The sequence below is a fragment of the Methylophilus methylotrophus DSM 46235 = ATCC 53528 genome (assembly GCF_000378225.1).
Classification (GTDB): Bacteria; Pseudomonadota; Gammaproteobacteria; order Burkholderiales; family Methylophilaceae; genus Methylophilus; species Methylophilus methylotrophus.
The window spans coordinates 1-57,671 of sequence record NZ_KB905144.1 but is presented as its reverse complement, the minus strand read 5'-3'; the positions used below and the strand labels follow the sequence as shown (position 1 = coordinate 57,671).

Below are 57,671 nucleotides of genomic sequence, written 5' to 3'. Positions count from 1 at the left end.
CATCCACTGCACTGGCGACAGCCAGATAGGTTTTACCTGTACCCGCTGGGCCGATGCCAAAAGTGATGTCATGGTCTTGTATCTGTTGCAAGTAGCTGACCTGGCGCGGGGTGCGACCATGCAGGTCGCCGCGTCGCGTCATCAGTACAGGCATGGCACTGCTGGCGACTTCTTCAGGTTTCAGTTTGTCGATCTCTACCAGACCGAGTTGAATATCTTCAAGCTCAATCGGCTTTTTTGAGCGTGCATAAAAATTCTCTAGCATTTGTACGCCCAGGCGCATATTGGTTTGCGTGCCGCTTAGGTAGAACGTGCTGCCACGGCGGTTGATGTCGATATCCAGGCCATTGGCGAGTTGGCGGATATTTTCATCGAGCGGACCACACAGGTTGGCCAGCATCAGGTTGTCTTCAGGGCTGAGGGTAATTTCCATGCTTAATTCACTATTTCGCCGACCAGGCGTTTGGGGTTATAGACGTCGGTAATTTTTACTTGGACCATTTGATGGATAAAACGTGCATCGGCAGCAATATCTACCACGCGGCCGTTGTCGGTTTTACCCGCCAGCAGGTTAGGGTCTTTCCATGATGGTCCATCAATTAGCACACGTTGCACCGTGCCCAGCATGGCGCGGCTGATCGCATCGCCATTCGCTTCGTTTTCGGTTTGCAGCTGCTTAAGCCAGGCCGCTTTGTTTGCTTGCGGTGTTTCGTCGGGCAGGTAGCTGGCTGGGGTGCCGGGGCGGGGGCTGTATAAAAAGCTAAAGCTGTAATCAAAACCGACATCGCGCATGAGTTTGAGCGTGGCCTGAAAGTCTTTTTCGGTTTCACCAGGAAAGCCGACAATGATGTCGCTGGTGATGGTCAGGGCCGGATTGGCCGCTTTCAGCTTGCGGATCAGGCCTTTGTATTGCAAGACCGTGTAGTTGCGTTTCATGGCCATTAAAATGCGGTCGCTGCCTGCCTGTACTGGCAGGTGCAATTGGTTGGACAGCTTGGGCACCGTCGCATGGCACGCAATCAGACGCTCACTCATTTCATTCGGGTGGCTGGTGGTGTAGCGGATACGCTCGATTTGCGGGATTTCTGCGATGGTTTCAATCAATAGTGGCAAATCGGCTTCAATGCCTTGATAAGGCACGCGGTAGGCGTTCACGTTCTGGCCGAGTAGCGTGATCTCTTTGACGCCTTGCTCAGCCAACTGAATCGCCTCGGTAATGACGTCTTCAAACGGACGCGAGAACTCTTCGCCACGGGTGTAAGGCACTACGCAAAAGCTACAATATTTGCTGCAGCCTTCCATAATGCTTAAGAAGGCGGTGGCCCCTTCGACGCGAGGGGGCGGCAAATGGTCAAACTTTTCAATCTCAGGGAAGGCAATGTCTACCTGCGGCTTGTCGGCAGCCTGTTTTGCTTTGATCAGCTCTGGCAGACGGTGCAGAGTTTGCGGGCCGAACACCACATCGACATAGGGCGCGCGCTGAATGATGGCTTCGCCTTCCTGGCTGGCCACGCAGCCGCCAACCCCAATCACCAGGTTGGGATTTTTTTCTTTGAGCGGGATCATGCGGCCGAGATGGCTAAACACCTTGTCTTCTGCTTTTTCGCGGACTGAACAGGTATTCAGCAGGATCACATCTGCTTCTTCCATGTTCTCGGTTTGCGTCATGCCTTCATGCTCGCGCATCAGGTCTATCATACGTGACGCATCGTATTCGTTCATTTGGCAACCAAACGATTTAATGAATATCTTTTTTCCGCTCTCGTGCTTCATTGAACGCTAAATTTCTCACAAAAACAGTATTTTAGCGTATTTGCAGGGGAAACCCCAGCCAAGACAACGGACTGCGGTAAAATACACTTTTCTTATCGAAGCCTTCTCTGCATGCAAGCTTTACCGATCTTTTTCAATATTGCGCAACGCCCTTGTATCGTCATCGGCGGTGGCGATGTCGCGACGCGCAAGGTGATCATGTTACGCAAGGCGCAAGGACAGGTCACCGTGATTTCGCCCGAGTTGTGCGAAGAATTGCGGGAGATGCATGCCCAGGGAGAAATTGACTACGTGCCTGCTGAGTTTCATGCCGAACAGCTGAGCAGTGCGTGTCTGGTGATTGCTGCCACCGATGATGAGGCGGTCAATGAGGCGGTGTCAGTAGCGGCCAAACGCCTGAAAATCCCTGTGAATGTTGTCGATGCGCCTGCGTTATGCACGTTTACCATGGGTTCAGTGATCGACCGTAGTCCGGTGGTGATCGCGATTTCGAGTGAAGGCAATGCGCCGGTGTTGGCGCGGCATATTCGTAGCAAAATCGAAACCATGCTGCCCGCGGCTTATGGCCGCATTGCCGCCATTGCGGGAGAGTTTCGCGACCAGGTGAAAGCCAAATTTTCCAATCTGCCCGCGCGGCGCCGATTCTGGGAGGATGTGTTGAATGGTCCGCTGGTGGAGCGCGTGTTGTCTGGGCAGGAGCAGGCGGCGCGTGAATTGTTGGGGGAGTTGTTAAGTCAGCAGCAGGATGCTCCCACGCGCGGCGAGGTGTACCTGGTGGGCGGTGGTCCGGGGGATCCCGATTTACTAACCTTTAGAGCCTTGCGGCTGATGCAGCAATGCGATGTGTGCGTGTATGACAAGCTGGTGAGCAAAGAGGTGATGGAGTTGGTACGCCGGGATGCGGAGCTGGTGTATGTCGGCAAGTCACGTGACCAACACACTTTGCCGCAAGAAGAGATTAATGCCTTACTGGCCAAGCTGGCGCTGGAGGGCAAGCGGGTGTTGCGCTTAAAAGGCGGCGACCCGTTTATTTTTGGCAGGGGCGGCGAAGAGATTGAGACGCTGATGCAGCATGGTGTGCCATTCCAGGTGGTGCCAGGTATCACGGCGGCCAATGGGGTTTCGAGTTATGCCGGGATTCCACTCACGCACAGGGACTATGCCCAGGCCTGTTTGTTTATTACCGGCCATCTTAAAGATGGCACCATAGACCTCGATTGGCAAGCCATGGCACGCCCCAAGCAAACCGTGGTGATTTATATGGGGCTGGTGGGTCTGGAGCAGATTTGCAGCAAGCTGATTGCACAAGGCGTGTCGCCAGAGATGCCGGCGGCAGTGATCCAGCAGGGTACTACGCAGAAGCAGCGGGTAGTGGAGTCTACGCTACAGCATCTGGCTGCAGATGTTGCGGCAGCCGGGTTGAAGCCGCCTAGCCTGACGATCATTGGTGAAGTGGTGAAGTTGAGGTCACGCCTCAACTGGTTTACGCCGACTGAATAAAGATCAGGTATTCGGCAGAATAGGTAGCGAAAGTCGGGCTTCCAGTCCGCCTTCAGGCCGGTTAAGCAGTGCCAGCTGGCCGCCATGCAAGGCGGCAATGCGGTTGCAGATGGCTAATCCTAAGCCACTGCCTCCTTCATATTTGTTTCGTGCGCTATCCATACGCTCAAATGGGCGAAGTAAGCGCTCTGCGTGTTCGGGAGGAATGCCGGGTCCATTGTCGAGCACGCTGATCACAATCTTGTCGGCCATCACCTGGCTGCGCACCTCGACCTTACCTTTGCCATAGTTATAGGCGTTGCCAACCAGATTGTCGAGCAGTCGTTGCATGGCCAGTGGACGAATGGGGATAAAGTATTTGGGTCCTAATGAGATTTTAAGCTCACGGCCAGCACGACGTTGCCGTTCCGCCAGGGCGTTAAGCAAGTCGTTAATGTCCATCATGCGTGTGGGCTCGCCTTCCACACCGCGCACAAAATCCAGAAACTGGTGGATGATATTGTCCATATCGGAAATGTCTTCAATCATGCCCTGTTTCATATAGTCGGCTTCTTGCGGTAGCATTTCTATTGCCAGCCGCAGGCGTGCTAGCGGCGTGCGGATATCGTGCGATACACCTGCCAGCAGCAAAGTACGTTCTGCATCCAGGCGTGCCAGGGATTCCGCCATTTCGTTAAAGGTGTGTGTCACTTCGCGTAGTTCTTCCACGCTATCTACTGGCAGTTTGGGCGCAGGCTCGCCATTACGTAGCCGTTCTGCGGCATGTACCAGCATGGTCAGCGGCCGGTTGATGCGGGCTGTCAGCAAATACCCCCCCACTAATGACAGCAAGCCGACCACGGCGGCCCATCCCAGCCAATGCCAGGGAAAGGGGCGATCCACCTGGATTTTTGGGATCACGACCCAGAAATCATCCTGGCCGAGATTAAAGCTGATCCACAAGCCAGGGATATCGTAATGGTTGACAGTGATAATGGTTTCTTCGCCCAGCCGTTCACGGATTTTGAGCGCCACCAGGTTAATGAAAGGATCTGCCGGTAAGGGCTCAATATCTTCCAAAAAGTCTGCAGCATAAACACGTACGCCTTCACGCCCGGACAGCTCTGATAGAAGTGCCAGGCGACGGTTTTCATGTGAGGCAATCAGCGATGCGCGGGTATAGTTCACAATGGTGACGGCCTGCAGGGCTGCCGCCGTAGCACGCGGTTCGCGATCAAAGTAATCAAATATTTTAAGCGATGCGTAAATACTGACGGCCAGCAAAATGGCAATCAGTAACATGATTCTGGACAGCAGTCTGCGGGGCAGTAAACGCACTGGGGCTAGGGCGGAGACAGAGGGTTATTGTGGCGCTTCGCCATCCGGGATGAACACATAACCAAAGCCCCACATGGTTTGCAGATAACGAGGGTGTGCTGGATCGGGCTCAATAATTCGGCGCAGGCGTGACACTTGTACATCTATGCTTCGATCAAATACATCCAGTTCGCGCCCGCGGGCCAGTTGCATCAGGCGGTCACGGGACAGTGGCTGGCGCGGGTGTTCGGTAAACACTTTTAATAGGGTGAATTCACCACTGGTAATCGTAATAGGTGCGCCATTTTTGGTGAGACTGCGGGTATTGGTATCAAACACAAAGTCGCCGAACTGGAAGGCTGACGTCTTTTCTTCTGTCGCGGTCTTGGGCGTGATTTCGTGGCGACGTAACACAGCGTTGATACGGGCAAGCAGTTCACGTGGGTTAAACGGTTTTGGCAGGTAATCATCTGCCCCCATTTCCAGACCAACGATACGGTCAACTTCGTCGCCGCGAGCGGTGAGCATGATGATGGGTGTGAGATGGTTAGAGCCACGCAGGCGGCGGCAAATCGCCAGGCCATCTTCACCCGGTAGCATGAGGTCGAGAATCAATAAATCAAAACTCTCGGCAGACATGGCCTTGTCCATTTCCTTGCCATCGGAAACCGATTTGATATTGAATCCTTGTTCTGTGAGGTAGCGCTGTAATAGCTCTCGCATACGCAAATCATCATCGACCATCAAGATTTTTTTTAACTGTTCTGCCATTACGTACCTTTTTACACAGAAGCGGGCGTGCTTGTTAACGCACTAGATTGCTATCAGGCTGACCTGATATTGGACAGGGGAAAACGGCGGGGCCGTAAACTTATTGTTAATAATTATACTCTAAGCTCTGACGGGCATGAAGTGGGAGCAGTTACAACTTGGTTACAAATAGCGTCAGCGATGAAATATTGCAGTTACAATCATGATGCATGATGCTTTGCTCAAAATCGCGAAACCGCTTTGAACAAAGTGCTATTTTGTGTTAAATAAGTGGATTGAGCGGCCATATTTGCGCTATGGTAAGCCGCCTGAGACAAACTCAGGCAATATCAGCCATGTTAATCATGCTAGTTTCACTTTTGAAAACGGTTGTTTAAAAAGAAGTCCTGGTGAAACGGCAGTAAGGTATTACGTTTGGATGTGGATATTTAGAGCGATCAGACATTTGAAGCATGTGTTTTTGCTGACAACACTCATGTTGCTGGCATTCCCTGTATTTGCAGATCTCAAATTACCTATCCGGCTCACGGATAGTCGCGTTATAGAGAATGATGATGTCGGCCTCTCCAAAACCCTGGAGCATAATTTTAGTCCGGAGGACCGCGCACGCTTGCGCAAGGCATTGTCTGATTACGCACGCAATACAGACCCTGACCACCAACTCATGTTGCAAAAACGCAAGGCTATGCATGACAGCATTTCGCAGCGTTTTAATGAATGTAACCGCGATAATGATGATTCACTGGACCGTGAAGAGGCTACGCTGTGTTTGCCGCAGGTCGCCCGCCATTTTTCCTATGTAGATCTCGATAACAATGGGGTGATTACGCTGGATGAGCTTGAGACTGCTTATGCCAAGATGGTGGAAAGGCAACGGGAAGCGGAAGCCAAAAGCGAAGCCCAGCAAAGTATCGTCAGTGACTCAGACATTGACACGCGGTCCAGAATAAAATCCAAGTCCACTTCATCAGTCATTCCTGCCAATAGTTCTGCAAGCTCCAGCAGCAAGGACGTTTCGGCCGTACGCAAACATCCTAGCTAGCGTGAATGCTTCTTTACCACATGCCAACGGCTATTGAGGCGTGTCCGCCATCTGGCGCCTCTTTTCTCTTCTGCTAAGCAAGCATGGATATCAGCCAGTTATCGTTTGTCTGGTATCGCGGATTGCAGGAAATCTCACCTGTCGCCTGGCAGGCAGTGGCCGGACATCATCCCATGCTGGATTACCGGTTTTTGTTTGCCTTTGAATCATCAGCTGCTGTGGGCGAGCAAACCGGTTGGATTCCCTATCATTTGGCAGTGTTTGATGGCGAGCAATTGCTAGCTGCTGCGCCTTGTTACCTCAAAACACATTCTTATGGGGAGTATGTATTCGACTGGTCCTGGGCGGATGCCTATGAACAAGCGGGGGGGCAATATTATCCCAAGCTGATTTCCGCCATTCCATTTTCCCCAGTGACAGGCCCGAGATTACTGATGCATCCTCGCTATGCCAACCCACAAGCGCTGGGATCAGCCATGTTGTCGCACATGCGGGCCTTATGCCAAGAACATGGGTTGTCTGGTGCGCATGTATTGTTCCCTGACCCGATATCCGCCAGTGAATGTGCAGACGCCAACTGGTTACGGCGTAACGGGGTGCAATTCCGTTGGGAGAATGCGGGTTACCCGGATTGGGAAACATTTCTCGCCTTACTCAGCCGCGACAAACGCAAGAAAATCCGCCAGGAGCGCAATAAAGTCTCCCAGCAAGGCGTGTCTTGCCGTGAGGTCAATGGTCATGACGTGAGCAAGGCAGAGCTGGCCTTATTTTATCAATGCTACTGCAATACCTATTATCGGCATGGCAGCAGTCCTTATTTGCCGCTGGCTTTTTTTGAGCAGATCAGCCGCGACATGCCAGAACAGTTCAGGCTGTTTATCGCGGCGCAAAATGGCGATGATGTTGCGACCAGCTTGTGTATATTAGGCAGCGACACATTATATGGCCGATACTGGGGTAGCCTGCGCGAGATATCCTGCCTGCATTTTGAACTGTGTTACTACCAGCCACAGCTGTTTTGTATCCGCCATGGCATCCGCTATTTTGAAGGCGGTGCGCAGGGGGTGCATAAACTGGCGCGTGGTTTTGCGCCTTACCCTACCTGTTCTTACCATTATTTAAACCATGCTGATTTTCACCAAAGCGTGGCCCGTTTCCTGGCACGCGAGGCGGGAACGATGCAACATTACGTGGACGAACTCGAAGAGCGTAGTCCCTATAAAGTCACGTCCTCGCCCGCTTAAGTTTTACGGCCAAGCATTACCATGGAATCAGATTGCTATCATAGGCAATAAACTGGCCAGATTGCTCGCAAGTTAGATGTTCGATCACCTGCCGCAACCCGCGCACACTGGTTGTCGTGTCAATTAGTCCATTCGGGCCGCCCATATCTGTGCGTACCCAGCCTGGGTGAAGTGCTGCGACCGCAATATTGAATTCCTTCAAGTCCAGGGCCAGGCTTTTGACAACCATGTTCAAGGCCGTTTTGCTGCTGCGGTAAATGTATTCACCACCACTGCTGTTGTCTTCTATGCTACCCATCTTGCTGGTCATGGCAATTAATTTGGCCTGACTGGCGCGCCTAAGTTGGGGCAAGAAGGCTTCTGCCAGGTAATAGGTCGTCAGGGTGTTGACCTGAAACGCATGCAACCAGGCCTGTGGATCTGTTTTGCCAAATCTGCTTTCAGGATAGATGCCTGCGTTACTGATTAAAATATCCACGGTAATGGCGGACAATTGGCCGGCCAGGTCGCGGATGGTGGTGATGTCAGCCACATCCAGTGTTAATACCACTACGTTGGAGTACTCGGCAGCCAGTTGCTGCAATGATGTTGCCTGGGCGGGGTCTCTCACAGTGGCGTATACCTGGCTGCCACTTTCGGCATATTGCTTTACATATTCCAGTCCGATACCACGATTGGCACCAGTGATTAAAATCGTTTGTGCTGCCGTCGTTTGAATTGCCATCGTTCACCTCATTTCATGTAATCAGTTGAATCTGGGATATGATGGAATTTTACGCTGGTTTGTATGCCAGAGTGATATCTTTGCAATCGCTATGGAGTGTTGAGTGAATGGATGTGGCTAAGTACGGAGCAAAAGTGTACGGAGCAAAAGTGGGTCTCTGGATTGGGCTGGGTTTGATCTGTTTTGCCACCCAGGTGATGGCGGGCGCAGGGGATGTCAGTAAAAAAATCTTGTCCAGGCCTTCCCTGTTAAAGCCTGAAGATGTGGCGGTGATTTACAACATTAACGATGCACAGAGTGAAGAAGTTGCCCGCTATTATTTGCAGGCCAGGCAAGTGCCGATAGAAAACCTGATTGGGGTGGAGTTACCCAGGCATGCCAAGGATGCACTGAGCGTCGCGGAATTTGAATCCCTGAAAACGCAACTGGACGCCAAACTGACCCACCAGCAAGTGTTGCTACTGGTTTGGCGTACACCTTTTGCTGTGCAATGCAACAGCCTGACCAGCGCCCTGACATTAGGTCTGGATCTCAATCAGTGCCGTAAAACCTGTGATCCAGGCCGCGACAGCCCTTACTTTAACAGCGCGTCATTGCGGCCATGGGCAGACCATCATCTGCGGTTGTCCATGCTGTTGCCGATTACCAGTGTAGAGGCTGCCAAGGCTCTCATTGATCGCGGGGTGCTCAGTGAGTTTAGCCTTAATGAGGCGGATGGTTATTTTCTTAAAACACGTGATGCGGCGCGCTCCAAGCCACGTGAACCTTTTTTTCCGCAAGATGGCATGACCATTAAATCCAAAAAACTGACTTTGCATACCTTGAGCCAGGAAGCGATTGAAAAGCAGTCTGCGGTCATGTTTTATTTCACCGGTCAAAAACAGGTGGATTACATGCTGACCAATAGCTATTTGCCGGGTGCGATTGCCGATCATCTGACTTCAGCAGGAGGGGTGTTGGGCAGTTACAATACGCAGATGCCAGCTAGCCGCTGGCTGGATGCGGGCGTGACAGGTAGCTATGGCACCGTTTCCGAGCCATGTAATTATTGGCAGAAGTTTCCCAATCCGCAAATCGTATTAGGGCATTATCTGGCGGGTGAAACCCTGGTGGAAGCATACTGGAAAAGCGTCAAGTGGCCCATGCAAGGTTTGTTTATAGGGGAGCCTCTTGCCAAACCTTATGCCAAAAGTGCTCCCTTCACAGAGGAGTAAGCTACAGGATGATTAAAGGTGTCATCATCCTGTCATCGCGTGCAAACGGGATTGTCGTATAATCGCGCCATTGATGTGTTGAGAATGGCTCGTGCAAGATATTCGTTGGAAAGCATTCTGGAATCTGCTGTTTTGGGCGTTTTGTTGCCTGATGATTGGCTGGTTTACCCGTGCAGAAACGGCCTGGTTACTGTTTATAGTGGGCACATTGGCTTACCTGGCCGCACATGTTTATTGGATTCACCGCTTATATCAGTGGGCGCTCAAGCCCAGCCTTAACTTTATTCCTAATGGTAAGGGTATCTGGGAAGATATTTTTGCCAATCTTTACCATGAAATGCGCCGCCACTCTCGTAGCCAGAGCCAGCTCAGCAGTACCCTTGAGCGCTTGCGGCATGCGACCAGTGCCTTGCCCGATGGCGTTGTCGTACTCAATAATCGTAATGAAATCGAATGGTTTAACGAGCCTGCCATCCAGCGACTGGGATTGAAGCGGCATCATGATGAAAACCAGCCAATCTATTATTTATTGCGGCAGGCAGAGTTTGTGGAGTACTTGCAGGCGGAAGATTACAGCGAGCCTCTCAAGCTTAAATCCTGGCGTAGCCCTGATGTGACACTGGAATTACAGATTATTCCATTCGCTAGCAAACAGCGTCTGCTGATCTGTCGTGATGTATCGGCCATTGAAAAAACCGAGGTCATGCGGCGTGATTTTATCGCCAACGTCTCGCATGAATTGCGTACGCCATTAACAGTCATAGGCGGCTTCCTGGAAACGATAGGCGATATGCAAGGTGAAATCTCACCCGATATCCAGCCTTATTTTGACATGATGCAATCGCAGACGACGCGTATGCGCCGCATTATTGAAGATTTGCTGACGTTGTCTCGTTTGGAAAACAACGTCACGCTCAAGGATGAAACCGATATTGCCATGCCAGCCTTGCTGAGGCAGTTGCAAAAAGATGCGCAAGCCCTGAGTCAAGGGCAGCACACCGTGACATTGCACATGGAGACTAAAGTGAATATCCGCGGCAGCTACAATGAGCTGTTAAGCGCATTAAGCAACCTCACCAGCAATGCCGTGCGCTATACCCCCGAACATGGAAAGATCGATATCTACTGGCAATTGCGTGGTGAAGAAGCCGTGTTTACGGTGCAGGATACCGGTATAGGCATAGAGGCGCAGCATTTGCCACGCTTGACTGAGCGTTTTTACCGCGTAGATAGTGGACGCAGCCGAGATACTGGCGGTACGGGCCTGGGTTTGTCCATCGTCAAGCATATCCTGCATCACCATCAGGCCAGCCTGCACATTGAGAGTAAGCCAGGTGAGGGTAGTCGCTTCCAGATCATGTTTCCTGCACAGCGGGTATTGCCTGCATGAGACCGTTCGGCCTCAGTATATTTATCTTACTGCTGGCCGGATGCAGCACAACACCCAGCGTTGGCTATGTGGATTCGCCGAATGGACGTCCGATACCGGCGCGGCAAGACCGCAATACCTTACACCAACTGGTCAAAACTGACCTCGATCGTCTGGCAGATATCGAATACGCCGAGAATGCCAGTACCTTGCGTTTGCTCATGCTCAAGATGTATAAGCGCAATCCGGCGGAAGCGCACAAGTCTGGCTTGGGTACGGCGGAACAGATCGCTGACTATGTGTTCGAGCAGGCTGCTGTCCATCACTGGCAGTTTGATGCATTGGGTGGCGCCCAGGATACTGCCGCTATTAAGCTGGCATTAACCCCGCAATATAGCGGTGACCGCGTGCTGGCATTGGTGGTGGGCATGCAGTCCATGTTATTCCGGGCGCATGGTAATAGGTCAGCTTTTTTTCTGACGGATAGCATAGAACCGCAAAATTTGTATAATGCGGCCAGGAATATCGAAATTGCAGTATGGAAACTGGCCAATGCCAGAAATGCGCAGGGTGAGTTATTGCTGCTGACGAACAGCCAGCCGGGCGAAGTGCAGAACCTCAGCTTTGAGCGTGAATTCAGCAAACTGATTGCTCGTACGGATTTGCTCGCACTGACACTGGCAGAAAAGTCTCAACGCTTTATTTCGCGGCTGACTCAAAGTATCAGTACTGCTCCTTTCCTCCCTTTCAGATGACTGAATCATGCAACAAGCACTGACCCTACTCAATGGTTTGACCCCTGCCCAATTTATGGCGGAATACTGGCAAAAGAAACCCCTGCTGATCCGTGGCGCCATGCCGGATTTCAAGGGGCTGCTTGATCCTAGTGAGTTGGCAGGCCTGGCGTGTGACGCCGAGGTGCCTTCCAGGCTGATCCAGTTTGATCCTGCACGTCAACAGGAGGGGCGTGGCTGGCAAGTGACACAGGGGCCATTTGATGACGAAGACTTTGCCGCACTTCCGGCACAGCATTGGACATTGCTGGTGCAGGGTGTGAACCACGTCTTGCCCGAAGCACAAGCCTTGTTGTCGCAATTCAGTTTTATCCCAAATGCCAGACTGGATGATGTCATGGTCAGTTATGCGCCTACCGGGGGTGGCGTTGGTGCGCATATTGATAGTTACGATGTTTTTTTATTGCAGGGCGCAGGAAAACGCCGATGGCGCATCAGTCAGCAAACTGATCTGCGGCTCATCCCTGATGCCCCTTTGCGTATCCTGTCGCACTTCGAGTGTGAGCAGGAGTGGGTGCTGGAACCTGGTGACATGCTTTACCTGCCGCCTAATGTCGCGCATTGGGGCATTTCAGAAGACAATGATTGCATGACCTATTCAATTGGTTTCCGTGCCCCTGCGGCACGCGAGTTGGCTATTGAGTTCCTCGAGGCTTGTCGACAGGAAAACCTGCCGGATGAGCTTTATCGTGATCCTGATTTACAACCCGTCACAGATGCGTCGTCGGTCAATGAGGAGATGGTCAATCATGTGGCCGACATGATGCGTCGATTGCCCTGGCAAGTAGAGCAATTAGGACCATTTCTCGCCAAATATTTTTCTGAACCCAAGGCGTATGTGGTGTTTTCGCCGAATCGCAAACTGAGCTTGGAAAAGTTCAAACAACGTGCTGCGCAAAATGGAATAGTATTGGACCTGCAAACCCAGATGTTGCACTGGCAAGGACACTATTTTATCAATGGTGAGAGTGTCCCGCAGATGGATGCTAATCTATTGAATATATTGGCCAATCGCCGGCAATTGGCCGTGTCCCTGTGCCAGGGGGATGCGCTGGATTCGCTAATGCCCTGGTTGCATGAGGTGTACCAGGCCGGTTATGTGCATATGGCTGAAAAAAACGGTTAATTACATTGGTAACAAACTATTTATTCTGGTTTTTTGTGAGAAAACCACAAGGATTAGACGCTGACATAAAAAAATCCTTTGTTTTTCACTGGATTTGCGTTCTTTTTTTAATCAATTGCTGATACAATTTTTTTCACTCGGCTGGTTCTCATCCAGAGAATTGTCCGTAAATAATTTTTTGCTCATACATACTAAGGAAATAAAGATGACACGTTCTGCATTGTTGGCTGCATTGTTGGCTTTGGCTTTGACTGCTTGTGGTGAAAAACCAGCTGAAGAAGCGCCTGCTGCTGAGGCACCTGCTGCTGAAGCTGCTCCTGCTGAAGAAGCTAAGTAATCCAGACTACAGTAATCTGGTTTTACTTAAATTGTTAGTAAAAATCTAGTTTACTTAGATGTAGAAAAGCCGACGTGAGTCGGCTTTTTTATTGGTCTTTTCCGGACAGTGCCGCGAAGAGTGAATCAGGCTGCGGTTTTGAGCGGGGTCAATTCGTTGGCAATCTGGCAGATGCGGATAAAGTCGTCTGCTACCAGGGAGGCGCCGCCGATCAGGCCGCCATCTACATCGGGCATGCTCAATAGTTGTGCGGCATTGCCAGGATTCATACTGCCACCATACAGCAAGGTAATGTCCTCGGCGGCTTTTGTGTCCAGTAATTCAATATGGCCACGGATAAAAGACAAAATGGCTTGTGCATGCTGTGGAGTGGCTGCTCTGCCTGTACCTATGGCCCACACTGGCTCATAGGCAATCACGCCTTTTGATAGCGCCTCGATGCCGACATGCGCAATCACCGGGTTGAGTTGCCGTACCACGACAAGGTCAGTTTCGCCTTGCTCGTATTCTTCCAAGGTTTCACCGATGCACAAAATGGGCGTGAGGCCGGCCTTGAGCGCGGCTTCAAAACGTTCTCCGCAGGTTTCATCACTATCGTGACCGCGTTGACGCCGTTCTGAGTGACCGATAATCACATAGCTGCAGCCAAACTCCTTGAGCATGAGCGGTGAGACCGAGCCCGTATAGGCGCCTTTTTCATAGCGGCTCATGTTTTGCCCACCCCAGGCAATATGGCTGTCTTGCAGCACTTGCTGTGCCTGGAACAGGTACGGATGCGGCGGGCATACCGCATAACGTGCCTTATGATGGCGGGTTTGTTGCAATAGCGTTTGCATAAACTGCTGATTGTCTGGCAAGTTGCCGTGCATTTTGCGGTTGGCAACCACCAGCTTGGAGCGATTTGTCATCACACCGTTTCCTTTAAGGGTTTTCTTTCTATAATAACGAATATTTTACAGAAAACTTAACGGTATGCCCCAACTGGATTTTTCCCTGCAACTGGCCTCGCAAGCGGCTGGTATTCCTTCAGCCAGCCAATTCAGGCGTTGGGTACGCGCTGCATTGCGGGTGGAAACCAGTCTAGCGATCCGGATTGTGGATGAGGAAGAGGGCCGTCAACTAAATGCAAGTTATCGCGGCAAGGATTACGCGACCAATGTATTGACCTTTCCGTTGACGGAACAGCCATTGCTGATGGGGGATATTGTCATTTGTGCGCCTGTGGTTGCACGTGAGGCTATGGAGCAGGGGAAATCCTTGTTGGCACATTATGCGCATATGACGGTGCACGGTGTCTTGCACCTGCATGGCTATGATCACGAAATTGATGCGCAAGCCGATTTGATGGAAGCGATGGAAGTGGCTGCACTGCACAAGCTCGGTTTTGCCAATCCTTATGCAGAATAGTCTTTGATCCCATGCGGCAAATCGTTACAATCCCTGCATGGACAACATTGCACATCTGCAGGTCAAAATCAAAGGCGAGACACTCTCCGAGTTGCCGCAAGACCTGTATATTCCGCCAGATGCGCTCGAGGTTTACCTGGAGACGTTTGAAGGCCCCCTGGATTTGTTGCTCTACCTGATCCGCAAACATAATCTGGATATCCTGGATATTCCCATGGCTGACCTCACGGTGCAGTATATGGCCTATGTGGAAAAGATGAAGGCCATCAAGCTCGAATTAGCGGCGGAATATCTATTAATGTCCGCCATGCTCATTGAGATCAAGTCGCGTATGTTATTACCCAAGCCGACCGAGGTCGAGGAAGAGGATGATCCCCGCGCCGAACTCGTCAAGCGCCTGATGGAATATGAAGCGATCAAGCTGGCTGCGCAGCGACTGGATGCGATGCCCAAAGTCGGGGAAGAGATTGATGTCGCAGCGGCGTATTACCAGCATATCAGCCAGGTGAAACCGCCAGAAGTCAGCCTGGATGATCTGGTGGAAGCCTGGCGCAATGTGCTCAAGCGCGCCAAATTGAACCAGCATCATAAGTTAGGGCGAGCCGAGCTTTCTGTGCGTGAGCATATGAGTTTGTTATTGCGTAGGTTAAGTACGATGCAAGTGCTGCGATTTGATGAACTGTTTGACCTGCAAACCGAAGGCATCCCCAAACTGGTCGTGAACTTCCTCGCCATGCTTGAGCTTGCGAAAGAAGGCTTGATACGCATTACCCAGCAGGAAGCGTTTGGAACGATTTATGTGCAAGCCAATAGCTCGAGTTAGGATCCGCCATGCGTGAGCCGGACAGTATCGAGGAAATGAAGCGCATCCTAGAAGCGGCTTTGCTGACTTCACCGCAGCCATTAGCGCTGGAAGATTTGCTCAAGCTGTTTGCCGGGCGCATGGAGCGTGCCACCTTGCGCATGCTGCTTGATGAGTTGAAGGCGGACTGGGTGGACAAGACTCTGGACTTGGTGCAAGTGGCTAGCGGTTATCGCTTCCAGGCCAAGGCTGAATATAGCGAGTATCTCTCACGCCTGAATCCTGAACGTCAACCAAAGTATTCGCGGGCGGTCATGGAAACGCTGGCAATTATTGCTTACCGGCAACCTGTGACACGGGGCGATATTGAGCAGATTCGTGGGGTTGCGGTGAATCCTAACGTGATTCGCCAATTGCAGGAGCGGGACTGGATAGATGTGGTCGGCCAGCGCGAAGTTCCCGGCAGACCCTCACTCTATGCCACCACCAAACATTTTCTGGATGACTTGAATTTACGATCCCTGGCGGAATTGCCACCATTTGAAGCCTTTGCCCAAACCGAAATTCCGCTGGAGTAGCAGAAACCAGCCTAGTCTTAGAGCAGGAGATTGCGTCATCTGCTTTGCGGACGTTGTCACTCAGCCGTGTGTGGAGTGAAGTGGCAGAGATTGCCAAAATGGGGAATTGGCGCAAGGAGAGTTGCGCCAACCCGTTTATACAGCTTGTCGCAGATTAGTGGTGATGACCACCGGCGCCATGTACGTGTTGATGCGCAATTTCTTCCTGGTTTGCTGAGCGTACGCTGGCAATGGTCGCCGTAAACAGCAAGCGTTGACCAGCCCAGGGATGGTTGCCGTCGACGACGACTTTGCCGTCAGCAACGTCAGTAATGGTGTATAAAATGACATCGCCTGTTTCGTCTTCACCCTCAAACTGCATACCAACTTTGAGGTCATTACTTGGAAAGGCGCTTGCTGGTTCGATTTGCACCAGGCCCTCATCATACTCACCGAATGCATCTTCCGGGTCCAGGCTGACTTCTACCACGTCGCCCACGTTTTTGCCATGCATGGCTTCTTCCACTTTAGGGAAAATGTTGTCATAACCACCATGCAGATAAGCCACCGGATCCTTGCTTTCTTCCAGGATGTCGCCATCGCTATTTTGCAGTTTGTAGGTCATGGTGACCACGGTATTCATTGCTACTTGCATGTATAAAATCCTAAAGTTCTTTAATAAAACAATATTCTAAAGGATATTGTAGCGGTGGTGTCATTCTTGGTGATGATAATGTCGTCCATACAGTTTGCGCCATTGCCACGGTGGCAATGGATTCGACTGTTGCCATAAGCCTAATGCTTGTTGTTGGGCCTGTTTTTGCAAGACTTGCAATTCGTAGCGCCTGGAATAACGCTGGTTAAACCAGGCCATCCCCAATGCGATTTGAGATTGACTGGCATCCTGCTTGCCGCAGGATAAATGCCCCAGCGTCCTGCCATAGATGTCCTGTCCTTGTGGTTGGACCGAGATGGAAGTATTCAGGCAAAGTTGTGCCATGCTGCGTTTGGATTGTTTGCCAAAGGCTTGATGCAGCTCGGGCGCATCAATATCCAACAAGCGCAAGTGATAGTATCGCGACTCTTCGCGAATGATGACAGTGTCGCCATCAAGCACTTTTTCCAATACAGGCTGTGCATGGGAGTTGGCGTAGTATGCGAGCAGGCAGCATAGAAGCCAGGCTTGGTTCATCCCCCGCTGATCTTAATCCAGCAGGCTGGTGTAGTTGTCCGGTGTAAGCACGGTAGGAATCGCTTCCGGTAGCAAGTCAGGATAGTCTTTGCTGTAGTGCAGGCCGCGGCTTTCGTGGCGTTCGATCGCGCTACGTACGATGAGCTCTGCGACCTGAAGCAGGTTGCGCAGTTCAATCAAGTCGTGGCTGACTTTAAAGTTGCTGTAAAACTCACCCACTTCATCTCTCAGCATATGGATACGGTGCAGGGCGCGGCTCAGGCGCTTAGTCGTGCGCACAATGCCCACGTAGTTCCACATAAACCGCCGTAACTCGTCCCAGGTATGGGTAATCAACACTTCTTCGTCAGCATCGGTGACGCGGCTTTCATCCCAGTCTGGTAGGGAGATGGTTGGTTGCGCCCCCAGAGTTTCAATGTCTTGCGCACAGCTTTGGCTAAACGCCAGGCATTCCAGTAAGGAGTTGCTGGCCAGGCGGTTTGCGCCATGCAACCCTGTGCAGGCAGTTTCACCAATGGCATACAGGCAATCAATGTCGGTCCGGCCGTGCATGTCAGTCATGACCCCGCCGCAGGTGTAATGTGCAGCCGGGACGACCGGGATAGGCTGTTTGGTGATATCAATACCTAATTGCAGACAGCGCTGGTAAATATTTGGAAAATGGGACTGGATAAATTCGGCTGGCTTGTGGCTGATATCCAGGTAGACACAATCCAGGCCGCGTTTTTTCATTTCGAAGTCGATGGCGCGAGCCACCACATCACGAGGGGCCAGTTCAGCGCGCTCATCATGCCAAGGCATAAAACGCGTGCCATCTGGCAGTAGTAGCAATCCACCTTCGCCACGCAACACCTCTGAGATCAAAAACGATTTGGCATGCGGATGGTAAAGGCAGGTGGGGTGAAACTGCACAAATTCCAGGTTGGCTACCCGGCAACCGGCCCGCCATCCCATCGCAATCCCGTCACCGGTACTGATGTCTGGGTTGGTGGTATATAAGTAGACCTTGCCTGCGCCGCCTGTTGCCATCACGGTGTATTGTGCGGAGAGAGTAATCACCTTGCCGGACTGGTTGTTGAGCACATAGGCGCCCAGGCAACGGTTGGGGCCGTCCGTTGCGGTCTGCTTGAAGAGTTTATGCGTGGTGATCAGATCGACTGCAATGTGATGTTCAAGGATGGTGATATTCGGGTGCTCGCGCACACGGTCGGTCAAGGTTGTCTGCACCGCTTGTCCGGTGGCATCAGCGACATGCACCACGCGGCGATGGCTATGGCCGCCTTCACGCGTCAGGTGCAGGCGGTCATCTTCAGCCTCGCGGGTAAAATTAACCCCTTGCTGTAATAACCATTCAATACTGGCACGGCCATTGGTGACCACCATGCGCGTGACCTCGCTGTCACATAATCCAGCGCCGGCATCCAATGTATCTTTAATATGGGCTTCTACTGAATCCTCGTTGTTAAGAACTGCAGCAATCCCCCCCTGCGCCCAGTTGCTGGCACTCATGGTTAATTCACGTTTGCTCAGTATGCATACCCTATGATTATCTGCCAGGCGTAAGGCCAATGACTGGCCTGCCAGACCACTGCCAATAATCAGCACATCGAACATTTTATTCATAGGATGGTGGGGTCAATGGAACTTTGAAGAGATGTTCAGGACATATCAATTGCCAACATTGCTATTTGACATTGTAGGCAAAAAATAAGGGATGAGACGATGTTACACACAGCAAATTTAGAAGCGTTAACACGCACCGGGTTCGTCGAAAATAACACAAAAGCGTATACTACTCCCAATCATAAAATTACCCAAGGGAGTCATCGCGATATGACTGTTCAGGCGGCAAGCGCCAAACAGCAAGAGAACAAAGAGTTTGACCAGATGCTGGTCGAGCGTGCTCAGCAGGGCGACAAGCGTGCCTTTGGATTGTTGGTGGAAAAATATCACCGTAAGCTTGGACGCCTTTTATCGCGCATGATTCGCGATCAGGCGGAAGTGGAAGATGTGGTGCAGGAGTCTTTTATCAAGGCTTATCGCGCGTTGCACAGCTTCCGTGGCGACAGTGCATTTTATACATGGTTGTATCGTATTGGCATTAATACTGCCAAAAACTACCTGGTCTCCATGGGCCGCAAGCCACAAGTGCTGCAAGACGTGGAAATCGAAGATGTAGAAAACTTCGATGAAGGCGATGATATGCGCACACTGGAGACCCCAGAAACGTCCCTGATGACGAAAGAGATTGCGCAAACGGTCAATGATGCGATTGCGGCGTTGCCTGAAGAGTTGCGTACTGCAATTACATTGCGCGAGCTTGAAGGATTGAGTTATGAAGACATTGCTAACGTGATGCAATGTCCGATCGGGACTGTGCGTTCACGTATTTTCCGGGCGCGTGAAACGATTGCGACCAAATTGAGACCGTTGTTGGATACGCCACAGCACAAGCGCTGGTAGGCAATTCGACAACAAAAACGATATGGGTGTTATGACAAAATTTTTGTTAAATGCTAACATAAAAACATTGATTGATTTGGGGTTATTATGAAGCAGCAATTATCTGCCTTGGTCGACGGTGAGGTCGATATTGAGCGCTGTGAACATATTTTCTCGCAGCGAAATCTAGTGGTGAAGTTGCACAGGCGTGGCGTGATTACCATGTGATCCGGGATGTGTTGCGTGAAGAGTGCTGGGTACAATCAGACATGACTAGCCGCATTATGGCCCAGTTGGCAGATGAGCCGACGATGGTGGCGCCGCAGGCTGTCGCTGCCTCCCAAAAAATTTCCCACATCCGTCCGCATTTCAATAAGTACACATGGTCAATTGCTGCCTCGGTCGCAGCAGCTTTCTTTGTCGGTCTGTTTTTGATCAATCAACCAGAAGTGGCAGCGCCTGACCTAATTGCTGATAACGATACTGATCAGTATGTATTAGCACATCATAATTATGCCCCTACCAGCGCAACATACTACATGCAAAATGTAGCTTATAACGCTGGCGAATAAGTCTATTGTTATCTACGGGTATATGTCACTCAAGTTTGTTTTTCCTGGACATTTTCTGCGTGTCTTGTTGCTCGCAATTATTAGCCAATCTGCCGTTGCCGAAGAGGATCTCTGGGCCACCATGCAGAAAACGGCCTCTGCGGCAAGGGAGCTGAATTACCAGGGCTTGTTTGTTTATCAGAATGGGGCGGTGATCCGCTCAGTACAAATTACCCACATTTATGAAGGTGGGCGCGAGTTTACGCGCAATGTGGTGCTCGATGGCCGTCCGCGAGAAGTGTTTAGCGAAGGCGATGACATTGTTATCTTCAATGCCAAAAATGACAAGGTCGTCATTGAAAAGCGGCGCGGACAGAACCTGTTTCCTGCCATGCTGCCCACCCAATTGTATCCCCTCAAGCAGAACTACAAGCTCAAATTTGTTGGCCAGGAGCGAGTGGCCGGTCGTCTGGCGCAAGTCCTCGATATGATCCCTAACGATAACCTGCGTTACCAGTACCGCATTTGGTCTGATACCGAATATGGGCTCCTGCTTAAAATGAGCATGCTCGATATGCAGGGCCGGACGCTGGAGCAGATTGGCTTTAATCAGGTTGCCATGTTGCATACCAAAGACCTGGACTGGTTCCAGCCTAAAATCGATGCGACCAAGCCTTATGTTATGGATGACACGACCGACCTGACGCACACAGAAGATAACCTGGTCGTTCCCAATCTCCCTGCCGGATATAAAAAAGTAGATCAGATACAATTAAAAGTGCCCGGCAGGACTGCCCCGGTAAGGCAATTGATTTTTTCTGATGGGCTGGCCTCGGTATCGTTGTTTGTCGAACCGATGATCAAAGGCATGCAGCCTCGAGTTGGCAAGAAAAGCATGGGCTCAACGAATGTGTATGCGCATGTGCTGAATGGTTACCAGTTGGTTGTTGTCGGTGAGGTGCCTGCGCAAACGGTTGAGCAAATTGCGCAACAAGTCACTTTCAAGAAATAGTAGTTTGCGTCATTGCAGGTATACGGATAGGTAAGTTTTTATTCAAAAGTTGATCCGTTTTAAGGGCTTGCATTTTCAGACTGCGCCACCACTTAATGGGCGGATAGCTTGATTAAGTGGTGTTGCTCAATTTTCCCGAATAGATAGAAGTACAATTTTAATAGTCATTAAATGATAGGAATAATCATGATGAGACGATGGATTTCTGGTGTGATGTTAGCGTGTGCAATCACCGCGACCATGCCAGTGATGACCGTGCAGGCAAAAGACTTACCAGACTTTACTGAACTGGCTGAGAAACAAGGCCCTGCTGTGGTCAATATTAGTATTACTTCAGTTGTGCACGGCACCGGTATCGGTTTTCCTGGAATGCCGAATGATGAGAACCTGCAAGAGTTCCTGCGCCGCTTTGGCATCCCCGGGATGCCGGGCATGCCGGGGCAGGACGGTGGGCAGGATTACAAATCTCAATCCTTGGGCTCCGGCTTTATTATCAGTGCCGATGGGTATATATTGACTAACGCGCATGTGGTCAATGAAGCAGATGAAGTGCTGGTGAAGCTTTATGACAAACGTGAGTTCAAGGCGAAAATCATCGGGGCCGATAAACGGACTGATGTCGCGTTGATTAAAATTGAAGCCACCGGTTTACCTAAGGTCACCATTGGTGACCCCAATGCGCTTAAGGTCGGTGAGTGGGTAGCGGCGATTGGCTCGCCCTTCGGTCTCGAAAACACAATGACGGCTGGTATCGTCAGTGCCAAAGGCCGTGCCTTGCCACAAGAAAATTATGTGCCTTTTATTCAAACCGATGTGGCAATTAACCCGGGTAACTCGGGCGGTCCCTTGTTCAACCTGCGTGGTGAAGTGGTCGGCGTGAACTCACAAATTTACAGTAAAAGCGGTGGTTCTATGGGGCTTTCATTCAGTATTCCCATTGATGTTGCCATCGATATTTCCAATCAACTCAAAGCCAATGGGCGGATTGCTCGTGGCTGGTTGGGGATTGGCATCCAGGAAGTCACCAAGGAACTGGCGGAGTCTTTCGGCTTGAAGCAGACCAACGGAGCGCTGATTGCTGGCGTAGAGAAAAACAGCCCGGCAGACAAGGGCGGTTTGGAAGCGGGCGATATTATCCTCAAGTTTGATGGCAAGCCGATCACCACTTCGAGCGATCTGCCACGCGTGGTTGCAGCTACCAAGCCCGGTAAAGTCGTGCCGGTAGAAGTTGTACGCAAAGGCGCTAATAAAACGCTGCAATTGGGTGTGGGCGAAATGCCTAACGAGCAAGGTGAGGCGCCAGCGGTGAGTAAAGAACCGGTGAAACCTGAAGCCAATAAAGTGGGCCTGACATTGCGTGAATTAAATCCGCAGCAGAAGAAAAAACTCAATGGCAAAAATGGCCTGCTGGTGATTGAAAGCAGCGGGGCGGCAGCACAGGCGGGTATCCGTCGCGGTGATGTGATCTTGGGCTTAAACAATAACGAAAGTCAAAGCGTTGACTTGTTTAATAAACAAATCAATGCCGTGCCTTCTGGCAAGACCATCGCCGTCTTGGTGCAGCGCGGGGAAAATACCCTGTATGTGCCGATTAAAATCAAGTAACTGATATTTGCTGAAAGTGATCACAAAAAGACGGGGTAACCCGTCTTTTTGTGTTTTATCAAGCGGCTGCCAAAATGCACAGCCATGGAAAATAAATCACTGATATTCATGCATTTGTTGTAAAATGCAACGGATTTGAAAGGCGCTTCAAGCGCCTTTCTTGCTTGTAATTAACGCATAACAGAACATGAAAAATATTCGTAATTTTTCGATTATTGCCCACATTGACCATGGCAAATCGACACTGGCAGACCGTATCATCCAATTGTGCGGTGGCCTTGAGGCGCGCGAAATGGAAGCGCAGGTGCTCGATAGCATGGATATTGAGCGTGAGCGTGGGATTACCATCAAAGCGCAAACTGCCGCCTTGCAATACAAAGCTAACAATGGCGAAACCTATTTCCTTAACCTGATTGATACCCCGGGCCATGTAGACTTCAGTTATGAAGTAAGTCGATCTTTGTCTGCCTGCGAAGGCGCATTGTTGGTGGTAGATGCTTCCCAAGGCGTGGAAGCGCAAAGTGTAGCCAACTGCTACACGGCGATTGACCTGGGTGTGGAAGTGACGCCAGTACTCAACAAAATTGACTTGCCGTCAGCCGACCCTATGCGCGTTTCGCAGGAAATTGAAGATGTCATTGGTGTAGATGCCACCGATGCCGTACGTTGTTCAGCCAAAACTGGTGAAGGCGTGCGTGATGTGCTGGAGGAAGTGGTTGCCAAAGTGCCACCCCCTAAAGGCGATGTCAATGCGCCGTTGAAAGCACTGGTGATCGACGCCTGGTTTGATAACTATGTGGGCGTGGTCATGCTGGTACGTGTGGTAGATGGCGTGCTGCGCGCCAAGGAAAAAATCCGCCTGATGGCGACGGGCGCCGAGTACCTGTGTGAGCAGGTAGGGGTGTTTACGCCCAAGTCCGTACAGCGCCAGCAATTGAATGCGGGTGAGGTAGGTTTTATTATTGCTGGCATTAAAGAGCTGGCGGCGGCCAAGGTCGGCGATACAGTGACGCTTGCTGGAGCAGGTAAGTCTGCCGCTGAACCATTGCCTGGGTTTAAAGAAGTCAAACCGCAAGTGTTTGCGGGCTTGTACCCGGTCGAGTCCAACCAGTTTGAGTCATTGCGTACCGCGCTGGAAAAGTTAAGCCTGAACGACTCCAGCTTGCAGTTCGAGCCGGAAAACTCTACTGCGCTTGGCTTTGGCTTCCGTTGCGGATTCCTCGGCTTGCTACATATGGAGATCGTACAAGAGCGCCTGGAGCGCGAGTACGATATGGACCTGATTACGACTGCGCCAACCGTAATTTATGAGCTATTGCTCAAAAGTGGCGAAGTCATACAAATCGAAAACCCGTCACGATTGCCAGAGCCTTCACGCATTGAAGAAATCCGTGAGCCTATGATTGTGGTTAACCTGCTTATGCCGCAAGATTATGTAGGCCCTGTGATGACCTTGTGTAATAACAAGCGTGGTGTGCAGCGCAATATGCAATATATGGGCCGCCAGGTGATGTTGAGCTATGAAATGCCGCTGAATGAGGTGGTGCTCGATTTCTTTGATAAACTCAAATCGGTTTCGCGTGGTTATGCCTCTATGGATTACGAGTTTCTCGAGTTCCGAGCGGCTGATCTGGTCAAGCTGGATATCATGGTAAACGGTGAGCGTGTGGATGCATTGAGTCTGATTGTGCATCGGGCCAACAGCATTTATCGTGGTCGCGAACTGGTGGCCAAAATGCGTGAGCTAATTCCACGGCAGATGTTTGATATTGCCATCCAGGCATCCATCGGCGCCAATATTATCGCCCGTGAAACGGTGAAAGCCATGCGTAAAAACGTATTGGCAAAATGCTACGGTGGTGACATCACACGTAAGCGCAAGTTGCTGGAAAAACAAAAAGAAGGTAAAAAGCGTATGAAACAGGTGGGTAATGTGGAAATTCCACAAGAGGCCTTCCTGGCTATTTTGCGCGTTGAGGATAAATAAAAACGGGAACACCCGCTCTTTAGGAAGCAAGCATGTATTTTGCAATGTTTATGTTGGTGATTTTATTGGTGTCTGGTGCCATTTGGCTGCTGGATATCCTGGTGTTGCGTAAACAGCGCCAGGCGGGAGCACTGGGTGAGGTGGCAGACCCTTGGTATGTAGAGTACAGCAAAAGTTTCTTCCCGGTGATTTTGCTGGTGTTTTTGGTGCGTTCCTTTATTGTTGAGCCGTTCAAAATCCCATCTGGCTCTATGATGCCAACATTGCTTGCAGGGGATTACATCCTGGTAAACAAATACACCTACGGTTTGCGCGTCCCTATCGTTAACAATGTGTTTTACCCGGTGGGTCAGCCTCAGCGCGGTGATGTGTTCGTGTTTCATTACCCACCAGATACTACCATTGACTATATCAAGCGCGTGATTGGTTTGCCTGGCGACCAGATTCAGTACCGTGACAAGCAGTTGACCATTAATGGCAAGGTGATCAACCTGGATTTTGTGCAGCCATATCAGTATGCGCTCAATGTTAATGACGAGTCTGGCAGTGCGCGCGCAGTCGATGTGACCGCTTCCCGCTTAAATGAGCAGTTAGGCACGGTAAAGCACGATGTACTCATCCATGACATTATGAACCAGTACAGCCCGGGTAGTCTGGGTGACCGTTTGATGCAGGGTGAAACCATCATCGTGCCAGAGGGGCATTATTTTGCCATGGGCGATAACCGAGACAATAGTTCAGACAGCCGTGTCTGGGGCTTTGTTGCTAACAAACATTTGGTGGGCAAAGCCTTTTTCATCTGGTTTAATTTTGACCAGTGGCGCCGTATCGGGCAAAGTATCGGTTAATGGCATGGGTCACGCCGTGTCACAGGGCATCATCTTGAGGGAGTACCTATGAAATTCTCAAAGACTTCTACCCAGCACGGTATTGGCCTGATCGGCTTTTTACTGGTATTAACGGCCTTTGGTATCTTGGGCATGGTCGCCTTAAAAGCGCTCCCAGCCTACATGGAGTATTTCTCTATCCAGTCTACCGTTAACCGTATCGCACATGATCCAGTGCTGCAAAACGATAGCGATATCCGCAAGGCGTTTGACCGCCAGATGGACGTAGACAGCATACACGAAGTGACGGGGCGCGATTTGGAGATCAGTGGTGGTGTGGTCGCCATGCGTTACCAGAAAAAGATTCCACTGACAGACACGATGACGCTGCTCATTGATTTTGACGCGACCAGCAAACCATAGTGACGCAGCCTTGATCATAACGTAATGAATGCACTCCCGGTATTACAAACCAGAATCAGCTACAGCTTCGCGCAGCCAGAGCTGCTGCAGCAGGCACTGACCCACCGCAGTTTTTCTGCCAGCAATAATGAGCGGCTGGAATTTCTGGGGGATAGCGTCTTGAATTTTATTATTGCCCACCAGCTGTTCAATCTGTTTCCACATTTGCCCGAAGGTGACCTGAGCCGGCTGCGCGCCAAACTGGTCAAAGAGGCAAGCCTCGCTGAGATTGCCACTGACCTGCATTTGGGTGATGCACTTAAGTTAGGTGAGGGGGAATTAAAGAGTGCTGGTTGGCGTCGGCCTTCCATTTTGGCGGATGCGCTGGAGGCCATCGTGGGTGCGGTTTATCTCGATGGTGGGTTTGATGCGGCACAAAAAGTGGTGGCCTTGCTGTATCGAGAAAAACTCAGCACCATAGATCCCAAGTCGATAGACAAGGACGCCAAATCTCAACTGCAGGAATATCTGCAAAGCAAAAAAATGGAGTTGCCTGAGTATCAGGTCGTGTCCATTGAAGGCGAAGCGCATGCACAGACCTTTACTGTGCAATGTTTTATTAAAAAACTCAAATTGACCACTACCGGCGTGGGTACCAGCCGCCGTGTGGCTGAGCAACAAGCGGCCAAATTGGCCATGGATAATATTCAATCATGACAGAACTCACTCCTGCTGCTGACGATTTTCGTTGTGGCACCGTTGCCATCGTTGGTCGTCCCAATGTCGGCAAGTCGACTTTGCTCAATCATATCTTAGGTCTTAAGCTGGCGATCACCTCCCGCAAGGCGCAGACCACGCGTCATCGATTGCTGGGCATACACACCACTGAAGATACGCAGTTTCTGTTTGTCGATACGCCAGGGTTCCAGCAAAAGCACCTCAATGCTTTAAACAAGTCACTCAATAAAACCGTCACCCAGGTCCTGACCGAGGTTGACGTGGTGTTGTTTGTGATTGAACCGATGAAGCTGGGCGAAGCCGATGAGCTGGTCCTCAAGTTGTTGCCTAAAAACAAACCGGTATTGCTAGTCGTCAACAAGGCAGACCTGATGGGGGACAAAGGCAACTTGTTGCCCTTGATCCAGGACTTTGACCTGTTGTTTGATTTTGCCGGCATTATCCCTGTCAGTGCCAAAAAGAATTTATACCTGGATGAGTTGCTGTCTGCCATACGCGAGCACTTACCGCAGCAACCTGCCATGTATGCCGAAGATGAGTTGACCGATAAAAACGAGCGTTTCCTGGCAGCTGAGCTGGTGCGGGAGAAAGTCTTCCGTTTGCTAGGTGATGAAGTGCCTTATTCTGTCACGGTAGAAATTGAAAAGTTTGAAACCGTCAAAAACCTGCGCCGTATTTTTGCTGCCATCATTGTCGATAAGGATAGCCAGAAACCCATGATCATTGGCAAGGGTGGCGAAAAGCTCAAGCAGATCTCCACCGAAGCGCGCCAGGATATGGAAAAGCTGTTTGGCTCCAAGGTTTACCTGGAAACCTGGGTCAAGGTAAAAGGTGGTTGGGCAGATGATGCCCGTGCGTTAAAAAGCTTGGGTTTCTAGCCGGGCAGTTTCTTTTCTACTGTCATCCGCATGGCACTAAAACCATCTGATTCAGGTAGCCACAAACAAAGCCTGCAACCGGTTTTTATTCTTCATACCTATCCCTTTAAGGAAACCAGCCTGGTCGTCGAAATGTTTAGTCGCGACCTGGGACGTATTGCGGCCGTTGCCAAGGGTGCACGACGGCCCCTGTCGGCCATGCGTGGCATGTTGCAGTCTTTTCAGCAGCTGGCCGGTACCTGGTCAGGCAAAAACGAGCTCAAAACCCTGCATGACCTCGAGTGGATGACAGGCCTGACATTGCTCAGGGGCGATGCGCTCATGTGCGGTTTTTACATGAACGAGCTGTTGCTGCGCTTGCTGCCGCGGGATGATGCCCATACGCAGCTATTCGAGTATTACGCCCAAACCATTCAATTATTGTCTACCTTGCAGCAGGATGCCGGCAGTGGCCAGCTGGCCGAGATCATGCGCCGGTTTGAACTCAAAATGTTACAGGAATTGGGGTACGCGGTACCACTGACGCACGATGAACATGGCGAAGTGATACACGCCGATGAGATATACCGCTTTGAGGCCGACTATGGCGCATGTGCCCCGTCTGCAACCAGAAATGGGTTGCTGGTGCAGGGGGCAACATTACTGGAGATGGCCCGCGGCAATTACAGCAGCGCCACGACGCAATCACAAAGCAAGCAACTCATGCGTTACCTGCTACAGCATTACCTGGGTGAAAAACCCTTGCATACGCGGCAACTGCTGGTGGATTTGCAGGATTTCTGATGTTTGTTTTGAGTTAAATAATGGCCAATATGGCAATCCCGGAGCCTCAATGCATGTCAATCTCATATGGTTGACTATCATTCTTACATGATGGATAGGCCAGACAGCAACAGTGGTGTTGTGTCATTCAGATTTGCTAGCTAAACGGATATAGGCATGCGGGTAATGATTAAAGAGGATGTAACGAATGAGGCATGGTATTAGGTTTTTGTGTTTGATTTGTCTCGCCACTTTTTCAAACGCAGTATACGCAGTTCGACCATTCGTGACTGACGATGCAAGGATTGTGGATTATGGTCAAATCGAAACCGAGGGCTGGATTGAAACGACCAGGTTGAAAGGCAATTGGGATCCTGCACCAGCGCTGAATGCGATTGGGAGTACTACCGTGAACGATTGGTTGCAAATATTGGTGGGTGCAGGCACCGGACTTGATCGGGAAGGGCAGACCGGGATCAGTAACCCTGTATTATCAGCTAAAGTATTGTTGAAGGCCGCTACAGAGCAGGGTGATCCTGGCTACGCCCTAAGTTATACCTCAACGTTTGACAGTGGTCATGGCAGTTTTCAGGAACGTGGGAAAGTGCAAAGTCTGGTTGGTATGAGCACTTATCGTTTATGGGAAGACAAATTAAATATTCATATCAATCTGGGCACTCGAACTGACAAAGAGCGCATGGGTGTCACTCGCACTAGGCCGTTATGGGGGGCGGGTGTTGATATAGAAGCCTTCTCGCCAAAAACGAGGTTTGTTGCTGAATTGTTTTCAGGTGACCCTTTATCTCTGAATGCACCACGGTATGCAACTCAATTTGGAGTTCGCTATTTGTATAGCGACTATTTGCAAATGGATGTGATTGCGGGGGCGCAACCTGCCCTGGATGACAGGCTAAACCGAACGGGCCGCTATGAAACGACATTGCAATTGGGTTTAAGGCTGTTATTTGATGTCTTCACACATCATGAAAAACCTGGCAATCCCAATGGCGCCAGAGGTATGTTTTAGCTAAAGCCTCCGTTAGCAGCTTTGGTCAACGGTGAGCGCATGCAAATCCTCGTCATTCCTATGGCGAGGTTTCTGTTTGGTTTCTTGGCAACCGCAGTTAAAATAAGCTTTTTAAAATTCACACATTCATATGTTAAAACTAGGCGTCAACATTGATCACGTGGCCACTATCCGTCAGGCGCGTGGCACCAAATACCCCAGTGTGGTTCAGGCCGCTTTGCGCGCCGAGCAGGCTGGCGCAGATAGCATCACCCTGCATTTGCGTGAAGACCGCCGTCATATGCAGGATGCGGATATTTTTGCCTTGCGGCCCTTGCTGCAAACTAAAATGAACCTGGAATGTGCGGTCACCAGTGAGATGATTGATATTGCCATCCAGGTTAATCCGCAGGATGTGTGCCTGGTACCAGAGCGCCGTGAAGAACGCACCACAGAGGGCGGGCTGGATGTGTTGACGCACTATAGCAAGGTTGAGCACGCCGTAAAAAAGCTATCAGGGCAGGGTATCCGTGTCTCCTTGTTTATTGCGCCCGACCTGGCACAGATTGATGCTGCTGCTAAGATGGGTGCACCTGTGATTGAAATTCACACGGGCACTTTTGCTGATGCAGAAACAGAAAAAACACAGCAAGACGAGCTGGAAAAAATTCAGGCGGCTTTACAACATGCGAAATCCGCTGGACTGGTGGTCAATGCCGGTCACGGATTGCATTATCACAATGTGCATCATATTGCCCGACTGCATGGCTTTGAAGAATTGAATATCGGCCATGCCATCGTGGCGCACGCCTTGTTTGTGGGTTGGGATAGTGCAGTGCGTGAAATGAAAGCACTCATGAAAGAGTTTTCGCCAAGATGATGCAGCTACTGAATCATTTGGAGTGTCAGTGATTTACGGGATCGGCACAGACATTGTTGAGGTCGAGCGGATCCAGTCTTCGCTTGATCAGTTCGGTGATGCCTTTGCTAAACGCATTCTGGCGCATTCGGAATGGCCTGACTATCAGGAAAGTCAACTCAAGGCACGATTCCTCGCCAAGCGGTTTGCTGCCAAGGAAGCTTTTGCCAAGGCCATCGGCACCGGTATCCGTGGCGATGTGAGTTTCCACAATATCGCGGTCACGCATGATGCCTTGGGGCGGCCTCTGCTTCAATTATCTCCGACATTACAAAGCTTTCTCAAGTTACACCATATTCATCAGTCCCATATCAGTATCAGCGACGAAAAAAACCTGGCACTTGCTTTTGTGACCCTTGAGATGATGGCCGAGTGATTGTTTATGATGTTTGTAAAGAGAATAACTATCGGATTTTTGATTAGCGTAATCAATATTTTCATCGTAACATTCTCTTTTGCTGGAACAGAAATCTTTCCTGCGGAATACATCGTGCTGCCGGCGGGGACGCGATTAATCTCTGCATTTTATTTTCACCGTGAGTTTTCAGACTACTATGTGGGAGGCAAACGAGCCTATGACGGTCAGCTGAGAGGGCAGGCTCTGGTATTTGCCTATACCCAATACGGGGAAATATTAGGCCATCCCAATTCTTGGTCAATCACCTTGCCTTACATCAAGGCAGAACAGACAGCGGGTGCTTTGCCTCCCGGATTTGGCGAAAGCGCAGTCGGCTTGAGTGACCTTCGCTTTACCTACAACTTCTGGCCAATTTACTCGCCTGATAAAGGCTATTCTTTAGCGGTTTCTACGAATGTGACACCACCCACTGGCCGTTATGATCATGACCAGGCACTTAATGCAGGTGATAATCGCTGGATACTTTCAATGCAGCTGGGGTGGGTGCAAAAGCTATCAGAGTCCCTTTACTGGGACTTCACGCCTGAATGGAAGCGATTTTCAACCAACACAGATTATGTTGCCAACTACAGGCTCAGGCAATCAGACGTTTACGCTATCACCACTTACTTGCGCTGGCAACCTATCCCCGGCTGGGAATTCAGTAGTGGCGTACAATTAAACTGGGGAGGAGCGCAACGTGTCGATGCGTTTGATCTTGACAATCCAACCAACCAGCAACGCTATTTTCTTGCGGCGCGTAAAATGCTTACCCCCCTCACTTTTTTCTCATTACGCTATTCTCAAGATAGTCGGGTGGATAACGACCTGAAAATCAATTCTGATCTGGTATTTCGGTTGGGCTGGTTTTTCTAGCCACCGATATAATATTGGGGCTGCCCGGCTCTTTAATAAAAGTCACTGCACAATCACTGAAAATAAGAAGAATCGGTAACCTATCTTTGAAAGTGCTAGCTTCTGCAGGAGGTGTTTTGCTTGCGACGCACCACGCTTGTCATCAAGCCTAAACCTGCAAACAGCAGCATGAAGCTGCCAGGTTCAGGCACTGGTGATATTTGTGATGGAGGGATCAAAAGTGAGGAATCAAGAGGCTCACCCCAGCGCGCTGCGGAGGTATTCACCGCTAAAATACCATCTTTATTTCCGTTAATGCTCGCATCCCAATTTGCGTTCAAAGTGACTTCTGAAAAACCACCTCGTGTTTCAAGCTTAATGTGGGTTGAGAGACTAATATTACACATTTGTGACAATGCACCTGCTACAGCATCTAAACAAGTGCGAGACTTCGCACTATTATCTCCGTCAACGGGGAATACAAGGCCACCGCTTGCACTGCCACCAATAGACCAATACTCTATTAACTTATCAATACTTTCATTTATGGTGAAAGTCTGCTGATTCGGAGAGTTGGCGTCGATGTTGTAAGTATAAGTAATTGTTTTTACGGCTGGCCTGCCATCGCTTGTCGTCGAAATATTGGCTGGTTGCCAAGCAAGATTGAATAAATTAAATTCAACTGTCAAAATACTGATACCAGTATGCGCTGGCTGAAAAGCATAATCATGATTAAGTGTAGGTAACAATCTGGAATTCACATCCAAGGTAAGTTGAAAGTCTAATGGGTGTGTTGACAGTTCTGCTGTGCTCCGGTTAGATGGGTCTAGTGTGAAGTTCCAGTAATTCTTTAATTCTGCCGCTGCAGTAGCGAATGCAGATACACTGCCATTTGCTTTATCAATCCGAGTCCCGTCAAAATTATTGCTGTTGGTTTTTGTGATTATTTGCCCAGACCGTGCACTCGCCACTGATAATGCACTGGCTTCAAGTTTGCGTTGGATATTATCTGAATATATGATCGGTCCAGACAATTTAGTCTCTCTTGAAACGCCGGTACCGCCAACGTAGTAATTATCAGGAACGACTTGGCTACCAGTACTATTAAAGCCAAAAGTCTTGATAGCTGGTAGGCTTGTTGCGGGATCGCCCCAACTCCATGTCCAAATTTGCGCATTGGCTTGTTGTACTGCATTTAAACTTTGATCACTAACAACATAGGCCCCAGCATTAGGTGAACTCAATCCCATAAAAAGTAATGCCTGCGCTGATATAAATTTGCTTCTGCTTTTTAAGCTCATCGTAAAATTTTCCAAACTATCCATCGTCAACTGGCATCCTTGAAAGTCGTCTGCTTCACAGCAGCAAGTGTTATTTTTAGCCAAATGATTTTTGCTTGCGACGAACCACCCCAGCCATCAGGCCTAAACTAACCAACATCATGACCACGCTCTCAGGTTCTGGTACTGCTGAAATTCGACCTGGCGTGATTGCCCACGCATAATAAAAATATTGCTCTCCTTTCTCTCTAATTTTTTGATCACCTTCTCTAAAATTAAAGGCCCATGCATACTCGCCTGTCATAGAGCCACTTTCATTACCGTACCAGTAATTTGCATTAATTTGTTCTTGATCGAAAATATCTGTATCAGGAAACCCTTCTAGCTGTTGTCTACCAAGTTCATGATAGTAAAGTTCAGCGAGCTCATCACCATCTGTGGTGCCATTTCCTATTGATCTACCGAAATTAAAAACAAGTTGATACCATGTCCGATATGTCCCTAATGGCAGTTGCCACTGATTGCTACCAGCATAATTAATATGGTTTAAATAATTAACAAAGGCTAAGGCGCCAAACCAGGTTGAAACACCAGAAATATTTGATATATCTCCATCATTAAAATCAAAAATTGATAACACATAATTACCATTTGGACTCAGATAGTTTGGTGTGTTACTGATGCTTGGTGTCACCGCCAAAATATCCTCAACTAGAGGCTCAAGTCCTCTTGCTTCAATCATCGTTTTTAATAAATTAGCATCCTTAGTCCAAGTGACATTGCTTACAGAGCTATAGACCAAATCCTTCCCAGCATTGGAGTAGCTGATAAGCGCGGCTTGCGCGTTGAGGCTAAAAGCGATAAGGATTAATGTGCTGGCTAACATGATCAATTTAACCGTTTTTGCAATTTGAAGATTAGGAATCATGCTTTCTTTCTAGAGGATGAAAAATGATTAAAACGCACGTTCAGGCGGCTGCATGTTTTTCTAATGACCGCGTAATATCAGTTCCAGGTGGCTGATTTATTTTTTGTTAATCATAAACATTCGTTGATGATTTGTATGTCACCCGATGGTGCGACATAAAGGCAGTTTACTGATCTGAGTCAGTACGTCAGTCAAGGGGGGGTACTAAAGCTTGGCGTCTGGCATATTCGCGATATGGCCAGGGTCATTTTGAGAGAATAGGGTGTTAGCGCTAGGTCCTCGACCCCATACATAGCAAAAGCACGTACCAGCTAATGCGGGTAACGTGCTTGCGCGTTGATTTTATGATTCAAATCGGTTTGCGCTTGCGTGAGGCATAAGCAATCAAGCCAAGTCCAGCTAACATGAAAGCGTAGCCACTGGGTTCTGGCACAGGAGTTACACTTATTGTTCCATCTACATACAAACGCGATAAATCCAGTTGCGCGCCGCTCGCTATGCTCAATCCGCTGGTGTCAATCACATCAAACTGTCCAATTAAATTACCCCAATCAAACAAATCAAAGCTCTGACCTGATTCTGCAATAAAACTATTCCATGAAACTAGCTTTAATGTACCACCGAGCGTTAAGGTGCCATTGACGATGTAGCGGTCAAATTGCAATCCATTGCCATTGGAGTCACCAATAAAAGTACCGCCGATTTCAGCTAAATACTGATTTGATGCGCCAAAACTCACATTCCCTGCATCGACACCCAGGCCTGGAGAGTTACCTACCGATAGCCCGCCCTCGTAAAATTTTGTTCCATTACCTGACATGATTGCGCCAGTTCGTTGAATCATTTCGCCAAAAAAGGTTGCAGTTGAACCCGCTGAGACTCTTAATTCTCCGCCGGAGGATATTTCAACGGTGTCGTAGAATGTAGTGTTGCTATTTCCTGATAAAAATAATCGACCGTTGCTGGTATTAATGACATTTCCAAAGAGGTTGCTATTACCAGCGCTTACAGTTATAAGCCCGTTGTTCACAAGTGTATTGAGTAACTCAACATTCGCATTTTGCAAATTAATTTGTCCTGAAGCCTGGTTTTGAAAGGCTTGCGCTACAGTTAGGTTCGCTGCATTGGCGTTGCTTCCTAACACACGCACGGCACCATTGTTTGAGACTAATCCACCAGATAACAACATGGATTGTCCACTTGAAACACGTACTTGGCTGCCGCTGTTTAACACTATGTTCCCATCTAAATTACCATTACCTGTAAGCTGGCTATTGGCATTAAAAGTAGCGCCATTTTTTGTGCTAATCCGACCATTTTGTAGATCAAGTGTCGTTACTTGGCCTTGCGCACCACTCACTAAAAGAGATTTAATCTCGGCATTTTGGCTGCCATTCACGGTGAGGCTCGTGTTATTGCCACTGATAATCACGTCGTGGGGCAAACCCGGTGTCAGATTATTTAAAGCCCCCAAACCACCAAAGTTCCACTTTGTGGCATCGTCCCAATTGCCGCTTGTACCCTGCCACTCGGGATGGAGGGTGATGACAAGTGATTTAGATTGATTCTGATGACTCCCATTGACCAAAATCTGACCGTAACGATTGATATCCTGTGCAGAGGTCAGAGTCCAACCTGATGGCGCGATTAAATTTAAATTGATGAGTGCGCTATTCTGAAACCCTGTGTACAAAAATGCACTGTTATCACTTGAGCCTACGATTTGGCCACTATCGTTTAAATTATTTGCAATAGATGAGTTCCCCCCTAAAGTGCCTAAATCGCGCATCACACCGTTTTCGTAAATGAATGCTCTATTCGCACCTGAAGAGTTTAACGATGACCCTACGATGACCCCACGATTATTGATGGCAGTTGCAGTGCTTGATGCGCCACCCAATGTACCTAGGTCAAGCACATTGCCATTACTGTAGAGAAAAGCACGTTGCGCCCCGTTAAAAGTACCCCGACCAACTACTTGGCCGTGATCATTGATGTCATTTGCCCGACTAGCGCCTAAGAGATTTCCTAAAGAGAGGGTGGACGTCCCATTAAAAACAAACGCTTGCAGGTTACTCCATCCTGCAATCCAACCTGATTGGTTGATTGCTAACCCTTCACCACTACCAAGATTATTCGTCACGCCCTCTTTAAATGTGACAAACCGCATACCTGAACTGGTATCTGAAAAGCCGGTTGCAAACCCTGCATTATTGATGCCATTTGCGGCAGTACTCCCCACAAAGCCGCTTGGTACCAGTGGCTCATATTGAGTGATTGTATTGTTAAACACAAACCCTCTACGAAATTGGGAAAAACTAGCGTTATTTCTCACATATGAAACATTTCCTGAGACTTGCCCAAAATCGTTTATTGCACTTGAAACCAAATTGACAGAGAAAAATTCACTGGTTTTTGGAATGCTTATTTCGACAAAATCTACACGACCAGCTGCAATCGCAGTATTGCTCATATAAATTGAGGAATGAACAAGCAAAGCTGCATAAATAGGTTTTAATAAAAATGTTTGCACACTACGCATATCAATCCTTTCAGGAGGCAATAAAAACAAAGAAATCACACTTATCACGCTAGGTAGCTCTTCCGGAGATAAACGATCTTTAAAGGCAACTTGGTTTCCATTTGCGGTCGGCTAAGCCGACCAAGCCTAAAATAGCCAGCGATATTGCCATGCTATGAGGCGCCTGCACTGCCACCATTTGTTCGCAGGCACCGCCCTTTTATATACTTGGAAGCACTTCATCTCGCTGTTTTAGTAGCCACTAAAAGTATCGAATATCCACGCCTAACAAGGGATGAATGACCAGTCTTAAGCCAGACCAGTATGCATCAGCCTACTCGTTATCAGAAACTGGTGTGTTGATAATAACGCCTCCCAAGTACGCTCCCGTGCTACATAAAAATTTCAGCCAGTTCATCGCCCCTGGCGTTACCGTTGGGGCCGGTGTTATAGTCAAATGATGTGTTGGCAACCGTAGGCACACGTCATTGGTTGCTACCACCATGGTGAATCTTATTGAGGTGGTTGACATCGGTCATGGCAACAAACCAAAGCGTTCTGTCATTACTAGAAAAGTCACTGGCACTGAGGGGGTAGTTGCCAAATGGGCTATACCGGTTAAGCGTCTTGCTATTGGCGGAGCTGGCGGCAATGATGGCATCCACCACAATGTAAAAGCCTTGAGTGGCAAATAAGTTGGCATCTCTGGTCCAGCTCAGATCGCTCACCGAGCTATACACCAGTTCTCTGTCATCACTGGTAGTGATGGAGGTAGCCTTGCCTTGCGCGTTGAGGCTCAGCGCGCCAAGGCTAAACGTGGTGGCTAACATGATCCATCGAGCCGTTTTTGCAATATGAGGACTAGGCACTATGCTCTCTTAACAATAAATCCATGATTAAAAACTCTTGTTCAAGCTAAAGTGCACAATATTTTGCGTATCAATCCCAGGCACATCCGCCACCAATTGTTTGGCAGCATCCACGCGCATGGTGAACTGATATGGCAGGCCTGCTCTTAAGCCTACCCCCCAGGCACTTAAACGTTTATTTGCTTCTTCACCTGGCAGTTTGTCTACACTGTTTAAGCGGGCCGCGTCGTAAAACAACACGCCTTGCAGGCGAGAGGTGGCTTTGCCACTACCAAGCTCCCAGAATGGGCTTTGAAGCTCGGTACGAATCACAGAGCCTTCGTCACCAAACGCATAAGCTTCGGCAAATCCACGCACAGACTGCACACCACCGCCCGTTAACTGCTCGGTACCCAGCAGGTTTGTATCAGACCATTGCAGTCTCGCTGAAATCGTCCATGTCCAATCATGTGGTAAATAGGTGGCGCGCTGTATGAATAAGGTTTGATATTGATAATCTGACTTAGCCCCGAATCTGGCGGCATTAAAGGCGGCATCTTCATTTTCGTTGCCGTAGCCTCCTGGTGAATAGACCCAGTTGAGTGAGCCTGTGGTTTGCCCCCAGCGGTCTTTTAATGTGCCGCTATAGCCTAGGTTGAACTGATAGATTTTTGTAAGTGTGTTTGAAACAGGCGTTTGGCTAAAGAGCAGGTTGTTATCCGCCCGTTTATAGTCAAAGCCAGCGTTGAGGCCGTGCGTGTAGTCATGTAAATGTTTGAGCGGCGCGTCATAGCGCAAGGATAAAATGCTGGTTCGGCCTTGTGAATCAAACGGTTGCGGCAGATCACTGTTGATTTTTGAAACGTTACCGCTAATGCTCAATAAATGCCGCCATGGTAGCGGTACCACATAACTCAAGCTATGCGACTCAAAACGATTGAAGTTAGGGTTACCGTTTAATGCATAGGTGATTTGCTGGTCAGTGCCAAACACATTGCCCCATCCGGCAGAGAAAGTCACACGGTCGCGGTCAGTGGTTTTGGTGCCGTAGTTATCATACCCTAATGAAAACGCATAAGGCTTCCGGTCGGTCACCATCAAACTGATATCGGTTTGACCAAACGCCTTTCCAGGCTCGGTGACAATTTTTGCATTGCGGTAGGGGTTAGAGCGGTTAATCCACTCCACATCCTCATCCAGCACTTCTTGCGTTAATACATCACCAGGCTTTACCCGCAACAAGGGGCGGAGCGTATCCTCACTAAACACATTTTCACCAATGTTTTTCACATTCACAGCGCCCACGCTCGCCTGAGTGACCAAAATTTGGATGTTACCGTCAGATATATCTTGCTCAGGTAACGTCGCGATCATATAAGGCTTGCCACTGACGTATAGCTCTGAATTGATAATTTGAATCATTTCTGCAAGACGATCTTTGTTGATAGGTTGATTTATAAACTTATTTAACAACTTAATATTTAAACTTGGGAACTCACGCACATCTATATCTTCGCTGGATACGACTTTTTCACTACCTGAACTAATCCTAATTTTTTTTATTAAGCCCAAATCAGTCTGCTCCGCGTGGACTGCCATTGCACTCATCAACAAACATGTGATCAAGAAAAGATGGGTTTTTTTAAAAAGCGCTTGATTTTTTTGCGGGCATTTATTTTTTTTATGCGCAAATTGATGGGTAAATTTTTTCATGATCTTTGCCTGAGAGTTAATCAATTAATTTTAAAAGTGGATCTAAAAGCATTTACGCGGGAGATGATTGAGGGCGCTAAATTTTCAAAAATTGCTTTAGCGTTCTCCTTATCGCGCACTTCTTTTTTTGCAACGTCCAATTGTTTTGCTAACAGATCTCGTTGATCTTCAAGGCTTGTAATTTTCTCGCGTGCTTTTGAAGGTAACTCCCATAGCCTGGCAACCGATTTATCACCGCTGGTATACAATTCTTTATATAACGATTCTATTTCTTGGTTCACTGCAGTTAATTGCGCACTTTTACTATTCATATTTTCTTTTGCTTGGTTTACGAAGTTTGCGAACGTATTGGTAGCGCCAGGCAAAAATATTGATGCATTCAGATTAAAAAATCCATCAAGGCCGTTTATTTCGTAACTGTCCAATAATGGTGCTTTTACGCCGCCTTTTTCTGAAAATAACATTAGGTCGTTTATTACGTTAAAACGCTGACCGTTTATGAACATAGGCAGCATCACTTGACCTAGCGATTCAGTTCCAACAAGGTTTTCGAGTTCCTTAAATTGTAATGAGGCAAGTTTTAAATCAATTTTTGCTTTCAATTCTGCAATAGACTTGAGTGTGTTCTGTTTAACCCCATTTTTAAAAATAGACTCTTCGAGTAATTTGATATTGTTTAACATCATATTAATATCTTGATCATTGTATTTGTTTGCGTCTGCAACGCGCTGATCATGATCTTTATCAACGGGCGGCATCCTGTTAAGCATAGCCTGCAAAAGTGTTTTTTCGTATTGCTCAACCACCTTTCTTGCGGAAGCGTCATTCGGGTCGCTTGCCAGCTTTTGTTTGGCTTCATTGAGAATTTGTAGCCACCACGCAAAGTTTGTGTCGCCTGTTTTGGCTACGGCTTCATCCAGAGAATAACCCAGTTGAGCTAGTTGAAATCTTAGTAATGCATTGGGGTCAGTAATGACTGGTGTTGATCCAACTACAATCCCGCAACCCGCCGCCACGCACTGTTGTGGTGGGGTGCCGACGCCTGGATTACTACCAGTGTTACCACCCCCAGTGCTTGCTGAACCTTGCTTGTAATAAATGCCAGCGGCCGCAGTGCCTGCATCGCCAAAGTATTTACCAAAGGTGGGTGGATTGTTGCTGACACTGGCTGAGCTAGGTAAAGTGAGTTGTGAGGTAGAAGGGACAAATAAGCGGATATTGTCGCCAAATAAGTTGACGCCATTAGCAAATGACATTGTGCCGTTGCCAGTGCCGCCATTGTTGTTATCTGCAACTAAAGTGATATTGTTTGACCATAAATAGGTATTGGCGCCATTGACTGTTAAGTTGCGGCCAGCTTTGAGGTTCAGCTCCGCGGTAGTTGAATTTGGACCAAAGCCGAATACACGCACTTCTTGGTTGACATTAATATCACGTTCGGCAAAGAGTGTGAGCGAGCGGTTGCCTACATCAAATAAATAAGCGGTGTTGTCTGCGACATCCGCAAATGTGATGTCACCGTTGCCGCCGCCCGCTGAGCTGGTAGTGATCGTCACATCAGCTAAAGCGAGGGCGTTTCTGAGGTCTGTGGCCGTGATGACTGAGGTGTTGCCTGAAACGGCAGTTGAGCCTGTGGCTGGATCGTTATTAATGGTGATGTCTGTAGGGTCTAGCAACAGATTGCCGAATGTGCCATTTTTAGCAGAGAGGTCTACCGTGCCCTGATAATTTAGCACTTGCTTGCCTGAGACTTCGGCAAAGCCACCATCGCCGCTGAGTTCACCCCCTTTGGCACTGAGGTGGCCACGGTAAAGTGTGTTTTTATCTGACCACAAATAAATATTGCCGCCATTGCCTTGTTCGACGGCATCCGCATTGATAACAGCGCCTTGGGCAACGGTGAGTGTTTCTGCGTTTTGCAGGGCTGGGTTTTCGCCTTTAAACCCCCCACCAACCGCAATCGTGCCGCCCGCATTTTTGCCAATGGTATCCAGCCTGGCTTGCTCAGTCAGCGCAACATGCTGGCCTGTGACCTGAATCTCCCCGCCTTTATCACCTTGTTTGGCAGTGAGTGTGCCACCCACGCTTGCCGTGCCTGATTTGGCATTGATAATGATTTTGCCGCCTACGTTATCTATGCTGATGGCACTGATAGTGCCACCCGTATTTACAGCTAGAGCATAAGGGTTACCGCCCACGGCTTTGAGTTCGACTTGCGCGGCAGCAATTTGCCCTTGATTGTCGACACTGCCCATATCTTGAAGGGCAGTGGGTTTGATCAGAATTTTTTCATTGCTGGAGGGCATCAACATCAAGTCTGTGGCGCTTGCCATGCCGACTGTGCCCGCATCTGCTTTAATGGTGCCTTGGTTGCTTACATTATGTGCAATTAAAAACACATTGCCGCTAATGGCATTGATTGAACCAAGATTGGTGATGCTGGCGAGCGAATTACCAAAAAAGTTTAAGGTACCGCCCAGCAGAAACTCGCTGTCTTTGATATCTCGTGTACTGGCGATAAAGGCAGCTGTGTTGATAGTGGCGCCGTTGCCTATCAGAATCCCATTCGGGTTAATGAGATACACTTGACCATTAGAGCTGAGCGTGCCATAAATCTCAGACGGGTTGCCGCCAACCACGCGGTTTAACACGGCTGATGACGCACTCGGCATTTGAAAATGCGTTGTTTCGCCTGGCGCTATTGAGAACCCTTGCCATTGTATGATGGCGTTTTGGCTAGATTGCTCAATATGCGTGAGTGCGCCCTGTTGCTGGATGATGGCGGAACCAGAAATTACCTGGCCATCTGTAGGCCCTGCAATGAGCATGGGTGCGTAGCACAGTGAAATTAACGTGTAAATTCTTTTTAATTTTGGCGTAAACATGATTGACGTGAGATTTTTATTTGTATTAATTCTCATAATAAACATACGATAATTGTTTGTATGTCACCCAGTTGTGCGACATTGCCACATTTTTTTAAGTTAAGATGCCATCGTTAAAAATAAAGCAGTCAAGCACATGACCAGGTACAAGATAGGGATTATTGAAGATGATGCATTGCTAGCTGAGGCACTCAAAGTGCATTTGGAAAGCGATGAGCGTGTATATTCGGTTTTTTCAACGCACGCATTGGCTAGCGGTTTGGGGTTGATAGAGTCTGAGCCGTTAGACTTTTTGATAGTAGATATTGGTCTCCCTGACGGTGATGGTGTCAGTGCCATCTATCAGGCACGGTCCTGTCAGCCAGCCTGCAAAATCATCGTTTATAGTGTTTTTGAGGACGATGCCCGTTTGTTTAAGGCATTGCAGGCTGGGGCGCATGGCTATATTCAGAAGCAGGATACGCATCATGACCTGCTGACAACGCTATTAAATGTTCAAGAAGGGGCCACGGTAAGCCCGGCCATTGCAAAACGGATGCTGGCTTTTTTTTCGAGTATGTCGGATCCATTTGCGCCAGTGGATGCCGCCAAAGGTTTGTTATCTGCCAGGGAAACGCAAGTATTAAAGCATGTCAGCCAGGGTAAGAGCTTGTCAGAAATTTCGGTAATGATGGAGCTATCGCATCATACGGTGAAAACTTACCTCCGTCGTGTTTATGAAAAATTAGAAGTCAACTCAAAGTTGCAGGCGATTGAAAAGGCGAAAAATAATTTTTGGATTTAATCTTGCATGTATCTGGTTGGCAATACAAATTATAGTTAATCACATTATCCGATGAACAACCATCGCATTGATATGGCCGATAGCCTCGGAAGAAAAAAGTGGCGAATATTACTTTTTCTTTTCTGCTTTTGGTTGACATGGCTTTTGGCAGTAAATGCGCATGCTGCATTGCTGCCTGATCATGTTGAGTTGGCAAAGACTAAAAGCGTCGGTGCGGATTCTGTCAATGATCTTGCCGTGTCGTCATTGCTATTACGGTGGCAAACGGTCAAACTGCCCTTTTATCAGCCACGAAATATTGCAGCAAACCATCAGGCTAATGAGCGAATCAGTTATTTTTTTAGAGTGAACCCTGCCATTGCCCAAGCCGGTTCTGATAACAGTTATGCGCTATATATTCCCCGTTGGCAAACCATAGGCTTGATAAAAGTCTATGCCGATAATCAGTTAGTGTATGCGTCTAAAACCGGAGCGGTCTGGAATGGCTACAATCATCCAATCTGGTTAACCTTTCAATCAAACGCCCTCCCCAAGCAATTGCTGATTCGTGTAGACGCCAGCCATCAGGCGGGTATGGCTATTTCGCGTATTTATTTTGACGAGGAGCGCAAGCTATATCCTGAGTATCTTGTGCGGGCCAGTTTGCAAACCCGATTGCCGGAGACCATCAGCAGTGCCTTGCTGTTGTCTGGTTTATTCGCGTTCTCCATATGGCTGAGAAAACGCGATGAATGGGTGTATCTGCTTTTTTTTGCAGTGTCAGCATTTTCACATTTGCGCTGTTTACAGTATTTCGTTGGCGAGAATCCTCTCCTTATTCCTGAAGACTGGTTCAGTTGGATGGTGGTCAATGCCTCTGGCTGGACCATTGTGTTTACCTACGCCGTTTGCTCCTATTTGTATCGATTAAAACTGAAGAAGTTGCAATGGTGTTTAGGCACATTGATGCTACTGATCAGTGTGCTCACGTTGCCAATATTGCCTTGGGCGGCTGATTTTGGCCAGGTATGGTCTATGGCTAGCCTGGTGATTTTTATCGTCCTGCTGATGTACATATGCATGATGGTGATGGTTGCATGGAAAAGCAGTTCTAAGGAGGGGGTGTGGTTAACTGGGGTATTCATTTTAAATATCCCTTTTGGTATCCATGATCTGATGTTACAAAACTATCAGTTGAGTATCGAAAGTTTTTACTTGCTGCCTTATACCTCAATTGGCTCAATGATTGTACTGCTGTTAATCGTGCGATCCCGATACTTGCAAGCCATGACGGATATTCAGCTTGCTAATCAACACTTGGAGTCAAAACTCGCACAACGCGAACAGGAATTGCACAAGGTTTATGAAAGCAAGAAGCTGCAAGAGAAGCAAAAGTTTCTTTTACAGGAGCGAGAGCGTTTGATGAAAGATATGCACGATGGGTTCGGATCCACGCTGTCAACCACACTTATTCTTTTAAAAAGTGGCCAAATTACGCCCAAGCAAGTGCAGGGTTACCTGGAAGAGTGCATCAGTGACTTGAGATTGGTGATTGATTCTATAGAACCTGATGAAAATACACTGGAAGCAGCACTGTTGAATTATGCCTACCGCATTCATCAAAAGTTCTCGCAGGCCGGGATCGAGTTTCATCGGGAAATAGATGCCATGCCAGTCATACCATGGATCACCCCTACTCATATCCTGAATGTTCTTCGCATTTTGCAAGAGGTATTTGTGAATATACTTAAACATGCTTCGGCGACGAGGGTGACGTGTTCGAGTGGGGTGATTGACGCACATTTATTTTTTTCGATTGATGACAATGGTGTGGGTTTTGATATCACGCAAATAAAAAAAGGACGTGGCATCGGTAATATCCAGATGCGTGCAGAGCTGCTGCAAGCTCAGGTAAAATGGCAACAACAAGCGGGGGGGATGCTTTTTACCCTGGCGATTCCTTTATCTTTTAATTAGTTCACAGATCCCTGCCAATTCAATGCGTTTCTCATCATGACTCTTGATTTAGACAATAGCAGACGCTTTTCCGGCGTACGCCGCCTGTATGGCGAGCAGGGCTTGGCCCGTTTGCAGCAAGTCCACATATTGGTGATCGGCATTGGTGGCGTCGGCTCGTGGGCAGTAGAAGCTTTGGCACGCAATGCCGTCGGCAAGCTAACGCTGGTGGATCTGGACAATATTGCCGAGTCGAACATGAACCGCCAGATTCATGCGCTTGAAGAAAACCTGGGCAAGGCCAAAGTCACCGCCATGCGTGAGCGGATTGCAGCAATTAATCCACAGTGTGAGGTGATTGAAGTCGAAGACTTCGTCACGCCGGATAATTTGCCACAAGTGCTGACAGGCTTGCCGGATATTGTGGTGGACTGCATGGATGATACTCAGGCCAAGATTGCGCTGGCGGCTTATTGCAAGCAACACAAATTACCATTGGTGATGGTAGGCAGTGCTGGTGGCAAGTTGGATGCAACGCGTTTACGCCTGGCGGATTTGTCCCAGGTGCAGGGCGACCGTATGCTGGCGAAGGTGCGCAACCAGTTGCGTCGCGACTACGGGTTTCCCAAGGCGTCCGATCACAAAAAGTCAGCCAGGTTCGGCATCATGGCTGTGTATTCGGATGAGCCAGTAGAGCGGCCTGAGGAAGCCTGTGATACCTCGCAGACCGGTCTCACAGGTTTGAATTGCGCGGGATATGGTTCGAGTATTTGTGTCACTGCCAGCGCAGGATTCATCGCGGCACAGCAGGCTATACAGCACTTATTGGCGGCTTGATAACGTCAACTTTTTTCAAAAAACATTTTTATTTCACCAATTTCTGCCATCATAGGGTTGAACAATGTAGTCAGGATGGCGTCTACCTTAAAAAGGTCAGGCCTCACGTGACTTTGTCTCTGCAGGTAAATACAGCCGTTTTCAGCCTGTGATCATGAGTTCAAGTCATTACACGATCGGCTACAGTGACATGTGGCCACATTTGCTTAATCCATAAAGGTATTGCCATGCAATTGGACGTGTTTTTAAAAAAGGTTTCTATCAATCATGCCCTTAATACGCTGATCTGGCATATTGCCGAGGCGGGCATTGAGATTGCTGCGCTGGTCAGGCAGGGCGCATTGGCGGGGGTCACCGAAAAAATGACCAGTACCAATGTGCAGGGTGAAACACAGATGCATCTGGATATCCGTAGTCACGAAGTGGCGCTGGCCCAGTTACGGACCTCTGCAGTGGTAGCTGCTGTGTTATCTGAAGAAGAGGATCAGCCTGTGTTGTTTGAAACATTGGAGGCGCCTTTCCTGGTCAGCATGGATCCTTTGGACGGTTCTTCCAACCTGGCGATTAACGGTGTGGTGGGTAGTATTTTCTCGGTATTGCCCAATACTGGCCTGGCAACCCTTGGCGAGCAGGCTTTTTTACAGCCGGGCAAGGATCAGCGTGCGGCGGCTTATATCATGTATGGGCCAGCGACTTTGCTGGTGCTGACGATTGGTCAGGGCACGCATGTGTTTACATTGGACCATAGCAGCCAGGCGTTTGTATTGACACAACAAACAGTCAAAGTCCCCGAAGAAACCACAGAGTTTGCCATCAATGCCAGTAATCAGCGTTATTGGCAACCCGCCATGCAGCGCTATATTATGGAATGTCTGCAAGGTTTAGAAGGGCCGCGTGGACGCGACTTTAATATGCGCTGGTGTGCAAGTATGGTGATGGATGTACATCGGATCCTGACGCGTGGAGGGGTGTTCCTTTATCCGCGTGATAGCAAGCAACCGGTGAAAGCCGGGAGGTTAAGATTGTTGTATGAAGCCAACCCCATGAGCTTGCTGGTGACGCAGGCGGGCGGCGAAAGTATAGACGGGCTGCAAGAGGTTCTGACCATCGCACCGGATAGCTGCCATCAGCGCGTGCCAGTGTTGCTAGGCTCAAAACAGGAAATTCAGCGCTTGCGCGACTATCATCAGCAAGCCGATTAGCATTAGCAAACCCATTTGCATCATAAGCCTCACCTTAGAAGGAGTGTTACATGGCATTGATCTCACTCAGGCAGTTGCTGGACCACGCTGCGGAACATAGTTATGGTTACCCGGCATTCAATATCAATAATATGGAGCAGATACTCTCCATCATGAAAGCCGCTGATGAAGTAGATAGTGCGGTGATTTTGCAGGCGTCGGCTGGTGCAAGAGGCTATGCTGGTGAGTCATTCCTGCGCAAGATGGTGGAAGCTGCCATTGAGCAATACCCGCATATTCCAGTCTGTATGCACCAGGATCATGGAACTTCGCCCAAGATTTGCCAGATGGCGATACGCAGCGGGTTTTCCAGCGTGATGATGGATGGCTCTTTGAAAGAAGATCATAAAACGCCAGCCAGTTATGATTACAATGTGGATGTCACGCGTCGTGTTGTCGAGTTTGCCCATGCGGTGGGGGTTTCGGTAGAAGGCGAGCTTGGTGTACTCGGCTCGCTTGAAACTGGCATGGCAGGCGAGGAGGATGGGGTAGGGGCAGAAGGTAAGCTGGATGAATCCCAATTGCTGACCGACCCCGACGAAGCCGCTGCTTTTGTTGAAGCGACCAAGGTCGATGCACTGGCCATTGCCATTGGCACCAGTCATGGCGCCTATAAATTCACGCGCCCACCTTCAGCTGATACGCTGTCGATTGAACGTATCCGGGAAATTCATGCCAAAATCCCTAACACGCACTTGGTGATGCATGGTTCTTCGAGTGTGCCGCAATCCTTGCTGGAACAAATCAGGCACTATGGCGGCAATATCAAGGAAACTTACGGTGTTCCGGTTTCGCAAATTGTCGAAGGGATTAAAAACGGCGTGCGTAAGGTCAATATTGATACCGATATCCGCCTGGCCATGACCGCTGCTATCCGTGCGCATTTGGCGGAGTATCCAGAGCAATTTGATCCGCGACAATATTTTAAAGAAGCTACTATTGCAGCCCAGCATTTGTGTAAAGAACGCTTCGAGGCCTTTGGTAGTGCCGGACAAGCGAGTAAGATAAAGGTTGTTCCACTTGAAAAAATGGCAGCCATCTACTAACCCGTGGTGGACTGCTGGTTGATATAGCCTGAAAAACAACGATAATTTGAGGGGGCATGAGTAAAGGAATTCCATCATGCGACAAAAATTAGTCATTGGTAACTGGAAGCTGCATGGCGGCCTGCTTGAAAATCAGGGCCTGTTGAATCGTCTCAAGCAAGAGTTGCACGATCTACCTGGCGTGGATGCCGCGGTGTGTTTACCCTATGTATACCTGTTCCAGGCACAAACCCTGCTACAAGATTCCCATATTGCCTGGGGCGCCCAAAACGTCAGTCAATTCACCGAAGGTGCGTTTACCTCCTGCATTTCAGCCAAAATGGTAGCCGAATTTGGCTGCACCTATACCATCATTGGCCATTCTGAGCGTCGCGCCCTCAAGCTCGAAAGTAACCAGGTCGCCACCAAACGCCTGCTTAATGCCCTGCATGCCGGGCTCACGCCTATTTTCTGTGTCGGTGAAACGCAGGATGAACGCGATGGCAATATGGCTGAGCTGATTGTGCGCAACCAGATGCTGAATGTCGTCTACGGTCTGGATGATGAAGCGTTTGCCCTTGCCAAAAAATTTAATATGGTGATTGCCTATGAACCGGTATGGGCCATTGGTACGGGCGAGCATGCCAGCCCGGAACAGGCGCAACGCATGCATGCCTTTATCCGCATGATGATTGCCGAGCGCGACCGCGAGTTTGCAGATCGCATCCGTATTGTCTATGGTGGCAGTATGACCCCAAAAAACGCGCACAGCCTGCTCAGCATGCCGGATATCGATGGTGGTTTGCTGGGCCGCGCAGCCTTGGTGGCAGAAGATTTTGTTGAAATCTGCAGAATTTCCAGCCGTTGCTACATGCAAAAAACAGCGTTCAGGGAACCCTCGCCCGTCATGCCAGTCATTTGAGGCATGACATCCATATTTAAAGGCAATAAGAGTAGTTTACCGTCAAAAAACTGCCAGCAATGCGGCAGGCCCATGACCTGGCGAAAAGCATGGGCCAATAATTGGGAGCAAGTGAAGTATTGTTCTGAACGTTGCCGCCGTGCCTCCAAAATGATCACAGCATGAGGCACCTCATTATCATCCTCGGCGACCAGCTCACGCTGGATAATCCTGCCTTGGAGGGCTTTGATCCTGCCCAGGACCATATTGTCATGGCCGAAGTGGAGGAGGAGTCGACGCATGTCTGGACACATAGACAGCGCATTACTCTCTTCCTCTCAGCGATGCGGCATTTCGCGGCACAATTGCAAGCGCAGCATCTGCCACTGACCTATTTCAAACTCAATGAACATGCTTACCCAGACCTGTCTTCGGTCTGGCAGGCCATGTTGGAACAGCATCGTCCATCCGCGATCAGGGTATGCGAGCCTGGGGACTGGCGGGTTTGGCAGGCATTGCAAGCGGTGGCAGACCAGTATTCAACGCCTTTGGTGGTATTGGAAGATACGCATTTTATGTGCAGCCGGGCTCAATTTCAGCGTTGGGCGGCCAAATATGGTGAGAAAAATTCTTCTTTGCGCATGGAGTTCTTTTACCGTGGCATGCGTAAAAAACACCATATTTTGATGGAAGGCGATGCGCCAGCAGGTGGAGACTGGAACTACGATCACGATAACCGCCAATCTTTGGGCAAGCAGGGACCACAGGATTTGTTGCCGCCGCCTGTCTTTAGCCCGGATGCAGTGACACAAGAAGTGATGGCATTGGTGCAGGAGCGGTTTGCACAGCATCCGGGCGCGCTGGATATGTTTGCCTGGCCAGTCACGCGCGATCAGGCGTTGCATTTGCTGCAACACTTTATTGCGGAAAAGTTACCACTGTTTGGTCCATATCAAGACGCCATGTGGCAAGATCAGCCATATTTATGGCATTCATTGCTGGCCTCTGCCATGAACCTCAAATTGCTTAACCCACGAGAAGTGATTGTAGCAGCCGAACAGGCTTATCTTGACGGGCACGTGCCGCTGGGGTGTGCTGAAGGGTTTATCCGCCAGATATTGGGGTGGCGTGAATTTGTGCGCGGCGTGTATTGGCTGGAAATGCCAGCACTTAAGTCGGCAAATTATTTCCAGCATCAGCAGGATTTGCCTGGCTGGTTCTGGACGGGAGACACGCATATGCAGTGTTTGTCGCAGTGTATCGGCCAGACCTTGCGTACCGGCTATGCCCATCATATCCAGCGCCTGATGGTCATCGGCCTGTTCTCGACCTTGGCACAGCTGTCACCGCAGCAAGTTTCTGACTGGTTCCTGGCGGTGTATGTCGATGCCGTAGAGTGGGTGGAACTGCCAAATGTCATGGGCATGGCCTTGTATGCCAACGGTGGCCGCTTTACCAGCAAACCTTACGTGGCAAGCGGGGCTTACATTCAGCGCATGAGCAATTATTGCAAAAGCTGCCGTTATGACCCCAAGCAAAAGACAGGTGAGAATGCGTGCCCATTTACCACGCTCTATTGGGCATTCCTCATCAAGCACGAGGCCAGTTTGGCGAGTAACCAGCGTACGCGGCTCATGGTCAAGCATGTGGCTAATCTTTCAGTAGCCGAGCGTTCTGCCATCAATGACATGGCCACGCTAAGATTGCAGCACCTTGATCAATTGTAATGTGCAATCTGCTAAATTCACAAAACTGTCACAATAGTCGCCAGTTCAGCCGATACAATAATCGCCATGAAAAATAATACGCCTGCCTTGCTCGATAGAGACCTCAGTATTCTCAGTTTTAACGCACGTGTATTGTCCCTGGCGCAACGTGAAGACTATCCGCTACTGGAACGCCTGCGTTTTTTATGTATTGTGTCGAATAATCTGGATGAGTTCTTTGAAGTGCGCATGCCATTGCAGATGGAAGCGTATCAGCAGGGCGTTACCAGTGGCCCGGTAACGGCTGCCACTTGCGAACAGGTGGCGCAAATGGCACATGGCTTGGTCTCACAACAATATCAGTTATTCAATGACGCCCTGATGCCGGCACTCGCCAAAGAGCGCGTGCATCTGGTATCCGGCACCGTCCGTACGCCAGAGCAAACCACCTGGGTCGCCAACTATTTCAAACGTGAAGTGCTGCCGTTCTTGATGCCGGTGTCGCTGGACCCATCACATCCTTTCCCGCAAGTGGCCAACAAATCGCTTAACTTTATTGTGCGCATTGCGGTGGACGGTGAAGAAAAGATTGCCATTGTACGGGCGCCGCGCGTGGTGCCGCGCTTGATCCAGTTGCCACCCTCTATCAGCAAGGGCGATCAGTGCTTTGTATCGCTGACCAGTATTATCCGCGCTAACTTGGAAGTCTTGTTCCAGGGTGCCAAGATCCTGCATTTTTCACAATTCCGCGTCACACGTAACAGTGACCTGGAAGTCGATGAAGACGATGTGATCAACCTGCGTACGGCATTGCGCGAAGAATTGGCGCACCGCCAATATGGAGAAGCCGTCCGGCTGGAGGTTACGCAAGAGTGCGATGACATGCTGGCCGAGTTCCTGCTGAAACAGTTTAATTTGCCGCCACTAGCGCTCTACCGCGTCAATGGCCCGGTAAACCTTGGGCGCTTGATCCAGCTGCCCGACATGGCTAAGGGTGATCATCTAAAGTTTGTTCCTTTCCAGCCGCATTGGCCACAGCATATCAAAAAGAATCTTTCCTTACTGGCGCAGATGCGCGAAAAAGATTTGTTGATTCACCAGCCCTATGAGAGCTTTGAGGTGGTCATCCAGTTACTGGAGGAAGCTGTCAAGGATGAGCAGGTGTTAGCCATCCGCATGACTATTTACCGAACAGGTGCTGATCCGCGTATGTTGCGCTTGTTACAAGAAGCGGTCCGTCGAGGTAAGGAAGTCCTGGTGGTGGTCGAGCTCAAGGCGCGATTTGATGAAGAGGCCAATATCAACTGGGCCGAGGCACTAGAGTCTGTGGGAGCCCAAGTGGTGTATGGTGTGGTGGGTTTGAAAACACATGCCAAAATGCTGCTGATCATGCGGCGTGAAGGTAAAGCCATCCACCGCTATGGTCATCTTTCTACCGGTAACTACAATCCTAAAACCACCCGCTTGTATACCGACTGGAGCATGTTGACCGCAGACGCAAATCTGACACGCGAAATGGAGGCTGTTTTCCGCCACCTGACCAGTGAGTTGCCTATCCCGGCCATGAAACATTTACTGGTTGCCCCATTTACCTTGCAAGCCAGCATGATCAGGCAATTGGTCAAGGCGCAGCGCATCGCCAAGCTGGGTAAGCCTGCCCGGGTGATTGCCAAAATGAATGCACTGACAGATGTGCCATTGGTTAATGCCTTGATGAAAGCCGCCGCTGCCGGCGTCGAGATCGATTTGATTGTACGGGGTGCATGCATTCTGCCAGTCGACTCGCCGGTGGCGAATGGGCGCATCCGGGTGCGTTCTATTGTTGGCCGCTTGCTCGAGCATTCGCGAGTATTTTATTTTGAGCTGGATCGTCATGTGCAGATGTGGCTGTCGAGTGCAGACTGGATGAGCCGCAATATGGTGCGCCGCGTAGAGCTGGCATGGCCAATTAAAGATCCTGCGATGCAGCAGCGGATTTATCAGGAAAGCCTGCAGCTATACCTGCAGGACAACAAAGATGCCTGGCAACTCACAGAAAACGGCCAATATATCCCAGTAGCAGAGCAATCAGGCGATGCCGAGCCGCTGTCTTGCCAACGCTTGTTACTGCAACAATACCATTCCATGTAATACACATTATGTCTGTCAGAAACCTGATTTTATGGCGTCATGCTGAAGCAGAAGTGCTTATGCATGGTGCATCAGACCTGGAACGTGCGCTCACAAAAAAAGGCCACAAACAGGCGAAACAAATGGCAGGCTGGCTGAAGAAATATTTGCCCAGGCAAACCTATGTGCTGGTGAGCCCCTCGGTACGTACTCGCGAAACGATTGCTTACTGGGGCGATGACTGGCAGGAAGATAACCGCTTGGCGCCGGAAAGGCCTCTGGCACCCTTGCTACAGTTGCTCGCGCAAAGTCCGTTTGAGTCGGTCATGCTGGTAGGACACCAGCCTTGGATAGGTGAATTGGCCGCGCACTGCCTGGGCATGCCCGATGGGCAGATCAGTATCAAAAAAGGTGCTGTCTGGTGGTTGCGCTTGCCGAAATCAGGGCTGCCCTACAAGTTATATAGTGTGCAAAGCCCTGATTTGATTGAGTAATGGGAATGATGCGTCAATCAGCATTCTTCATGCGGGTAACGCACATCGCTCATTACTTTTTCGGCCTGCCGGTTTTAATGGTAGGTACCGTTGCCATGGTTGTTTTCAAACTAGCATCATCCATGGCAGAAAGCAGCTTCAATCCTGCTCTTAACAGCTCGCTTTTTTTAACTGGTTTGCCCAGGACTTCCAGGCGTTTTTTCAATGTGGCAATCTGTGCATACTCTTCTTTGGGCATGGTGAAACTGTCACGTTCCATTTTGACTTTGCTGGTTTTAGCTTTGTCTTTTTCTGTTACCGTGGCCGTTTTATTGACTACTTTGATCGCAGGTGCGGTAGGCACTTTTTTTGCAACGACTGGGGTTTTGGGTACTATTTTTGCTGCAGGCGACTTTGTGGCTGCCGGTTTTGCGACAGCTGTTTTTTGCGCGGCAGGTTTGGCTACCACTGGTTTTGACGGTGTGGTTGTTTTTACCGCAGTTGTGGTTGTCTTGTTTGCCGATAAAGGTTTGGCTCCCGGTTTGCTGGCCATGAATCTCTCCTGTTGATGTTGTGAAAACAGTTTATACCGTTTTTTTGAGACGTCAATTGTCATAAAAATTTCATATTTTTATGGTGTGATAGAGACTAGTTTTCATGACAAAATTCAACACCTTTAATCGGGGAGATGAGATGCGCAGGGTATTGGTGGCAAATACCAAAGGTGGCTGCGGCAAAACCACCCTGGCCACTAATCTTGCTGGCTACCTGGCGCACTTGGGTCACAAGATTGTGCTAGAAGATATTGACCGGCAGCAATCTTCTGCGGCCTGGCTAGCGCGTCGACCGCCTCAAGTGGCCCCCGTCTTTAATGCCGATGACCTGGGTAAATCGGCTTTGCATAAAGCTGACTGGGTGATTACGGATTCTCCTGGCGGATTGCGTGACAAGAAAATCTCTGATGCCGTGACCGAGGCTGATTTGGTGCTGGTGCCGGTCGCGCCTTCTGCCTTTGATATTGGTGCTACGCAAGACTTTTTAGAGTTGCTGGCTGAAGAAAAAGCGGTGCGAAAACATAAAACGTTTGTTGGCTTGGTCGGCATGCGAGTCATGCCCCGCACACGGTCTGCGGAACGCTTGCTGGCATTTATGGATGAATCCGGCTTTTCCGTGCTTTCCATGCTGCGCGCTTCACAGATTTATGTGACTGCTGCCGAGGAAGGTCTCAGTATTTTTGAATTGTCGAGTACGTTAAAAGAAGTCGACATTGCCCAGTGGAATCCGGTCACGGACTGGATTTTACAAAACAGTTAAATCAAGCCTGTGGTAACAGGCCGTCAACAGACAATCAAAGGGAGTCCTAATGAAAGACAAGGTCAATCCAGAATACCTGGAAAAAGTAAAACAGCTAAGTTCTGATGAAGCTGAGCGTATTTTGTCCCGCATGGGCGGAAAACTGCCTAAGCGTTTTATTAAGGAAAAACTCACCCAGGAAGAGGCATTGGCCTTGCAACTGGAAATTGAGGATGATCAATTGCACGAGTGGCGTGAAAAAGTAGCCAAACTGCGTGAAGAGGACGAGAAACGCGAAAAGAAGAAAAAAGATTAAAGCGGGTTAAAAACAAACACGGGCCAATCGGCCCGTGTTTGTTTTAGGTCAGTTGTAATTCAAGTTGCCAGCCCAGTTTTTGCCAAAGCAAGCACTCTTCTTCGAGCAGATAATGTGTTTGCGGATGCTGGTTCGCCCATTGCGATGAGAGTATCAGGACGAACTGCTGTTTATGGCGTTCTAACTGCAAGTGTTTCAACGCAGGCATCCGGCGCGAATGGCAGAAAATCACAGCCAACCTTAATGCCATCAATTGGCAAACTAGGTCCTGATTATCAAAGTCTGCCGGTAACTTGCGCAATTTGCCTTGGTGACCGAGGACCAGCAGGCTGATGGTGTGCAGCTCACTTTGGGCAAACCCCATCAGTTCCGTGTTATCCAGAATATAGGCGCCGTGTTTATTGCAGTCGGTATGTGAGATGGCCCAACCGATTTCATGGCACAACGCCGCCCAGTGCAATAACGGTTTGTGTGTATCACTGGCCTGCATGGCATCATAAAAATACAAAGCCGCCTTGCTGACATTATTGGCATGATCCATTTCTACACCAAACTGCTTGCATAACCTGGCAATCGACAAGGTACGCAAGTCTTCAGTCGCATGATCGCTACTGAGCATGTCATACAATACACCGTGGCGCAGGGCACCGTTTGCCACCATCAATGTGTCAATTTGCAAGGTGTCGAACACCGCCGTGAGAATGGCAAGCCCACCACCAATCACCGCACGCCTGTCGTCTTTCAGGCCTTCCATATTGAGGCGGTCAGGTGTTTTGGCTTTGATCAGCGACTGCTTCAGCCATTCCAGCTGGGCGCGTTCAATCCGGTCAGGCGCAAACCCAGCACTAGCCAGCACATCAGCCACAGCGCCCACAGTGCCCGAGGCACCATAAGCGACTTCTGACTGGCCAATGTAACGGCTGGCAATCATGTCTATGATAGACTCGGCCGCAATTTCTGCACGCTCGAAGTTGCGCTCGCTAAACTGGCCGTCAGCAAAATATTTTTGTGACCAGCCGACAGAGCCCAGGCGCAACGATTCCGTGACATTAGCTTTGAAGTGTTGGCCAAGGATAAACTCAGTCGAGCGACCACCAATATCAATGACCAACCGTTTTTCATCCGATTGCGGCAACATGCGGCTCACGCCCTGGTAAATCAGGCGCGCTTCTTCCACGCCAGAAATAATCTCTATCGGGTAGCCCAAGACTTTTTGCGCTTGCTTGATAAAGTCTTCGCTATTGGTGGCCTCTCGCAAGGTTTGCGTCGCAACCGCACGGACATGCTCAACCGGAAAGCCTTTTAGGCGCTCACCAAAACGTGCCAGGCATTTCAGGCCGCGTTCAAATGCCTGCGGTTTCAAATTGCGGTCTTCATCAAGGTCGCCGCCTTGACGGACAGCTTCTTTCAGGTAATCCACCCGCAGGATCTGGCCATCGACAACACGCCCGATTTCAAGGCGAAAACTATTGGAACCCAAATCTACAGCAGCGAGTTGGGTGTCTTGGGTAATTTTTAACATGCGATAATACGGGATGGGTTACTTAAGATAGCAGTTAATGGCCTTGGGGTATTCAGGAAAATAGCGTTCAATCACGCTTAAATCAAAACTTCTCAAGATACTGGTGTTTGATTCGCGGTCGAGCAGGAACTTAAAAGACGCGCTGACGAGTTCTGCAATGTTTTGGGTCGCCCCGATCAACTCACTGGCATAATCAGGCTTGACGCTGACCTGGTGCGTGGTGACATGCGAGCCATGCACGGTGACAGAAAACGAGTTAGGACTGGTTTCAGTCACTTCAATAGTTGCCATGATTGCCTCCCCAGACATTCCTGCAAACAGTATAAATTGTTATGTTGGCAGAGGCCAGTGAAACTAATATGAAATTGCAGCCGCCGGTTGCGTATGGTTTCATCAAACCGTCATCTGCTGAAAATAAGATCAAGAAAACAAAGATACAACCAAATGCACTGTTTACTTTCCCTGATTTTTTTGCTCTGGATTCCCCAGATTTCGTATGCCGCCCGCCCGTTGGTGACGGATGATGCACGCCTGACCAATGCGCGCAGCTGTCAACTTGAAAGTTGGATGCGTAGCTACCAGGGTGGTCAGGAGTTATGGGCACTGCCAGCGTGTAACCTGGGTGAGAATTTTGAAATCACGCTCGGTGGTGGCAGTTACCGTAATACGGACGATCATTATCATACCGAAGACTGGATAGGCCAATTTAAAACCCTGTTCAAGCCACTGGAAACTAATGGCTGGGGTGTAGGGCTTGCCGTAGGGCGGGTGATGCATCCTGATATCCAGCCAGGGCCTAATCAATTTGGCAATACGTACTTTTATATCCCTGTGTCATTCTCGCTGCGAGATGATGATCTCATTGTGCATGTGAACGTAGGTATGTTGCGGGACCGGCAAGAGGATCGCAATAAGATGAATATGGGCTTAGGTTCTGAGTTTAAGCTGGCTGGGCGTTTTAGGGGCGTGGCCGAAGTGTTTGGGGATCATACGCAAAATCCTTTTTACCAAGTTGGTTTGCGCTACTCCCTGGTGCCGGACGTGTTTCAGATTGATGGTACGGTGGGGCAGCAGGTGAACGGCAATAGCCAGACGCAGTGGTTGTCGATTGGGGTGAGGTGGACACCATAGCGTGTAAGAGGTGTCTCGCAAAGCATCCTCTGCGCCGGCATAATGGCAGGTTCTGGCAAAAGTAAGTGGTAGGGTGGGCATGTATGCCCAGGCGGATGGGCTCTTATTTTCTGGAGAGTTCTATTTCGCCTGTAGGCGAGTTACTTTTCTTTGCTTGCACAAAGATAAAGTAACCAAAAGAAATGCACCCTAGCTTCCGCTTTTATCCTGCGTTGCTCATCAGTGTGAGCGTCCAGCGAAACTCGCCCTAGCGGCTTGCACACCCCGCAAGCCACCGCGGAACTCGGACAGCCGCTGGCCGAAAACCCTCACGCTGCCTGCGCTACTCGGCGCGGCAGATGGGGGCCCGAAAACCCATGAGCGCCACCGTTTGTAGATTAAAAAAAGAGTTTGAGTTTTTTCAACGCCCAAATTCCTACTGCGCTAGTTTGGCGAGATAAATCCCATTCATCACGCTGAGTAGCGCAGACAAAGTTAAGAAACAAGGGAGCGATTGTTTGAGCTCCGCAACAAGTCACGAATTGTGTGGCTTGTCAGGGCGAGTTTCGTGACCGCTTACTTTGCTGACAACTAAGACTGCGAAGCAGTCTGTTACGGCGTAGGCTAATTCGCGTAGCGATGTTAAGCGCAGCGGCCGTAGCCAACAACGCAAGGGAGCCGCAAGGTCGTGATGGCTGGGTGTCGTCCTCTTTGG

The 57,671-nt window shown here is 49.3% G+C and carries 56 protein-coding genes (1 of these 56 running past the window's edge); 39 read left to right on the top strand and 17 right to left on the bottom strand.

The window, feature by feature from the left end:
* A protein-coding gene (locus tag F463_RS0110350; RefSeq protein ID WP_018987016.1) for a PhoH family protein crosses the window boundary here: on the bottom strand, positions 1–433 show its beginning. 518 nt of this gene lie to the left of the window's left edge; only the first 433 of its 951 coding nucleotides appear in the window; its start codon is at positions 431–433; its stop codon lies beyond the left edge, outside the window.
* 2 nt (positions 434–435) lie between these two features.
* Positions 436–1,773: a tRNA (N6-isopentenyl adenosine(37)-C2)-methylthiotransferase MiaB gene (miaB, locus tag F463_RS0110345; RefSeq protein WP_033413405.1), complete on the bottom strand. Its 1,338-nt coding sequence runs from the start codon at positions 1,771–1,773 to the stop codon at positions 436–438.
* 111 nt (positions 1,774–1,884) lie between these two features.
* Here miaB and cysG point away from each other — a divergent pair, with 111 nt between their 5' ends.
* The gene (gene cysG, locus F463_RS0110340; RefSeq protein ID WP_018987014.1) at positions 1,885–3,273 is read left to right on the top strand and encodes a siroheme synthase CysG; all 1,389 of its coding nucleotides are present in this window, start codon (positions 1,885–1,887) and stop codon (positions 3,271–3,273) included.
* Between the two features lie 3 nt (positions 3,274–3,276).
* Here cysG and F463_RS0110335 read toward each other — a convergent pair whose 3' ends face one another.
* Positions 3,277–4,554 (bottom strand): sensor histidine kinase, encoded by a 1,278-nt coding sequence (locus tag F463_RS0110335; protein ID WP_018987013.1) that lies wholly within the window; start codon positions 4,552–4,554, stop codon positions 3,277–3,279.
* 60 nt (positions 4,555–4,614) lie between these two features.
* The gene (ompR, locus tag F463_RS0110330; RefSeq protein WP_018987012.1) at positions 4,615–5,340 is read right to left on the bottom strand and encodes an osmolarity response regulator transcription factor OmpR; all 726 of its coding nucleotides are present in this window, start codon (positions 5,338–5,340) and stop codon (positions 4,615–4,617) included.
* Between the two features lie 454 nt (positions 5,341–5,794).
* Here ompR and F463_RS0110325 point away from each other — a divergent pair, with 454 nt between their 5' ends.
* Both F463_RS0110325 and F463_RS0110320 read left to right on the top strand, forming a co-directional pair.
* Positions 5,795–6,382 carry an EF-hand domain-containing protein gene (locus F463_RS0110325; RefSeq protein WP_245545215.1) on the top strand — a complete coding sequence of 196 codons (588 nt, stop codon included), beginning with the start codon at positions 5,795–5,797 and terminating at the stop codon, positions 6,380–6,382.
* Positions 6,383–6,465: 83 nt separating this feature from the next.
* Positions 6,466–7,626: a GNAT family N-acetyltransferase gene (locus F463_RS0110320; RefSeq protein WP_018987010.1), complete on the top strand. Its 1,161-nt coding sequence runs from the start codon at positions 6,466–6,468 to the stop codon at positions 7,624–7,626.
* Between the two features lie 16 nt (positions 7,627–7,642).
* Here F463_RS0110320 and F463_RS0110315 read toward each other — a convergent pair whose 3' ends face one another.
* Complete coding sequence (locus tag F463_RS0110315; protein ID WP_018987009.1) at positions 7,643–8,350, bottom strand: SDR family oxidoreductase; 708 nt, start codon at positions 8,348–8,350, stop codon at positions 7,643–7,645.
* Between the two features lie 107 nt (positions 8,351–8,457).
* On the opposite strand from F463_RS0110315, the gene F463_RS0110310 reads away from it, so the two are divergent.
* The 5 genes from F463_RS0110310 (at position 8,458) to F463_RS15280 (ending at position 13,190) form a co-directional block, all read left to right on the top strand.
* Entirely contained in the window at positions 8,458–9,564 is a 1,107-nt protein-coding gene (locus F463_RS0110310; protein ID WP_018987008.1) for a TIGR03790 family protein, read from the top strand.
* Positions 9,565–9,655: 91 nt separating this feature from the next.
* The gene (gene phoR, locus F463_RS0110305; RefSeq protein ID WP_026295503.1) at positions 9,656–10,954 is read left to right on the top strand and encodes a phosphate regulon sensor histidine kinase PhoR; all 1,299 of its coding nucleotides are present in this window, start codon (positions 9,656–9,658) and stop codon (positions 10,952–10,954) included.
* A complete protein-coding gene (locus tag F463_RS0110300) occupies positions 10,951–11,688 on the top strand; it encodes a hypothetical protein (RefSeq protein ID WP_018987006.1) in 738 nt (245 codons plus the stop codon). The genes phoR and F463_RS0110300 overlap by 4 nt, the downstream gene beginning before the upstream one ends.
* A 7-nt stretch (positions 11,689–11,695) precedes the next feature.
* Entirely contained in the window at positions 11,696–12,853 is a 1,158-nt protein-coding gene (locus tag F463_RS0110295) for a cupin domain-containing protein (protein WP_018987005.1), read from the top strand.
* Between the two features lie 205 nt (positions 12,854–13,058).
* Positions 13,059–13,190: a hypothetical protein gene (locus tag F463_RS15280; RefSeq protein WP_018987004.1), complete on the top strand. Its 132-nt coding sequence runs from the start codon at positions 13,059–13,061 to the stop codon at positions 13,188–13,190.
* A 125-nt stretch (positions 13,191–13,315) separates the two neighbouring features.
* On the opposite strand, the gene tpiA (F463_RS0110285) is transcribed toward F463_RS15280, so the two are convergent.
* Positions 13,316–14,098, bottom strand: coding sequence for a triose-phosphate isomerase (gene tpiA / locus F463_RS0110285; RefSeq protein ID WP_018987003.1), 783 nt, complete (start codon positions 14,096–14,098; stop codon positions 13,316–13,318).
* 64 nt (positions 14,099–14,162) lie between these two features.
* Here tpiA (F463_RS0110285) and ybeY point away from each other — a divergent pair, with 64 nt between their 5' ends.
* From ybeY to scpB, 3 genes are read left to right on the top strand one after another with little or no spacing between them, the layout of a single operon-like run.
* Entirely contained in the window at positions 14,163–14,597 is a 435-nt protein-coding gene (ybeY, locus tag F463_RS0110280; protein WP_018987002.1) for an rRNA maturation RNase YbeY, read from the top strand.
* A 37-nt stretch (positions 14,598–14,634) separates the two neighbouring features.
* A complete protein-coding gene (locus F463_RS0110275; RefSeq protein WP_018987001.1) occupies positions 14,635–15,420 on the top strand; it encodes a segregation and condensation protein A in 786 nt (261 codons plus the stop codon).
* An 8-nt stretch (positions 15,421–15,428) separates the two neighbouring features.
* Positions 15,429–15,977 carry an SMC-Scp complex subunit ScpB gene (gene scpB / locus F463_RS0110270; RefSeq protein WP_018987000.1) on the top strand — a complete coding sequence of 183 codons (549 nt, stop codon included), beginning with the start codon at positions 15,429–15,431 and terminating at the stop codon, positions 15,975–15,977.
* A gap of 154 nt (positions 15,978–16,131) precedes the next feature.
* Here scpB and F463_RS0110265 read toward each other — a convergent pair whose 3' ends face one another.
* Genes F463_RS0110265 through nadB form a run of 3 tightly spaced genes read right to left on the bottom strand, consistent with a single transcriptional unit; the run spans position 16,132 to position 18,771 of the window.
* Complete coding sequence (locus F463_RS0110265) at positions 16,132–16,611, bottom strand: FKBP-type peptidyl-prolyl cis-trans isomerase (protein ID WP_026295502.1); 480 nt, start codon at positions 16,609–16,611, stop codon at positions 16,132–16,134.
* Between the two features lie 60 nt (positions 16,612–16,671).
* A complete protein-coding gene (locus tag F463_RS0110260; protein WP_018986998.1) occupies positions 16,672–17,148 on the bottom strand; it encodes a thermonuclease family protein in 477 nt (158 codons plus the stop codon).
* Between the two features lie 12 nt (positions 17,149–17,160).
* Positions 17,161–18,771, bottom strand: coding sequence for an L-aspartate oxidase (nadB, locus tag F463_RS0110255; RefSeq protein WP_026295501.1), 1,611 nt, complete (start codon positions 18,769–18,771; stop codon positions 17,161–17,163).
* Positions 18,772–18,981: 210 nt separating this feature from the next.
* On the opposite strand from nadB, the gene rpoE reads away from it, so the two are divergent.
* From rpoE to F463_RS0110180, 14 genes are all read left to right on the top strand, one after another.
* Positions 18,982–19,611 carry an RNA polymerase sigma factor RpoE gene (rpoE, locus tag F463_RS0110250; RefSeq protein ID WP_018986996.1) on the top strand — a complete coding sequence of 210 codons (630 nt, stop codon included), beginning with the start codon at positions 18,982–18,984 and terminating at the stop codon, positions 19,609–19,611.
* 203 nt (positions 19,612–19,814) lie between these two features.
* On the top strand, positions 19,815–20,162 hold the full coding sequence (locus tag F463_RS14495) for an RseA family anti-sigma factor (RefSeq protein ID WP_018986994.1): 348 nt from the start codon (positions 19,815–19,817) through the stop codon (positions 20,160–20,162).
* 22 nt (positions 20,163–20,184) lie between these two features.
* Positions 20,185–21,153 carry a MucB/RseB C-terminal domain-containing protein gene (locus tag F463_RS0110240; protein WP_018986993.1) on the top strand — a complete coding sequence of 323 codons (969 nt, stop codon included), beginning with the start codon at positions 20,185–20,187 and terminating at the stop codon, positions 21,151–21,153.
* 186 nt (positions 21,154–21,339) lie between these two features.
* Complete coding sequence (locus F463_RS0110235; protein WP_018986992.1) at positions 21,340–22,758, top strand: DegQ family serine endoprotease; 1,419 nt, start codon at positions 21,340–21,342, stop codon at positions 22,756–22,758.
* Positions 22,759–22,945: 187 nt separating this feature from the next.
* Complete coding sequence (gene lepA / locus F463_RS0110225) at positions 22,946–24,745, top strand: translation elongation factor 4 (protein WP_018986991.1); 1,800 nt, start codon at positions 22,946–22,948, stop codon at positions 24,743–24,745.
* Positions 24,746–24,777: 32 nt separating this feature from the next.
* Complete coding sequence (gene lepB / locus F463_RS0110220) at positions 24,778–25,593, top strand: signal peptidase I (RefSeq protein ID WP_018986990.1); 816 nt, start codon at positions 24,778–24,780, stop codon at positions 25,591–25,593.
* A gap of 48 nt (positions 25,594–25,641) precedes the next feature.
* Entirely contained in the window at positions 25,642–25,995 is a 354-nt protein-coding gene (locus F463_RS0110215) for a DUF4845 domain-containing protein (RefSeq protein WP_018986989.1), read from the top strand.
* A 24-nt stretch (positions 25,996–26,019) separates the two neighbouring features.
* Positions 26,020–26,691, top strand: a complete 672-nt coding sequence (rnc, locus tag F463_RS0110210) for a ribonuclease III (protein WP_018986988.1) — start codon at positions 26,020–26,022, stop codon at positions 26,689–26,691.
* A complete protein-coding gene (gene era / locus F463_RS0110205; RefSeq protein ID WP_018986987.1) occupies positions 26,688–27,590 on the top strand; it encodes a GTPase Era in 903 nt (300 codons plus the stop codon). The genes rnc and era overlap by 4 nt, the downstream gene beginning before the upstream one ends.
* Positions 27,591–27,620: 30 nt before the next feature.
* Positions 27,621–28,373: a DNA repair protein RecO gene (gene recO / locus F463_RS0110200; protein ID WP_018986986.1), complete on the top strand. Its 753-nt coding sequence runs from the start codon at positions 27,621–27,623 to the stop codon at positions 28,371–28,373.
* A gap of 265 nt (positions 28,374–28,638) precedes the next feature.
* Positions 28,639–29,379 carry a hypothetical protein gene (locus F463_RS0110195; protein WP_154650049.1) on the top strand — a complete coding sequence of 247 codons (741 nt, stop codon included), beginning with the start codon at positions 28,639–28,641 and terminating at the stop codon, positions 29,377–29,379.
* A 130-nt stretch (positions 29,380–29,509) separates the two neighbouring features.
* Entirely contained in the window at positions 29,510–30,238 is a 729-nt protein-coding gene (pdxJ, locus tag F463_RS0110190; RefSeq protein ID WP_018986984.1) for a pyridoxine 5'-phosphate synthase, read from the top strand.
* Between the two features lie 28 nt (positions 30,239–30,266).
* Positions 30,267–30,653, top strand: a complete 387-nt coding sequence (gene acpS, locus F463_RS0110185) for a holo-ACP synthase (RefSeq protein WP_018986983.1) — start codon at positions 30,267–30,269, stop codon at positions 30,651–30,653.
* A gap of 6 nt (positions 30,654–30,659) precedes the next feature.
* Positions 30,660–31,550, top strand: coding sequence for a transporter (locus F463_RS0110180; RefSeq protein ID WP_081620820.1), 891 nt, complete (start codon positions 30,660–30,662; stop codon positions 31,548–31,550).
* A 95-nt stretch (positions 31,551–31,645) separates the two neighbouring features.
* Here F463_RS0110180 and F463_RS15190 read toward each other — a convergent pair whose 3' ends face one another.
* The 6 genes from F463_RS15190 to F463_RS14635 all read right to left on the bottom strand — a co-directional run bounded on the left by F463_RS15190 (position 31,646) and on the right by F463_RS14635 (position 41,647).
* Positions 31,646–32,854: a PEP-CTERM sorting domain-containing protein gene (locus F463_RS15190; RefSeq protein ID WP_018986981.1), complete on the bottom strand. Its 1,209-nt coding sequence runs from the start codon at positions 32,852–32,854 to the stop codon at positions 31,646–31,648.
* 52 nt (positions 32,855–32,906) lie between these two features.
* The gene (locus F463_RS0110170; RefSeq protein ID WP_018986980.1) at positions 32,907–33,737 is read right to left on the bottom strand and encodes a PEP-CTERM sorting domain-containing protein; all 831 of its coding nucleotides are present in this window, start codon (positions 33,735–33,737) and stop codon (positions 32,907–32,909) included.
* A gap of 349 nt (positions 33,738–34,086) precedes the next feature.
* On the bottom strand, positions 34,087–36,279 hold the full coding sequence (locus F463_RS14640; RefSeq protein ID WP_018986979.1) for an HAF repeat-containing PEP-CTERM protein: 2,193 nt from the start codon (positions 36,277–36,279) through the stop codon (positions 34,087–34,089).
* Positions 36,280–36,743: 464 nt separating this feature from the next.
* Positions 36,744–37,088 (bottom strand): hypothetical protein, encoded by a 345-nt coding sequence (locus F463_RS0110160; protein WP_018986978.1) that lies wholly within the window; start codon positions 37,086–37,088, stop codon positions 36,744–36,746.
* A 66-nt stretch (positions 37,089–37,154) separates the two neighbouring features.
* A complete protein-coding gene (locus F463_RS0110155; protein ID WP_169623159.1) occupies positions 37,155–38,528 on the bottom strand; it encodes a ShlB/FhaC/HecB family hemolysin secretion/activation protein in 1,374 nt (457 codons plus the stop codon).
* Positions 38,529–38,839: 311 nt separating this feature from the next.
* Complete coding sequence (locus F463_RS14635; protein WP_018986976.1) at positions 38,840–41,647, bottom strand: two-partner secretion domain-containing protein; 2,808 nt, start codon at positions 41,645–41,647, stop codon at positions 38,840–38,842.
* A 193-nt stretch (positions 41,648–41,840) separates the two neighbouring features.
* Here F463_RS14635 and F463_RS0110145 point away from each other — a divergent pair, with 193 nt between their 5' ends.
* The 13 genes from F463_RS0110145 (at position 41,841) to F463_RS0110085 (ending at position 54,324) form a co-directional block, all read left to right on the top strand.
* Complete coding sequence (locus F463_RS0110145) at positions 41,841–42,488, top strand: response regulator transcription factor (RefSeq protein ID WP_018986975.1); 648 nt, start codon at positions 41,841–41,843, stop codon at positions 42,486–42,488.
* Positions 42,489–42,632: 144 nt separating this feature from the next.
* Positions 42,633–44,444 carry a sensor histidine kinase gene (locus F463_RS0110140; RefSeq protein WP_154650047.1) on the top strand — a complete coding sequence of 604 codons (1,812 nt, stop codon included), beginning with the start codon at positions 42,633–42,635 and terminating at the stop codon, positions 44,442–44,444.
* A 36-nt stretch (positions 44,445–44,480) separates the two neighbouring features.
* Positions 44,481–45,260, top strand: a complete 780-nt coding sequence (locus F463_RS0110135) for a tRNA threonylcarbamoyladenosine dehydratase (RefSeq protein ID WP_018986973.1) — start codon at positions 44,481–44,483, stop codon at positions 45,258–45,260.
* Positions 45,261–45,487: 227 nt separating this feature from the next.
* Positions 45,488–46,462 carry a class 1 fructose-bisphosphatase gene (locus F463_RS0110130; RefSeq protein WP_018986972.1) on the top strand — a complete coding sequence of 325 codons (975 nt, stop codon included), beginning with the start codon at positions 45,488–45,490 and terminating at the stop codon, positions 46,460–46,462.
* A 50-nt stretch (positions 46,463–46,512) separates the two neighbouring features.
* A complete protein-coding gene (fba, locus tag F463_RS0110125) occupies positions 46,513–47,547 on the top strand; it encodes a class II fructose-bisphosphate aldolase (protein WP_018986971.1) in 1,035 nt (344 codons plus the stop codon).
* Positions 47,548–47,623: 76 nt separating this feature from the next.
* Complete coding sequence (tpiA, locus tag F463_RS0110120; RefSeq protein WP_018986970.1) at positions 47,624–48,448, top strand: triose-phosphate isomerase; 825 nt, start codon at positions 47,624–47,626, stop codon at positions 48,446–48,448.
* Positions 48,449–48,451: 3 nt separating this feature from the next.
* Complete coding sequence (locus tag F463_RS15275; RefSeq protein WP_081620818.1) at positions 48,452–48,613, top strand: DUF2256 domain-containing protein; 162 nt, start codon at positions 48,452–48,454, stop codon at positions 48,611–48,613.
* The gene (locus F463_RS0110110; RefSeq protein WP_018986969.1) at positions 48,610–50,154 is read left to right on the top strand and encodes a cryptochrome/photolyase family protein; all 1,545 of its coding nucleotides are present in this window, start codon (positions 48,610–48,612) and stop codon (positions 50,152–50,154) included. The genes F463_RS15275 and F463_RS0110110 overlap by 4 nt, the downstream gene beginning before the upstream one ends.
* A 66-nt stretch (positions 50,155–50,220) precedes the next feature.
* The gene (ppk1, locus tag F463_RS0110105; protein ID WP_018986968.1) at positions 50,221–52,263 is read left to right on the top strand and encodes a polyphosphate kinase 1; all 2,043 of its coding nucleotides are present in this window, start codon (positions 50,221–50,223) and stop codon (positions 52,261–52,263) included.
* 8 nt (positions 52,264–52,271) lie between these two features.
* Complete coding sequence (locus F463_RS0110100) at positions 52,272–52,736, top strand: SixA phosphatase family protein (RefSeq protein ID WP_018986967.1); 465 nt, start codon at positions 52,272–52,274, stop codon at positions 52,734–52,736.
* Between the two features lie 5 nt (positions 52,737–52,741).
* On the top strand, positions 52,742–53,284 hold the full coding sequence (locus tag F463_RS15085; RefSeq protein WP_211209201.1) for a hypothetical protein: 543 nt from the start codon (positions 52,742–52,744) through the stop codon (positions 53,282–53,284).
* Positions 53,285–53,408: 124 nt separating this feature from the next.
* Positions 53,409–54,029: a ParA family protein gene (locus F463_RS0110090; protein WP_026295499.1), complete on the top strand. Its 621-nt coding sequence runs from the start codon at positions 53,409–53,411 to the stop codon at positions 54,027–54,029.
* A 49-nt stretch (positions 54,030–54,078) separates the two neighbouring features.
* Positions 54,079–54,324, top strand: a complete 246-nt coding sequence (locus tag F463_RS0110085) for a hypothetical protein (protein WP_018986964.1) — start codon at positions 54,079–54,081, stop codon at positions 54,322–54,324.
* 43 nt (positions 54,325–54,367) lie between these two features.
* On the opposite strand, the gene ppx is transcribed toward F463_RS0110085, so the two are convergent.
* Positions 54,368–55,846 (bottom strand): exopolyphosphatase, encoded by a 1,479-nt coding sequence (gene ppx / locus F463_RS0110080; RefSeq protein WP_018986963.1) that lies wholly within the window; start codon positions 55,844–55,846, stop codon positions 54,368–54,370.
* 18 nt (positions 55,847–55,864) lie between these two features.
* Complete coding sequence (locus tag F463_RS0110075; RefSeq protein ID WP_018986962.1) at positions 55,865–56,137, bottom strand: hypothetical protein; 273 nt, start codon at positions 56,135–56,137, stop codon at positions 55,865–55,867.
* 153 nt (positions 56,138–56,290) lie between these two features.
* Between F463_RS0110075 and F463_RS0110070 the strand changes: the two genes are divergently transcribed.
* Positions 56,291–56,977: a hypothetical protein gene (locus tag F463_RS0110070; protein WP_018986961.1), complete on the top strand. Its 687-nt coding sequence runs from the start codon at positions 56,291–56,293 to the stop codon at positions 56,975–56,977.
* The last annotated feature ends 694 nt before the right edge of the window (positions 56,978–57,671 follow it).

Coding starts and splice junctions, on each gene's coding strand:
- miaB (WP_033413405.1), bottom strand. CDS start 1,773: ATGAAGCACGAGAGCGGAAAAAAGATATTCATTAAATCGTTTGGTTGC.
- cysG (WP_018987014.1), top strand. CDS start 1,885: ATGCAAGCTTTACCGATCTTTTTCAATATTGCGCAACGCCCTTGTATC.
- F463_RS0110335 (WP_018987013.1), bottom strand. CDS start 4,554: ATGTTACTGATTGCCATTTTGCTGGCCGTCAGTATTTACGCATCGCTT.
- ompR (WP_018987012.1), bottom strand. CDS start 5,340: ATGGCAGAACAGTTAAAAAAAATCTTGATGGTCGATGATGATTTGCGT.
- F463_RS0110320 (WP_018987010.1), top strand. CDS start 6,466: ATGGATATCAGCCAGTTATCGTTTGTCTGGTATCGCGGATTGCAGGAA.
- F463_RS0110315 (WP_018987009.1), bottom strand. CDS start 8,350: ATGGCAATTCAAACGACGGCAGCACAAACGATTTTAATCACTGGTGCC.
- F463_RS0110310 (WP_018987008.1), top strand. CDS start 8,458: ATGGATGTGGCTAAGTACGGAGCAAAAGTGTACGGAGCAAAAGTGGGT.
- F463_RS0110300 (WP_018987006.1), top strand. CDS start 10,951: ATGAGACCGTTCGGCCTCAGTATATTTATCTTACTGCTGGCCGGATGC.
- F463_RS0110295 (WP_018987005.1), top strand. CDS start 11,696: ATGCAACAAGCACTGACCCTACTCAATGGTTTGACCCCTGCCCAATTT.
- F463_RS15280 (WP_018987004.1), top strand. CDS start 13,059: ATGACACGTTCTGCATTGTTGGCTGCATTGTTGGCTTTGGCTTTGACT.
- tpiA (WP_018987003.1), bottom strand. CDS start 14,098: ATGACAAATCGCTCCAAGCTGGTGGTTGCCAACCGCAAAATGCACGGC.
- ybeY (WP_018987002.1), top strand. CDS start 14,163: ATGCCCCAACTGGATTTTTCCCTGCAACTGGCCTCGCAAGCGGCTGGT.
- F463_RS0110275 (WP_018987001.1), top strand. CDS start 14,635: ATGGACAACATTGCACATCTGCAGGTCAAAATCAAAGGCGAGACACTC.
- scpB (WP_018987000.1), top strand. CDS start 15,429: ATGCGTGAGCCGGACAGTATCGAGGAAATGAAGCGCATCCTAGAAGCG.
- F463_RS0110265 (WP_026295502.1), bottom strand. CDS start 16,611: ATGCAAGTAGCAATGAATACCGTGGTCACCATGACCTACAAACTGCAA.
- F463_RS0110260 (WP_018986998.1), bottom strand. CDS start 17,148: ATGAACCAAGCCTGGCTTCTATGCTGCCTGCTCGCATACTACGCCAAC.
- nadB (WP_026295501.1), bottom strand. CDS start 18,771: ATGAATAAAATGTTCGATGTGCTGATTATTGGCAGTGGTCTGGCAGGC.
- rpoE (WP_018986996.1), top strand. CDS start 18,982: ATGACTGTTCAGGCGGCAAGCGCCAAACAGCAAGAGAACAAAGAGTTT.
- F463_RS0110240 (WP_018986993.1), top strand. CDS start 20,185: ATGTCACTCAAGTTTGTTTTTCCTGGACATTTTCTGCGTGTCTTGTTG.
- F463_RS0110235 (WP_018986992.1), top strand. CDS start 21,340: ATGATGAGACGATGGATTTCTGGTGTGATGTTAGCGTGTGCAATCACC.
- lepA (WP_018986991.1), top strand. CDS start 22,946: ATGAAAAATATTCGTAATTTTTCGATTATTGCCCACATTGACCATGGC.
- lepB (WP_018986990.1), top strand. CDS start 24,778: ATGTATTTTGCAATGTTTATGTTGGTGATTTTATTGGTGTCTGGTGCC.
- F463_RS0110215 (WP_018986989.1), top strand. CDS start 25,642: ATGAAATTCTCAAAGACTTCTACCCAGCACGGTATTGGCCTGATCGGC.
- rnc (WP_018986988.1), top strand. CDS start 26,020: ATGAATGCACTCCCGGTATTACAAACCAGAATCAGCTACAGCTTCGCG.
- era (WP_018986987.1), top strand. CDS start 26,688: ATGACAGAACTCACTCCTGCTGCTGACGATTTTCGTTGTGGCACCGTT.
- recO (WP_018986986.1), top strand. CDS start 27,621: ATGGCACTAAAACCATCTGATTCAGGTAGCCACAAACAAAGCCTGCAA.
- pdxJ (WP_018986984.1), top strand. CDS start 29,510: ATGTTAAAACTAGGCGTCAACATTGATCACGTGGCCACTATCCGTCAG.
- F463_RS0110180 (WP_081620820.1), top strand. CDS start 30,660: ATGATGTTTGTAAAGAGAATAACTATCGGATTTTTGATTAGCGTAATC.
- F463_RS15190 (WP_018986981.1), bottom strand. CDS start 32,854: ATGGATAGTTTGGAAAATTTTACGATGAGCTTAAAAAGCAGAAGCAAA.
- F463_RS0110170 (WP_018986980.1), bottom strand. CDS start 33,737: ATGATTCCTAATCTTCAAATTGCAAAAACGGTTAAATTGATCATGTTA.
- F463_RS14640 (WP_018986979.1), bottom strand. CDS start 36,279: ATGCGTAGTGTGCAAACATTTTTATTAAAACCTATTTATGCAGCTTTG.
- F463_RS0110160 (WP_018986978.1), bottom strand. CDS start 37,088: ATGTTAGCCACCACGTTTAGCCTTGGCGCGCTGAGCCTCAACGCGCAA.
- F463_RS0110155 (WP_169623159.1), bottom strand. CDS start 38,528: ATGATTCAAATTATCAATTCAGAGCTATACGTCAGTGGCAAGCCTTAT.
- F463_RS14635 (WP_018986976.1), bottom strand. CDS start 41,647: ATGCTCATTGCAGGGCCTACAGATGGCCAGGTAATTTCTGGTTCCGCC.
- F463_RS0110145 (WP_018986975.1), top strand. CDS start 41,841: ATGACCAGGTACAAGATAGGGATTATTGAAGATGATGCATTGCTAGCT.
- F463_RS0110135 (WP_018986973.1), top strand. CDS start 44,481: ATGACTCTTGATTTAGACAATAGCAGACGCTTTTCCGGCGTACGCCGC.
- F463_RS0110130 (WP_018986972.1), top strand. CDS start 45,488: ATGCAATTGGACGTGTTTTTAAAAAAGGTTTCTATCAATCATGCCCTT.
- fba (WP_018986971.1), top strand. CDS start 46,513: ATGGCATTGATCTCACTCAGGCAGTTGCTGGACCACGCTGCGGAACAT.
- tpiA (WP_018986970.1), top strand. CDS start 47,624: ATGCGACAAAAATTAGTCATTGGTAACTGGAAGCTGCATGGCGGCCTG.
- F463_RS15275 (WP_081620818.1), top strand. CDS start 48,452: ATGACATCCATATTTAAAGGCAATAAGAGTAGTTTACCGTCAAAAAAC.
- F463_RS0110110 (WP_018986969.1), top strand. CDS start 48,610: ATGAGGCACCTCATTATCATCCTCGGCGACCAGCTCACGCTGGATAAT.
- ppk1 (WP_018986968.1), top strand. CDS start 50,221: ATGAAAAATAATACGCCTGCCTTGCTCGATAGAGACCTCAGTATTCTC.
- F463_RS0110100 (WP_018986967.1), top strand. CDS start 52,272: ATGTCTGTCAGAAACCTGATTTTATGGCGTCATGCTGAAGCAGAAGTG.
- F463_RS15085 (WP_211209201.1), top strand. CDS start 52,742: ATGATGCGTCAATCAGCATTCTTCATGCGGGTAACGCACATCGCTCAT.
- F463_RS0110090 (WP_026295499.1), top strand. CDS start 53,409: ATGCGCAGGGTATTGGTGGCAAATACCAAAGGTGGCTGCGGCAAAACC.
- F463_RS0110085 (WP_018986964.1), top strand. CDS start 54,079: ATGAAAGACAAGGTCAATCCAGAATACCTGGAAAAAGTAAAACAGCTA.
- ppx (WP_018986963.1), bottom strand. CDS start 55,846: ATGTTAAAAATTACCCAAGACACCCAACTCGCTGCTGTAGATTTGGGT.
- F463_RS0110075 (WP_018986962.1), bottom strand. CDS start 56,137: ATGGCAACTATTGAAGTGACTGAAACCAGTCCTAACTCGTTTTCTGTC.
- F463_RS0110070 (WP_018986961.1), top strand. CDS start 56,291: ATGCACTGTTTACTTTCCCTGATTTTTTTGCTCTGGATTCCCCAGATT.